This window comes from Vogesella sp. (assembly GCF_046297735.1).
Classification (GTDB): domain Bacteria; phylum Pseudomonadota; class Gammaproteobacteria; order Burkholderiales; family Chromobacteriaceae; genus Vogesella; species Vogesella urethralis.
Genome location: NZ_JBKBHK010000001.1, coordinates 279,848 through 337,518, shown reverse-complemented (window position 1 = coordinate 337,518; position 57,671 = coordinate 279,848). Strand labels below are relative to the sequence as shown.

The following is a 57,671-nucleotide window of genomic DNA, read 5'->3' as shown; positions in this document are numbered from 1 at the left end:
GAAGTGGTATATGCCGAGCGCAAGCAGCAGCGCATGCTGGAGGCTGCCAGAGCACTTGCGGCACGGCCTGTTGCCCGACGGCCTGATTACGTGATTTTTTCCAACGACTTTGCGCTTGGCGCAGAGCTACTGCCGATACTGGATGGCGCCGGTATCAAGACTTTCATGGCTTTCAGTGGCCGTGGTGACGATCAGGATATCGGCCTGCCCCGGCAGCGTTATCGTCACTGGTTGGGTTCGCTGGACCCGGATGCCGAACAGGCGGGTTATATGACTGCCATGGCCCTGATCGAGCAAGCCAGACGAAACGCCCCGCAACGCAAGTTGCATCAGCTGCTGGCTATTGGCGGTGATCCGCTTACGCCATCATCGGTACGCCGTAGTGCCGGTATGCGGCGTGCGGTGAAGGAGTCGGCAGATGTGACCATGGTGGCTGAAGTCTACGCGGCTTGGGATCAGCAACGCGCTAGGCTGCAGGCAGAGTGGCTGTTTCAGCGCTTTCCGGAGCCGGAAATGGTGTGGGCTGGTAACGATCTGATGGCGTTTGGTGCCATGCAAACGTGGGCAGCCTGTTGCAGCCAACGTGGTACCACGCCTTTGTTCAGTGGCATCAATAGCTCGGATCAAGCATTGCAGGCCCTGTCGGACGGCAAGCTGGCAGCACTGGCCGGCGGCCATTTCATGACAGGGGCCATGGCGCTGGTCATGCTGTATGACCACGCCAAAGGCAAAGATTTTGCTGATCTGGGGCTGGAGCAGACGTTGCCGGTGTTCATTCTGTTTGATCCGGTAACGGCCAGGCGCTTTATGCAGCGTTTCAAGGGGGCAGACTTTTCCAGTATCGACTTTCGCCGTTACAGCCGGGTGCTGAACCCCGCACTGAAGCAGTATGCTTTCTCGTTCCGGCCTTTACTGCAGTAGTGTTATCACGCCAGTTGCGTCGCCAGCCCGTACTCGTCGATGAAATCCAGCAACGCCGTCAGTGCCGCCGGGCGGTGGCTGCGGCTGGGGTAGACTGCGTAATAATGATTGTCCGGCGGCGGGTGGTCCGGCAACAGGCGCTGCAGGCTGCCGTCGGCCAGCGCGTCACGCACCATGAAGCGTGGCAGCAGGGCAATGCCGGCACCGGCGACGGCCAGCTGGCGCAAGGTGTTCAGATTATTGGCGCGCAGCCTGGCGTGGCTGGCGTCTACCCGTATTACATCCCCCGCTTGTTGCAGCGGCCACTGTGGCAGTACCCCGTGCATCAGTAGCCGGTGGCTTGCCAGTTCGTCAGGGGTCTGCGGCCAACCTTCCTGTGCCAGATACGCTGGCGACGCCACCAGCACGCGGCCTACCGGCCCGATACGGCGTGACACGAAACTGGAATCGGCCAGCTGGCCGGTGCGTAACGCCAGGTCAATACGCTCGGCGATCAGGTCCAGTTGCGCATCGCTGATCACGCATTCCACCGTTACCGCCGGATGGCGCTGCTGAAACGCCGCCAGCAAACCCGGCAATAGCAGCGTGCCGGAGGCTTCCGGCGCAGTAATGCGCAAGGTGCCGGCTGGCGCGTCGCGCAGCCGGGATAATGCTGCGTCGGCCGCGCTGGCGGCATCCAGCATTACCTGACAATGCTGCAGATAGACCTGGCCAGCCTCGCTGAGGGTGAGGCGGCGGGTGCTGCGGTGCAGCAGCCGCACCCCCAACAGATTCTCCAGCTCGGCCACCCGCTGGCTCACCGTCGATTTGGGCAGCCCGCTAACGCGTGCCGCGGCGGTAAAGCTGCCTTCGCGGGCAACCAGCGCAAACAGCGCCATGGCGTCCAGTTTCATTCTTATTGTCCGTAATAGCGGATAGTCTTTCCGGATTATAGCGGCTAATCAATTCAATCCAATGGCGGCACACTGGCTGGCATAGACAAGTCACCAAGGAAACCGCATGTCCATTACCGTGATTGCCACCCTGGGTTGCCAACCCGGCCAACGCACCGCCTTGCTGCCGCTGCTGGATGCCTTGCGCCAGGCCACCTTGCAGGAGCCAGGCTGCCTGCAATACGTACCCAATCTCGACCCGACCGCACCCGACTGCGTGGTGATGGTCGAGGCCTGGCAAGACCAGGCTGCGCTGGACGCACACATCGCCAGTACCCATTTCCAGCAGTTTCGCGAGCAGGCCGCACCGTTGCTGGCCAGTCTCGATATCCGCTTGCTGCAACCGCTCTAATCCTTGAAAGGAATACCGATGAAAGCCATCGCTGCCTTTGCTGGCCTGTCCGCCGACCACCCACACTCGCTGCAGGACATTACCTTACCCACCCCGGTCGTCCATGGCCACGACCTGCTGGTGCGCGTTCACGCCATTTCGGTCAACCCAGTGGATACCAAGATTCGCCGCAGCTTGCCCGCCACCCCGCAGGAAACGCCCCGTGTGCTGGGCTGGGACGCTGCTGGCGTGGTAGAGGCGGTGGGCGAGCAGGTAACACTGTTCCAGCCTGGCGATCGCGTCTGGTACGCCGGGGCCATTCAACGTGATGGCAGCAATTGTGAATACCAGCTGGTGGACGAGCGTCTGGTTGGCCGCATGCCGGCAACGCTGGACTTTGCTGCGGCTGCCGCCTTGCCGCTGACGGCCATTACCGCGTGGGAGCTGCTGTTTGACCGGCTGGGCCTGCACCAGGGCGGCCATCACGGCGAGCGCTTGCTGATTGTGGGCGCCGCCGGCGGGGTGGGCTCCATCTTGATCCAGCTGGCACGTGCGCTAACCGGTCTGCAAGTGATTGCCACCGCGTCGCGCCCGGAAAGCCAGGCGTGGGTGCGCGAGTTGGGGGCGCAGCAGGTTATCAACCATCAGCAGCCACTGTCGGCAGGGCTGGGCGCGCTGGGCGTGCCGGAGGTGGATTACGTGATCAGCCTGAATCAGACCGACCGCCACTTCGAAGAGATCGTCAAGGTGCTGAAGCCGCAAGGCAAGCTGGCGCTGATCGACGACCCGGAGCCGATCGACGTGCGCCTGTTGAAGCGCAAAAGCCTGTCGCTGCACTGGGAACTGATGTTTACCCGTTCGCTGTACGCCACCGGCGACATGGTGGCACAGCACCAGCTGCTGCAGAAGGTGGCCGACATGGTTGACGCCGGGCGCATTCGCAGCACGCTGGCGGCACAGCTAGGCAGCATTAATGCGGCCAACCTGCGTCGTGCTCACGCGCTGCTGGAAAGCAATGCCGTGACCGGCAAGCTAGTACTGGCCGGTTTTGACGACTAAGCCACACATCGGCGGTGCCAAACTTATCGCAAGCGGCAGTGTGCGGGTGGCTTTGCTAAGGTGACTGCAGTCCATAAGCCTTGGAGTCATCATGCCCGACATCAGCCGCCGCGATTTTCTGAATGGCCTGGCCTTTACCGGCGCTGCCGCCACGCTACCTGCCAGCGTGGTGCTGGCCGCATCACCGGGGCTGTATCCACCAGCGCTCACCGGCTTGCGCGGTAGCCACCCTGGCGCCTACGAGCAGGCGCACCAGTTGGCATGGGGTGGCCAGCGGCCAGCCGGCAAGCCGGTTGCCCCGGCAGAACAGTACGATCTGGTGGTGACTGGCGCTGGCATCAGCGGCTTGGCGGCAGCGTATTTTTACCGCCAGCAATACCCGGCTGCCAAGGTGTTGCTGCTGGACAATCACGACGACTTTGGCGGCCATGCGCGCCGCAACGAGTTCAGCGTTGGCGGCAAAACGCTGATCAGCTACGGCGGGACGCAGTCGTTCGATCACCCTGGGTCTTACAGCAAGGTGGCTAGCAAGCTATTGCGCGAGCTCGGTATCGACCTGCCCGCGCTGGCGCAAGCCTACGACCTGCAATACTTTCAACGTCACGGCATGAGCAGCGGCGTGTTCTACGATGCCGCGCATTTTGGTCGCAACGTACTGCTGCGCAGTGCGCAGCCCACCACCGATGCCCCTTCCGCGCAGGCAGCTGCCTGGCTACCTGGCATGCTGGATGCGCCGCGTTTTGCCGATACGCTGGCGCGGGCGCCACTCAATGCCGCGCAGCGCCGGCAACTGCAGGCCGTGCTGGCTGGCGGGGCGCAGCCGGCTTTGGCCGCCTGGCTGCGCGACGGCAAACGGGCACCGCGCTTCGAGCAGTTGCGCTACACCGATTTGCTGCGCGAGGTGTACGGTATCCGCGATACGGCCTTGCTGCTGCTGTTGAGCATGCCGCTGGCAGAGGATGCCGCCTTGGGCGGCAATGCCATCACGTTGCCGCTGGCTCTAGAGGGCGGCTTGCTGGGCTTGCCATCGGCAGCCCGCCTGGCGGACTGGCTGGATGACGACAGCTTGTTGCCAACGGAGGATGAGACAGAAGACGATGCAGAAGGTGACGCGCTTTACGTTCATCATTTTCCGGATGGCAACGCCACGCTGGCACGTCTGCTGGTACAGCGCCTGATCCCCACTGTGGCCAAGGTGACGAACCCGGTGCAGTCAGTGGCCGCCGCATTCGACTACCGCAAGCTGGACCAGGCTGACAGCCCGGTGCGGCTGCGGCTGCGCAGTCTGGTGGTGGAGGCGGTCAATCAAGGGCAGGGCGTGCGAGTGCGCTACCTGCGCGACGGCAAGTTGTACGAGGCCACTGCACGGCACAGCGTGATGGCGGGTTGGCACATGTTGGCCGCACACATCTTGCCCGAGCTGCCCGCCAGCCAGAAAGCGGCCATGCGCGCCAACTTGAAGTTGCCGCTGGTTTACGTGCAGGTGGCACTGCGCCGCTGGCCTGCCTTCCAGCGTGCCGGCGTCGCTGCAGCGTATTGCCCGGGCAGTTTCTTTCAGTTTGTGCAGCTGGATTTTCCGGTGCGCATGGCGGCGGTGGCGCCGCCAGCAAACACTGATCAGCCAGTGGTGCTGCTGATGATCCGCATGCCCTGCCCACCGTTGGGCGAGGGCGAGGTCCCCGACTTGCTGCGTCAAGGCCGGGCCGAGCTGCTGGGCGCTGATTTTGCCAGCTACGAAAACCAGGTGCGGCAGCAGTTGCAGGCCATGTACGGCGCCCATGGCTTTGACGCCAAGCGCGACATTGCGGCCATCACCGTCAACCGCTGGGCGCACGGCTACACCTGGGAAGATGCCCAGTACCAAGGCGAGCCGGCGCACACATTGGCGGCGCGGCCGCTGGGTCGCATCGTCATGGCCGGCACCGATAGTACTGGCAGGGCATACACGGACGCCGCCATCGATGCGGCCTGGCAAGCGCTACGGCAGTTGCCCCGCCCCTGATGCCAGGCTGCCGCGGCAGCGGGTGCGCTGGTATAATGTGCGGTTTGCCAATATGGAAGGTGCAATCCGTGCGCTATCGTCTTGCTGTGCTGCCGCAATACCTGCTACCCAAACAGGCACTGACCGAACTGGCTGGCCGCATTGCCAACAAGGCCGGCGGTGAAGCCACCACGCGCCTGATCGAGCGTTTCATCCGACGCTACAAGGTAAACATGGCGGAGGCGGCCAACCCGGACCCGGCCAGCTACCCCACCTTCAACAGTTTTTTTACCCGTGAGCTCAAGCCCGGTGTGCGCCCGCTGGCGAATGCCGACTATGTATGCCCGGTGGATGGCGCCATCAGCCAGTTTGGCGCCATCGAGCAAGACCAGATCTTCCAGGCCAAAGGCCATAGTTACAGCACCACCGCGCTGGTGGGGGGTGACCGCCAGTTGGCCGCACAGTTTGAAAACGGCCACTTTGCCACCATTTACCTCAGCCCGCGTGACTATCACCGCATCCACATGCCGGCCGACGGCCGCCTGCTGCGCATGATCCACGTGCCGGGTGAGTTGTTTTCGGTCAACCCCACCACTGCCCGCGGCGTGCCTGGTCTGTTTGCGCGCAACGAGCGCGTGGTGTGCGAATTTGCTACCGATAACGGCCCGTTCGTTCTGGTGCTGGTAGGCGCCACCATCGTGGGCAGCATGGCCACCGTGTGGCACGGCGTCGTTAATCCGCCGCGCAGTGGCGAGGTGCGCGAATGGCGTTACGACGATCAGCACATCGTGCTGAAAAAAGGCGACGAGATGGGGCGCTTCCTGCTGGGTTCTACCGTGGTCTTGCTCTACCCCAAAGACAGCGTGCGCTTCAATAGCGATTGGTTGCCGGCCAAACCGGTACGCCTGGGCGAAGCGATGGCGCAGCAGCTCCCGCGCTGATCGCTTGCCTGAAGCAAACAAGGCCGCCCCGCATGGGGCGGCCTTGTTGCGGCTTGCCTACTGCCTTACTTCACCGGGCAGCTGTTGGCCACGCGGTAGTCAGAGACCTTGATCTTGCCTGCAATGATGGCCTGCTTTGCCTGGTTGATCTGCTTTTCCATGGCGGGCGTGATCAGTGCGCGATTGTGCTGGTCCAGCGTCCAGTCCATGCCGCCTTCCTTCAGCCCCATCGACACCACGCCGGGCTGCCATTTGCCTTGCTTGGCATCCATCATTACCTGATACACCACATTATCGACGCGCTTCACCACCGAGGTCAGTACCCGGCCCGGGAACAGGTGGTTCTGGTTGCTATCGACCCCGATGGCAAGTTTGTTGCGATCTTTTGCAGCCTGCAGCACACCCAAGCCTGTGCCTGCTGCTGCATGGAAAATCACGTCTGCGCCACGGTCAAACTGGCTAAGTGCCAACTCGCCGCCGCGTGCCGGGTCGTTGAAGGCGGCGGAGGTGGTGCCGGTCATATTGCTGTATACCACGGTAGCCGCTTTAGCGGCCTTGGCCCCCTGGGCAAAGCCGCAACCAAAGTTGCGGATTAGCGGCGCATCCATGCCGCCGATGAAACCAACCTTGCCAGTCTTGGACGCCAGGGCTGCTGCCATGCCGCCCAGGTAGGCGCCTTCGTGCTCGCGGAAGGCGACGGACTGAATGTTGCCACCCTTGGCGACGTCATCGACGATCACGAACTTGACCTTGGGAAATTCCGGCGCCACGGCTTGTACCGGCTGGGTAAAGGCAAAGCCTACGGCTACCACCAGATCGACATTGCGGCGTGCCAGATTACGCAGCACTTGCTCGCGCTGGGCGTCGTTATTGACCTGACCTTCTCGGTAACTGATGCCGGTAGCTTTCTTGAAACGCTCGGCGCCCTGAAAGGCCGCCTCATTGAAGCTCTTGTCGAATTTGCCGGACGAGCCGTAAATGACCGCAGGGCTAAAAGCGTGTGCCGTCGTGGCGAGTGTCAGGGTGAAGGCGAGGGCGGTCAGTTGGCGTGGCATCATACGGGCTCCGAAAAAAATCTTCATGTTGCTTCCTTGGATGTTACTTCCAAGGAAGATAAATCGCCGGCATTCTACGCAACTTACCTGCTGGCTTCAAGGCCGGCCCATCAGCAGACAGCCAATCCTGGGCATGAAAAAAGCGCCCCGAAAGGCGCTTTTGGTTGATTCCTGGTTCAGCTTGGCTTACTGGGCGGCAGAGGCTTGCGCCGGTGCGGCCGCAGTCAGGCCCTTCCAGGCACCAGCCTGCAGCTGGTACAAGCTGACAGCACCGTTCTTGATGTCGCCGTTCGGTTCGAAAGCAATAGCGCCTGTCACGCCTTGCAACTGGGTTTTGCCGATTTCAGGCAGGAATCTCTTCGGATCGGCCGAATCTGCACGCTTCATGGCATCAATCAGCACCCGTGCTGCATCGTAGGTGTACGGTGCGTAGGCCTGGATGTCGGTCTTGAAGCGGGCCTTGAATTTGTCGTTGAAGCTGGCAAAACCCGGCATCGCTTCTTTGGGGGCACCAGCGCTGGATGCGTAGGCGCCTTCAGCATCCTTGCCACCCAGTTTGGCAAACTCCGGCGTATTGACGCCATCGGCGCCCATGAACGCGGCCTTGATGCCCAGTTTGCGCAGCTGTTTCACCATCGGACCCGCCTGCGCATCCATGCCGCCGTAGAAAATCAGGTCCGGATTCTGGCCTTTCAGCGAGGTCAGGATGGCCATGAAGTCGGTAGCGCTATTGGTGGTGTACTCGCGCTTGACTACCTTGCCGCCGGCCGCCTCGACCGACTTGGCAAAGTCATCGGCCAGGCCCTGGCCGTAGGTGGTGCGGTCGTCGATGACGGCAATGCGCTGTGCCTTCAGTTGCTCCACGGCAAACTTGGCCAGTGCCTGGCCCTGCTGCAGATCGTTGGCAATGATGCGGAAGGTATTGCTGTAGCCCTGCTGGGTAAATTTGGGGCTGGTAACCGAGCCGGCCACCATCGGCACGCCGGCGTCGCTGTAAATGCGGGAGGCCGGGATGGCTGCGCCGGAGGTCAGGTGGCCTACAACGGCAACGACACCGCTATCGATGAAGCGTTGCGCCACTTGGGTGGCGGTTTTCGGATCGGCCTGGTCGTCTTCCGATACGACTTCGAACTTCACTTTCTGGCCGCCCAGGGTTACGCCACTAGCGTTGGCTTCTTCCACGGCCAACTGCACGCCATTGTCGGCATCGCGGCCCCAGTGGGCAAACGGGCCGGTCAGCGGGTTGGCAGAGCCGATCTTGACGGTAAGTTCACCACTGGCGGCGGTGGCGGCAGCAGCACTGCTTTCTGCAGCAGGTTGGTCTTGGCCGCCGCAGGCAACCAGCGAGGCAGCAGCAGCTGCAATCAGCGAAGCATTGATGATTTTGTTCATGGTAAAGCTTGTCCCTGCCCCTGCGCGGGGGCATTTTTATGATGGATGCAGGTGGTTTTGTGGCGTGACTGCCTGCACCCTGGTGGGGCCGGCAAGACTGCAGGTGCTTGTAGTCGTACCAAGGGTGGCGGTGCGGCTACAAAGCAGGGAGGTGGCGAAAGGATACAATCGGCACTAGGTGCACCATCTTAGCTAGCGCACTCTTATTGTGCAAGTGCAATAAAAAACGGCACCCGAGGGTGCCGTTTTGATGCTACTTGAGTGAGCTGGTGCTTACTGGGCTGCGCTGGCAGCCGGAGCGGCGGCAGAAGCCGGGCCACCTACGGTAGACACCACTTCCCACTTGCCGTTCTTCACCTGGTACACAGTTACCGCGCCGTCTTTGATATCGCCTTTTTCGTCAAATGCGATCGGGCCGGTTACGCCGGTGTAGTTGGTTTTGGACACTTCAGGCAGGTACACTTTCGGGTCGGTAGAGCCGGCACGTTTCATGGCTTCTACCAGGACGCGTACTGCATCGTACTGGTACGGTGCGTAGATCTGTACTTCGGTGTTGAACTTGGTCTTGAACTTTTCGTTGAAAGCAGCAAAACCCGGCATCTTGTCGCGCGGCATACCGCAGCTGGAAGAGTACTGACCCTCGGCTGCATCGCCAGCCAGCTTGATGAATTCCGGTGTCTGCCAGCCATCACCACCCATCAGCTTGGCCTTGATGCCCAGGCGTTGCATTTGCTTGGCCAGCGGGCCGGCTTGTGCATCCATACCACCGTAGAACACCACGTCAGGTGCGGCACCCTTGATCGAGGTCAGGATGGCGTTGAAGTCGGTAGCGGTGTTGGTAGTGAACTCACGCTTCACCACAGTGGCGCCTTTGGCCTTGATGGCTTTTTCGAATTCGTCAGACAGGCCTTGGCCGTAAGCGGTACGGTCGTCAATGATGGCGACTTTTTTGGCTTTCAGGCCGTCAACTGCAAACTCACCCAGCGCCTTGCCTTGCTGAACGTCGTTAGCAATCACGCGGAAGGTAGTCTTGTAACCCTGTTTGGTGTAGTCCGGGTTGGTGGCAGACGGGGAGATCTGCGGAATACCGGCATCAGAGTAAATCTTGGAAGCCGGAATGGTGGTGCCGGAGTTCAGGTGGCCAACCACGCCGACCACGCCAGCATCGACCAGGCGCTGGGCAACCTGGGTACCGATTTTCGGATCGGCCTGGTCATCTTCGGAGACCAGTTCGAATTTCACTTTCTGGCCGCCGATCTCAACGCCTTCAGCGTTCAGATCTTCGATAGCCAGTTTGGAACCCAGCTCGTTGTCCTTGCCCAGGTGGGCAATCGGGCCGGTCAGCGGCGAGACCTGGCCGATTTTGACAACGACTTCACCGCCAGCGCTGTCAGCCGCTGCAGCGGATGCTTCGCCAGCCGGTTTTTCTTCCTTGTTGCCGCAAGCAGTCAGTGCAATGGCAGCAGCCGCGAAAAGGCTCAGACGAGCAAATTTATTCATCTTGTGTTTCCCCTGATCTTAAGTCTGTGACTTTGGTAAACCTGCCTTACATCTTTTGGATGAGCAGATGCGGAGGATTATGCGGAGCCGGTTCTTTCAGTGTCAACGCGGGTCGCCAACAATGTCCTGAATATTGTCTGACAATGATTTTGGGCGTGCCTCTTTATGGTGTGCTGCAACATGCTTTTATTGAAGGTTATTTTCACAAATGAACAAAGGCGCACCATCAAGGTGCGCCTTTGGAAAAAAAGCAGGGCTTTTTCTAGCTTTTTGCGCCACAGTTAAGGGCGCGCTGCTGTCGTATTTCTGCATCATCACTTGTTGCAATCCAGCCACCAAGATGGGTTTCGGCCAAGTCGCCCAGCGCCGAGATCCATGCTGGATGGTCGTTCAGGCAAGGGATGTAACGATATTCTTTGCCACCATGTGTCAGGAAGTCCTCTTTGCCTTCCATGGCAATCTCTTCCAGTGTTTCCAGGCAATCACTGACAAAGCCCGGGCACATGATATCGATTTTGGCCACGCCTTCTTTGGCCAATTTGGTCAGCACCTCGGTCGTATAAGGCTTGATCCACTCGGCTTTGCCGAAGCGGCTTTGGAAGCAGACGACGTATTCATCTTTGGCAAGGCCCAGTGCCTCACCCAGTAGACGCCCGGTTTTCAGACACTCGCAGTGGTAGGGGTCACCTTTGTCCAGGGTAAAGCGAGGTACACCATGAAAGCTCATTACCAGCTTGTCGGCGCGGCCATTAACGCGCCAGTGCTCGCGTACGCTATGCGCCAGTGCCTGGATATAGCCTGGGTTATCGTGAAAATGCCGCACTGTGCGCAGTTCGGGCATGTTGCGCATGCGCATGAGCGTACGGAAAACGTCGTCCAGTGCAGTCGCGCTGGACGAGCCAGCGTACTGGGGATACAGCGGCACCACCAGCAGCCGTTCTACGCCTGCTTGGCGCATGCGCTGAAGTGCGTCTTGTACTGAAGGTTGGCCGTAGCGCATCGCGTAATCCACCACCAGATGACGATGGCCACGCTCACCCAATAGCCCTTTCAGCAAACTGGCTTGCTTGCGGGTATTGACCAGTAGAGGAGAGCCTTCTGCTGTCCAGATGGATGCATACTTGGCAGCACTTTTGCGCGGGCGGACATTCAGGATGATGCCGTTGAGAATGAACCACCACACAGCCTTAGGTATCTCGATAACTCGGGTATCGGAAAGAAACTGCTTCAAATAAGGGCGTAACGCTTTGGCTGTAGGGGCTTGCGGAGTGCCCAGATTGATCAGCAGTACGCCGGTTTTGGGGGTGTAATCGTGGCGGAACGGGGGTTCTTGCAGTAGGGCGGGCATGATTTGTCCAGTACAAAACAGGTGGCCCAAGCTTAACGCGCTTGTGGCAAAAAGCAATGGCCGCCTTGGCGACCATTGCAATAGAAAGCGACCAGCCTCGGGCGGGCCAGGGCTGTCACCCGATTGGCGTTAATCAGTCCTCGCGAGCGGGTGCCAGCACGGTACGGTTGCCATTGGTTTCCATGGCGGATACCACACCGGCAGCTTCCATTTGCTCGATCAGGCGGGCTGCACGGTTATAGCCAATGCGCAAGTGGCGCTGTACCGACGAGATGGACGCCTTGCGTGTTTTCAGCACAATGGCGACCGCTTCATCGTACAGTGGGTCGGCCTCGGCATCGCTGCTGCCACTAGCGGTGAAGTCGCCGCTAGCGCTGTCTTCGCCTTCGGCCGCGCCGGTGAGGATGCCCTCGATATAGTCCGGCTCGCCGGTTGTCTTGAGGAACTCCACCACCTGATGCACTTCGTCATCCGCCACGAAAGCGCCGTGAACCCGCAGCGGGTAGTTGGTGCCCGGTGGCTGGTACAGCATGTCACCCTGGCCCAGCAGCGTTTCCGCGCCCATCTGGTCCAGAATGGTACGACTATCGATCTTACTGGACACTTGAAAGGCGATGCGCGTCGGGATGTTGGCCTTGATCAGGCCGGTAATCACGTCCACCGAGGGGCGCTGGGTAGCCAGGATCAAGTGAATGCCGGCGGCGCGGGCTTTTTGCGCCAGCCGCGCGATCAGTTCTTCAATTTTCTTGCCCGCCACCATCATCAGGTCGGCCAGTTCGTCGATGACCACCACGATCAGTGGCAGCGCCTCCAGCGGCTCTGGGGTTTCCGGTGTCAGACTGAACGGGTTGGGAATCTTCTCGCCGGCTTTTTCGGCCTCGCGTATCTTCTGATTGAAGCCTGCCAGGTTGCGCACGCCCAGCTTGGACATCAGCCGGTAACGGCGTTCCATTTCACCAACACACCAGTTCAGCGCGTTGGCCGCCTGCTTCATGTCGGTCACTACCGGCGCCAGTAGGTGCGGAATGCCTTCGTAGACCGATAGTTCCAGCATTTTCGGGTCTACCATGATCAGCCGGGCTTCCTGCGGTGTGGCTTTGTACAGCACCGACAGGATCATGGCGTTGATGGCAACCGATTTGCCGGAGCCAGTGGTGCCTGCCACCAGCACGTGCGGCATCTTGGCCAAGTCGGCCGAAACCGGCTGGCCGGCAATGTCTTTGCCCAGCGCCATGGTGAGGCGGGACGACATGTTCTGGTAGCCTTCGGAGCCGATGATCTCCGACAGCCGCACGATCTGGCGCTTCGGGTTGGGCAGCTCCAGACCCATATAGGTCTTGCCGGGAATGGTCTCTACCACGCGAATGGAGACCAGGCTCAAGGCGCGTGCCAGGTCCTTCATCAGGTTGACGATTTGTGCGCCCTTAACCCCGACCGCGGGTTCGATCTCGTAGCGGGTAATCACCGGGCCAGGGTAGGCGGCAATCACTTTCACATCCACGCCAAAGTCGGCCAGCTTGCGTTCGATCAGGCGCGAAGTGTACTCCACCGTCTCTGCCGAAACGGGCTCGCCTTGCTCTTTGGGTGGTGCCAGCAGCGGCAAGCCGGGCAGGGCATCGTCACCGGGTGCGGCAAATAGCGATTGCTGTACCGGTTTCACGGCTTTGGGCGAGAGCGGCACTTCCAGCACGGGTGCCTCTATGCGTAGCGGGGGTTTCTCGTCGATTTTTTTCTTTTCCTGCACCACTTTCTCGTCGCGCTGCTTGGCGACCTCCCGGCCGATTTCACGATCTTTGCTGGCCTGCCACGCTTGCCAGGCGCCAACCGTTGCGTCTTCGATCTTGCCGCCCAGGCTTTCCATCAGGTTAAGCCACGACAGGCCGGTGAATAGCGAGATGCCGATCGCAGACAATACCAGTAGCAGTAGCCCGGCACCTGTGGCGCCAAAAGCATGGGCGCAAACTGTGCCCAGTGACTTGCCTAGCATGCCGCCAGCGCCGGCAGGCAAAGTCAAAACTTTGCTGCCGAAAATCAGTGCTTCCAGGCTGGCGGTGCAGATCAGGGTAAGCAGAAAGCCGAGCAGTGCAGCCCATGTCATCGGGCCGGTCTGGAAGTGGGTTTGCTCGATTCTGCGGTAGCCCCAAACGATGGCAAACAGGCAAAAGCCGACCATCAACCAGGCAGAGTAACCAAACAGATATAAAAGAATATCGGACAGCCAGGCGCCAAAGGTGCCGCCATAGTTGTGAACCTGGGTATCGGCAGAGCTGTGCGACCAGCTGGGGTCGCCAGGATGGAAGCTGGCGAGGGTGATGACGAGGTAAACAGCGGTGACGGCCATTAGCAGCCACCACGCCTCCCGCAGCAGTGCGGCCAGCTTGGGAGGCAAGGGTTGGGTGTTTCGGACAGCAGCTTTACGCTTGAACAGGCGCATTGTTATTTGATGTGTGAGGTCAGCTAGACATTATATCGGCAAATCTGTCGTTATTTTATCGACATGACGCAAATTAGCATGGATACAGCGCGCCAAGCAGGCGCAGACCGCGGGCGCCGGTAACGTCGGGCAGGTTGGCCGCACGCCGTTGCGTAAAGCACCAGCCCAGCCAGGCAAAAGCGGCGGCTTCCACTTGCTGTGGTGGCAAGCCCAAGGCGGCGGTAGTGTCGAGGCGCACGCTCGGCAAGCGTGCGGCCAACTGCTGCATCAGGTGCCGGTTGCGCGTGCCACCACCGCACACGTAGACCTCGCGGCAATCACTGGCAAAGCGCTGGATGGCGTCCGCGATGCTTTGGCAGCTTAGCGCAAGCAGGGTAGCCTGTACGTCGACGTCGGTTACCGCACCGTGAGCCAGGCGATGGGCTGACAGATGCCGCTCCAGCCACGGTAGATCAAACAGATCGCGACCGGTGCTCTTGGGCAAGCCAGCGGCAAAGTAAGGCTCAGCCAGCAAGCGCGACAGCAGGGCAGGTTGGCACTGGCCGCTGGCGGCCCAAGCCCCATCGGCGTCGTAGTCGTGGCCGTGATGGCGGCGTATCCACGCATCCAGCAGCATATTGCCAGGGCCCGTATCAAAGCCAATCACCGGCCGGCCGGGGCTGAGGCGGGTGAGGTTGGCAATGCCACCAATGTTGAGTACCACGCGCGGCACGTCAGCACAGTAAAACAGTGCCTGGTGGAATGCCGGCACCAGTGGCGCGCCCTGGCCACCGGCAGCCACGTCGCGGCTGCGCAAGTCACCGATAACATCGATACTGCACAATTCCGCCAGCAAGGCAAGGTTGCCGATCTGCAGCGTGTAGCCATTATGCGGGGCATGCCGGATAGTTTGGCCGTGGCACACTACGGCACGCACTTCGGCCGCGCTCAGCTGGCAGGCCTGCAAGGCGGCGGCCACGGCGTCGGCGTAGCAATACGCCAGCCGATTGGCAAGCAGTGCACTGCGCGCCAGTTCGTCATGGCCCACGCCTTGCAGCGCAAGCACCTGCTCGCGGATCGTCACATCATAGGGAATAAATCCCTCGCCGATGATTCGCATCGGGTGGCTGGCAAAGTCCACTGCTACCGCATCCACACCATCTAAGCTGGTGCCGGACATCAAACCGATAAAAATTTCAGACATGAAAAAAGCCCTGGCTGGTGCTGCCAGGGCTTTTGAGCGCAAGCGCAGCTCAGTCCAGCTGGGCTACGCTCACCGGAATTGCCCTGAGCAGCTTGAGGTTGGCCGCAAGCTTAACGCTAGCTTCGCGGAAGGCCAAGCGCTGGCTGGGCGACAAACCCGGTACCGGCAGTGCCGTGGTCGCAGGATCGACCGGTTGGCCGTCGATCAGCACTTCCATGTGCAGATGCGGGCCGGTGGAGCGCCCGGTGCTGCCGACGAAGCCGATGACGTCACCTGCCTTCACGCGGCTACCTTCTTGCAGTCCGGGCTGGAAGCGGCTCATGTGCGCGTATAGCGTAGACAGCTTGTTGCTGTGCCTCAGAACGACCACATTGCCATAGCCGTTTTGCTGCGAGACGCTGCTGACTGTTGCATCGGACGGCGCCACGATAGGCGTGCCTTCCGGGGCTGCGTAATCCACGCCTTCGTGCATGCGCAAGGAGCGCAGAATAGGGTGGAAGCGCATGCCGAAGCCCGAGCTGATGCGAGCGTTGACCGGCTGCATGCTGAAGCCTTTCTTCAGCGGCTTGCCGGCTGCATCGTAGTAAGCGCCAGACTCGGCATCGTGGGCAAAGTAGAAGGCTTGGTGAGTCTTGCCACCATGCTGGATTTCCGCTGCCAGAATATTGCCGGTCGCCAAGGGGGCGCCTTTATATAGCAGCGTTTCGTATACCAAGTGGATCTTGTCGCCCGGGCGTAATTTGTTCAGGGTCAATTGGTCGGCAAAAATCTCGTTCAGGCCGGCACGCACTTCCACGGGTACCTGCGCCTGCGCCAAGGCGCCGCTGGCACTGGTGCGGATCACCACCGAACGTACTGTTTGCACGGTATCAGTTTGCGGGGCATCGGCACTGGCTTGCCATTGTTCGCCCCGCTTTTCGATTACAACCAATACTTTCTCGCCATTCTCGTCATCGTTAAGAAAACGCAGACCGAACAGCTCACCCTGATCGTTCACCTCTACAGACAAGGTAGCGCCGGTCTTTAGCTTCAGCAGATCACGTGACAGCGGGCTGGCGTGCAAAAAACGGGTGGCTTCGCCATCGTCCACGCCCAAGCGGTTCAGCAGCCGTGCGATGGTATCGCCGCGTTGCACAGCCTCGTCACGCCAGTAGCGTACACTACTGGCTTGGCTTTTCAGTTGCGGTTGCAGTACCAGCGCCTCGGTCACCTGCTGCGACAATGGCGCTACCTCGGGCAGCCTTTCTTGCTGGCTGATGGCCATGGCAGTCAGCGCACCGGTGAACGGCAGGCTAGCGGCCAGCCCCAGCCAGGTCATCGGGTTGTTGATCAGACGTGCCACCCACTTTTGCGGGAAGGTCAGCAGTTTGCGATAATTCATCATTCCATTGACTCGTTCTGCATCAGTCGCCACTTGTGGCGAATCAGCTTTGATACTGCCGTACAAAAGCCGTACTTTATGTGGCAGAAAATATCGAAGCAGGCGATGCTAGCAAAAAAACACAGCGCCCGCCAACCTAAAATCCGTGCCAAATCAATTCATTACTATTGTGTGGCACGAAAGCCTGCACCAACAGACAGTCGGGGCGGCAGGATGGTTCTGTGTCGAGTAGAACTTTTGTCCGAAATCTCATCGGACCGGTAAACGCATGAATCTCACTTTGCACCTGCCGGGTCTGTGCTGGTACGACCCGTTTGATGGCCCAGATCTCTGCCGTGACTTGGTCGCGCCGTCATTGTCATTGATATTGGGCCGCGGCCAACTACGGTTTGAGCCGACACGTCACAGCCAGCATTTGCTGCACACATTCCAATTGCCCGCACTCAGCGTGGCGGCGACGCTAGCCAAACAGGCCGGGCTTGATACCGCCGGCCGCCACTGGCTGATTGCCGACCCTGTGAACCTGCGCGTCGATCGTGACCGCGCGCTGCTGGGCGACATCGGTATCATGAACCTGGCGCAAGCCGAAGCCGACCAGCTGGTGGCCAGCCTCAACCAGCTGTTTGTCGAAGACGGCTTTGTTTTTTATGCTCCTACCCCTGGACGCTGGTTCCTGTCACTGCCCGCAGCCAGCCAGGCACACTTCACGCCGCTGCCAGACGTGATCGGCGAAGACATCAACCACCATCTGCCAGTCGGCCCGCAAGGCATGCTATGGAGCCGCTACCTCAACGAGATGCAGATGCTGCTGTACACCCATGCGGCCAACGATGCACGCGAGCTGCGTGGTGATACCCCGGTGAACAGCCTGTGGCTATGGGGCGAGCAGGGCGCAGACAGCGCATTGCCAACATCGCCACGCCAGCCGCTGTATAGCGACAGCGTGCTGTACCAGGCCTTGGGCACAGTAGCCGGCTGCGAGGTGGAAGCCGTGCCGTATCGGTTTGGTGACCTGCCCGCGCAAGACAGCCTGGTGGTGCTGGATACGATGGAAGCTGCAGCGCAGTTTCGCGATGCATGGGGCTGGCGTGAGGCATTGCAACGGCTAGAGCAAGACTGGTTCACACCCATCTTGGCCGCAATGAAAGCCGGCAAGTTACAGTCGCTCACCCTCAGCTGCGATGGCGAGGCTGGCTTTACGCTGCACCTGCAACGCCGCCATCTATGGAAGTTCTGGCAAGCCGGCAAACCCTTATCTAGTCTGTACCCGCAATGACCCAGATACTGACACGAACCTGGCAGCCCGAGACGCTGCAAACACTATGTGCCCAGGGCCTGCATCCGTTGATGGCCCGGCTATACGCTGCTCGTGGCATCGATAGCGCCAGCGAAGTCGACTACGCCCTAAAAGGCCTGCTGCCTTACCAGCGCATGAAAAACCTCACCGCCATGGCGGCGCGCCTTGCCGATGCTATCGCCACCAGGCAGCGCATGCTGGTTGTGGCCGACTATGATGCCGATGGCGCCACAGCCTGTACCGTTGCAGTGCGCGGCTTGGCCGCCATGGGTGCCATCATCGACTTCATCGTGCCCAACCGCTTTGAATATGGTTACGGGCTGACGCCAGAAATAGTGGCCTTGGCCGCGCAAAACCGGCCGGACATCATTATTACGGTCGATAACGGCATTGCCAGTGTCGATGGGGTAGCAGCCGCCAAGGCGCGCGGGATCGAAGTGTTGATTACCGACCACCATCTGCCCGGCGACGTACTGCCCGATGCACTCATCGTCAACCCCAACCAGCCCGGCTGCGAATTCCCCTCTAAAAATCTGGCCGGAGTAGGGGTGATGTTCTATGTGCTGATGGCACTGCGCGCCGAAATGCGTCAGCGCGGCTGTTTTGCCACCCAGCCCGAACCCAACCTGGGCGAGCTGCTGGACATTGTGGCACTGGGTACCGTAGCTGATGTCGTCAAGCTGGACCGCAACAACCGCATTCTGGTAGACAACGGGCTGAAAAGAATGCGGGCAGGGCGCATGGCCCCCGGCGTTGCCGCGCTGTTTCGTGTTGCCGGCCGCGCCGCACACAAGGCCAACACCTTCGATCTGGGTTTCACCCTGGGGCCACGACTGAACGCCGCAGGGCGCCTGGATGACATGAGCTTGGGTATTGCCTGTCTGTTGGCCGGTAATGAAAGCGAAGCCATGCCCTTGGCGCAAGAACTGGATCGTCTAAACCGCGAACGCCGTCAGATTGAGCATGGCATTCAGGACGAGGCCATGGCTTTCCTGGCCAGCTTTGACCCGGCGCAACGCTATACGCTGGCGCTGTATCGTGACGACTGGCATCAAGGCGTGGTCGGCATCGTGGCATCGCGCCTGAAAGAACGTTTTCATCGACCCACTATCGTCTTTGCCCCCGGCGATGAAGGCGAAATCAAGGGGTCAGGGCGTTCGATACCGGGCTTCCACCTGCGTGACGCGCTGGACCTAGTGTACAAGCGCCACCCGGGCATGATCCTCAAATTCGGCGGCCACGCGATGGCAGCAGGGCTCACTATCGCCGAGCATAGCCTAGCGGCATTCCAGCAGGCATTCGAGCAGGTAGCAAAAGGCCTATTGGATCAACATGCGCTAACGCGCACGCTGGAAACCGATGGTAGCCTCAACGCGAGGGAACTGAATCTGCAAATGGCGGAAACCCTGGCTGCCGAGGTCTGGGGACAGGGTTTTGCACCGCCAACGTTTCGCGACCGCTTTCAGGTGCTAAGCCAGCGACTGGTTGGTGACAAGCACCTCAAGTTACGGCTTGCCAAGGATGGCGTGCAGTGTGACGGCATGATCTTCAATCGTGTGGACTGGCTTCCGGAAGAAGTCGATGCCGTTTACCAGTTGGCCGCCAACGAGTGGCAGGGCAAAAAGGAACTGCAGATTTATCTGCAGCACATCGCTAACGGCTGAAGAAAGCGGCTGCCATTGTTTAGTGGCAGCCGTTTGAACTCATTGCTGTCAACTGCAATAGCAGTTGAAGAGGGGTCAAAAATACAGATTTAACTGCTTAAATTTGACATAATAAACATTATACGACGTAAATACTAAACCCCAGAGGGGGCTTTTTCGGTGTTAACCGGGTTCATTAGCGTCGTCAGAACCACCAGACCGGCCACGGCCAATGCGCCGATCTTTCTTCGAAAATCCGCCCAAAAGTCCCGTCTGGCTTGGGTTTTTTGGTTGGCCACCATGATGCACACGAAGTCATCCATAACACGTTCGCCAGTCTTGTAACTGCTGAGTGTCTGCTTCCCGAATTCACTTTAATGTCTGTTTGCTGTGGGCTGACTTGCAATTGCAGGCAGGGATTTGTCGCGCTGAGCAACAACAAGTTTACTTAATGGGGTGCGGCGCGTGGCGACTGAGTTGCGGTAGTTAAAACTCTGTTGTGCGAAGCTGCTGATGCTATTGAATGCCTCTGGCAATAATCTGTATAAGCAGGCATGACAAAGCCGGCCATCGGGCCGGCTTTGTGTTGGGGTGAATAAAACTAAGGTTCGTCTGACGATACTGCTAACTACGTGCAAACTACTTTATTCCAAACACCACAAGGTATCAGTAAAGGTTGGAGCGTTGCCGGCGGTAGGCCGGGGTTTGCGGGCGCACGTGGATGCGTGCTCGCTTCAGGACAGACGCTTTACGGCTAAAGAGCGCAACACTGACTGCAATCATTAACAACAACACTAGCGATTCCATGGTTTGCTCCCTCCTTTCTGCTACCTGTTTTCTTTGTAGATGACACGTCACCGGATGGCAAGAATTATTGCGGGTTTTCCGGACTGATTTCTTCCTGTTCGTCCAGTAGGTGTGCTGGCAGCTGTTTGCTGGTTTTGGCGCCGAGCTTGCGCAGGCGCTCTGCCCGCCCCATCAGGTTGCCGCTGCCACTGCTGAGTTGGCGCAGTGTCTGCTGGTGGCTGTCTTGCAGTACGCTGATCTGGCGGCCCATTTTATCTAAGCTTTCTGCCAGGCTGGCCAGCTTGTCATACATGGCACCGCCCTGGCGGGCGATTTCCTGCGCATTGCGGTTTTGGTATTCGTAGCGCCAGATGCTGGCAACGGTGCGTAGCGTGGCTAGCAAGGTGCTAGGGCCAACGATCATGATGCGGCGCTCGAAGGCTTCACTGAACAGGCTCATGTCATGCTGTACAGCCAGCAGATAGGCCGGCTCTACCGGAATGAACATGAACACGAAGTCCAGCGTGTTCAGCTTGTACAGGTCCTGGTAGCGCTTATCGGCCAGCGTGCGGATGTGTTGCCGCAGCGAGGCGATGTGTGCTTTGAGTTCGCCATCTTGCTGGGTGGGGTCGCTGCTGGCGGTATAACGCACGTAGGCATTCAGGGATACCTTGGCATCGATTACCAGTTGCTTGTTTTCCGGCAGGTCGATCACCACGTCAGGCTGATATCTGCGCTGGCTGCCGTCGTGCTGTTCAACATGGTCGGAAACCTGTACGCGGTACTCGCGATCACGCATCAGGCCCGAGCTTTCCAGTACTTTCTCCAGCACCATCTCGCCCCAATTGCCTTGGGTTTTATTGCTGCTTCCGGTTAGGGCGTTGGTTAGTGCGACGGCGTCCTGGTTGAGTTGGGTGTTGAGTTGCTGCAAGCGGCGCAGCTCGTGCTCCAGGCTCAGCCGCTCTTTGCTGTCTTTATCGTAGGTGTCTTGCACCAGTTTGCCGAATGCTTGCAGGCGCTCGTGCATGGGGCCCAGCAGCTGCCCCAGGTGCTGGCGGTTCTGTTCGGTGAACCGTTGGCTTTTTTCTTCCAGGATGTCACTGGCCAGCAGCTTGAATTGCTGGCTCAGGCTTTCGCGCGCTTCGCCCAGCAAGGCCAGTTTATCGGCTGCCTGTTGTCGTTCCTGCTCCAGCAGCGTTTGTAGCTGTTGACGATCAATCTGTAGCTGGGTGTGTTCTTGCTGTAGCGAGGTTAGCTGGGCTTGAAGTTGGCCGCGTTCGTGCAGGATGCGCTCCAGCTGGCGACTCTGCTCTTCGCTGGCAGCCAGGCGTGCACCCTGCCCGGCCAGCTGTTGCTGCAATGCGGCCAACTGCTGATCTTTTTCGCGCAGGCGCTGCTCCAGGTCGGGAACGCGCTGTAGGTGGCTGGCCAGGCTGGCTAGCTTTTGCTGGCTTTGCGCCAGTTGCTGGCGCGTATCATCCAGTGCCAGGCGGGTATCGGCTTCCCGTTGCTCTAGCTGCTGCCACTGCTCGCGGGCATGCTGCCACTGGCCTTGCAGCTGCGCCAGCTCCAGCTCAACCTCTGCCCTGCCCTGCAGGTAAGCTGCGTCGCGCTGTGGCTTAAGCCACAGCCAAATGGCACCGCCACCGGCGCTGGCGGCAAGAATGGCACTGAGGGCGATATCAAGCATGAGCAAGCCATTGCTGTAAGTAAGTTATTTTGATTATGTACGTTTTCACAGGCGACGGCAATAAAAACGCCGGCACAGAGGCCGGCGTTGGATTGGGTGGTGCTTAGCGCTTAGTCGCGATCACCTGCAAAGGCCATCAGCAGGTGCAGCAGGCTGCTAAACAGGTTGTAGATGCTGATGTAAATACCCAGTGCGGCAGAGATGTAGCTGGTTTCGCCACCATCCACTACATTTTTCACTTCCCACAGGATCATCAGCGAGCTAAACACTACGAAAGCGGCCGAGATGGTCAGTGCCAGGGCTGGCAGTTGCAGGAAGATATTCGCCAGGATGGCAACGATCAGCACCACGGCGCCAACAGTCAGGAATTTGCCCAGGCCGGACAAGTCACGCTTGGTGGTGGTGGCAATGCCGGCCATCACGGCAAACACTGCTGCCGTACCGCCGCCAGCAACCATGATCAACTGAGCGCCGTTGGACAGTTTGAGGGCTACTTGCAGCAACGGCCCCAGCATCAGACCCATGGCGAAAGTGAATACCAGCATAAGCGGTACACCCAGCGCAGTGTTGCGGTTGGCTTGTACTGCAAACATCAGACCGTAGATCACGACCATCATGGCCAGTACGCTCATGATGGGGCTGGATGCCATAAAGGCAAAATTCATGTTGGCGCCAACGGCGGCACCGATGACGGTGGGCACCATGGACAGGGCCAGCAGGCCGTAGGTATTACGAAGAACCTTATGGCTTGCGCCGCTGTACGCGGTGGTTTTGTAAGCAGTGTGAAGGTTCGGTTGCATGGCGATGGTTCTCCTCGCGCGTGTTGTTTGGGGACTGCAAATGTCATTGACTACATATTGTTACATAAGTTCCGCCGTTGCGCTATTTGATATCAGTGCTTGCCAAATAAAAGCTTTTGGTCTAATATTCATCACCTCGACGTTTTCTGTGTCGAAGCGTGCGAAAGTGGCGGAATTGGTAGACGCACTGGATTTAGGTTCCAGCGCCTCGCGGCGTGAGAGTTCGAGTCTCTCCTTTCGCACCACCCTCTGACTAGCGTCTGACTCTGTAAAGAGCAGGCGCTTTTGTCATTACAGCTTTGAAAAACATCACGCAAAAAAGTTCCTCCCCGCTCCACTCGCTGCTGCCGGGCTGTCAGAATAAAAAAACGCCCCGCACTGCGGGGCGTTTTGCTATCAGCCTGCGGCCAACCTTAGCCCACCCAGCGGCGGGCGCTGGCGAACATGCGGAACCAGCCGCCGTTTTCGCCCCAGCTTTCCGGGTGCCAGCTGTTCTGCAGAGTGCGGAATACGCGCTCCGGGTGCGGCATCATGATGGTGAAGCGGCCGTCCGGCGTGGTAACGCCGGTAATGCCTGCCGGCGAACCGTTGGGGTTCAGCGGGTAGGTTTCGGTAGCCTGGCCATTGAAGTCCACGTAACGCAGCGCGGTCAGCACCTGCTCTTGCGCGCCCGGGGCAAATACCGCGCGGCCTTCGCCGTGCGACACCACCACCGGCAGCTTGGAGCCGATCATGTCCTGCAGGAAGATGGACGGCGACTCGGTCACTTCTACCATCGCAAAGCGGGCTTCGAACTGCTCGGAAGCGTTACGCTTCAGCTTCGGCCAGTGCTGGGCGCCCGGAATGATGTCCGACAGGTTGGACATCATCTGGCAGCCGTTGCACACGCCCAGCGCGAAGGTATCGCCGCGGCCAAAGAAGGCCTCGAACTGCTCGCGCGCCTGGCCATTGAACAGGATGCTCTTGGCCCAGCCTTCGCCTGCACCCAGCACGTCGCCGTAGCTGAAGCCACCGCACGCCGCCAGGCCTTTGAAGTCGGCCAGCTGCACGCGGCCGGCGATCACGTCGGACATGTGCACGTCTACCGCCTCGAAGCCGGCGCGGGTAAACGCGGCGCCCATTTCGATCTGGCCGTTGACGCCCTGCTCGCGCAGGATGGCGATGCGCGGGCGCGCACCTGTGGCAATGAACGGCGCCGCCGGGTTGTCTTCGGTGTCGAAGGTCAGCTCGGCAAACAGGCCGCGCGCATCGGCGTCGGTGATCTGGGCGTACTCGCTGTCAGCGCACGCCGGGTTGTCACGCAGGCGTTGCAGGCGGTAGCTGGTTTCCGACCAGGCTTGCTGCAGGGCCACGCGACTCTGGGCAAACAGCTCGTCGTCGCCGTGTACCAGGCGCAGCACGCCGTCGGTAGCCGGCATGCCGATGACCGATACGTTGGCCGCCAGACCCATGATCTCGAAGCGCTTCAGCACGTTGTCGATCTCGTCGGCAGCCACTTGCAGCACCGCGCCCAGCTCTTCGTTGAACAGCACGGCGTTGACGTTGGCCGCGTTGCCGCCGGTCAGCGCCGACAGTTCGACCTGCGCGCCCAGGTGGCCGGCAAAGCACATCTCGGCCAGCGTGGCGAACAGGCCGCCGTCGGAGCGGTCGTGGTAAGCCAGCAGCTTGCCGTCGTCCACCAGCGACTGGATTACGGTGAAGGCAGACGACAGTTTGTCGGCGCTATCCACGTCCGGCGCCTGGCCGTTCATGTCGTTCCATACCAGGCCAAAGATGGAGCCGCCCAGGCGGTTCTTGCCTTCGCCCAGGTCCAGCAACAGCAGTGCGCTGTCGGCAGCGCGCAGTTGCGGGGTGACGGTCTTGCGTACGTCGGCCACCGGGGCAAACGCGGAAATGATCAGCGACAGCGGCGCAGTGACCGCTTTTTTCTCGCCAGCCTCTTCCCACACTGTCTTCATCGACAGCGAGTCCTTGCCCACCGGAATGCTCACATCGATGGCTACGCACAGGTCGGAAATGGCTTTGACGGTAGCGTACAGCTTGGCGTCTTCGCCGGCATGGCCGGCGGCCGCCATCCAGTTGGCAGACAGCTTCACATTGCCCAGCTCGCCTACGTTGGCCGCAGCCAGGTTCAGCAGCGATTCGCCTACCGACACGCGGCCAGCTGCCGGCGCGTCAAACAGGGCTACCGGGGTGCGCTCGCCCATAGACATCGCTTCGCCCAGCGTGGTGTTGAAGCCCATCGCGGTCACAGCTACGTCGGCTACCGGCACCTGCCACGGGCCTACCATCTGGTCGCGCGCGGTCATGCCGCCCACGGTACGATCGCCAATGGTGATCAGGAAGCTCTTGTCGGCCACGGTCGGGTTACGCAGTACGCGGTACGCCGATTCTTTCAGGTCGTACTGCGCGGCGTTCAGCGCGTCGGTGGTCACCGGCACGGTTTTCACGTCGCGGGTCATGCGCGGCGGTTTGCCCAGCAGCACTTCCAGCGGCATGTCGACAGGATTGTTATCGAAGTAGTCATCGCGGACTTGCAGGTGGCCATCATCGGTGGCCACGCCCATCACCGCAAACGGGCAACGCTCGCGCTCGCAGATCTCGGTAAAGGTAGCCAGGTCTTCCGGCATCACGGCCATTACGTAACGCTCTTGCGATTCGTTGGACCAGATCTGCATCGGGGTCATGCCTTTTTCTTCCAGATGCACTTTGCGCAGGTGGAAGATGGCACCACGGCCGGCGTCGTTTACCAGCTCGGGGAAGGCGTTGGACAGGCCGCCAGCGCCCACGTCGTGAATGGACACGATGGGGTTGGCCGCACCGCGCTGCCAGCAGCGGTCGATCACTTCCTGGCAACGGCGTTCGATTTCCGGGTTGCCGCGCTGAACCGAGTCGAAGTCCAGGTTTTCGCTGTTGGCACCGGTATCCATCGAGGAGGCAGCACCGCCGCCTAAGCCGATCAGCAAGCTGGGGCCACCCAGCTGGATCAGCAGTGCGCCTTCCGGAATCTCGTTCTTGAAGATCTGCTGTTCCTGGATGTTGCCCAGGCCACCGGCGATCATGATCGGCTTGTGGTAGCCACGGCGTTCGCCCTGGAAGTCGTCTTCAAAGGTACGGAAGTAACCGGCCAGGTTCGGGCGGCCAAATTCGTTGTTGAACGCGGCGCCGCCGATCGGGCCTTCGATCATGATGTCCAGCGCGGACGCAATGCGGCCCGGCTTGCCGTACTGCTTGGCTTCCCACGGTTGCTGGAAACCCGGCACGTTCAGGTTGGACACGGTAAAGCCCGACAGGCCGGCCTTCGGACGCGAACCGCGACCGGTGGCGCCTTCGTCGCGGATTTCGCCGCCGTTACCGGTAGACGCACCGGGGAACGGGGAAATCGCGGTCGGGTGGTTGTGGGTTTCCACCTTCATCAGAATGTGGGTCGGCTCTTCGCTGAAGGCGTAGGTGTGGCTGCCCGGCTGCGGGTAGAAGCGCTCGATGGTGGCGCCATCGATGACCGAGGCGTTGTCCTTGTACGCCACGCGGGTGCCCTGCGGGTGGGCGTCGTGCGTGTCGCGGATCATGCGGAACAGCGACTTGCCCTGCTCCACGCCGTCGATGATGAACTGGGCGTTGAAAATCTTGTGACGACAGTGCTCGGAGTTCGCCTGCGCGAACATCATCAGCTCCACGTCGGTGGGGTTGCGTTGCAGCTTGATGAAGTTTTCTACCAGGTAGTCCACTTCATCCGGCGACAGCGCCAGGCCCATGTCGGCGTTGGCCGCGTCCAGCGCCGCCTTGCCACCACCCAGGATGTCCACGGTGGACAGCGGTTGCGGCTCGACGTGCACGAACAGGCGGTCCGCGTCGGCCAGGCTGGCCAGCACGGTTTCCGTCATGCGATCGTGCAAGAGGCCCGCCAAACGCTGGCGAGCCTCTTCGGTAAACGGGGTGGCAGACTGAACGTGATACGCAATGCCGCGCTCGATGCGCAGTACGTTGTCCAGGCCGCAGTGACGCGCGATGTCGGTTGCCTTGGACGCCCACGGGGACAACGTGCCCAGACGCGGCGTAACCAGGAAGAATTCACCGGACGGTTCCTGTGCCAGCGGCGGTTCGCCATAGGTCAGCAGTTTTTCCAGCACGGCAACTTGTGCCTCGGATAGCGGCGATTCGCTCTCGGCGAAATGCCAGTATTCGGCCGCGACAGTCAGGTCTGGTAGACCGGCTTCGCGCGCATTGGCCAGGAGTTTGTCAAGTCGGAACTGGGACAGGGCAACACCGCCCCGCAGCTTGAGAATGTGCGACATTGTATACCCGCAACAATGGAGACAAGGATCAGGAAAGCGCGTAATAATACACGCAATCCCCTGCATTTATAAGGCCGCAGGTGGAATATTGCCAGACAATCCCACCCCGCGCCGACCGGTTTGGCCTGCCCATACAAGGAGTTACGATCATGAAAAAAGTCGAAGCCATCATCAAGCCATTCAAGCTGGACGAGGTTCGCGAAGCATTATCTGACATTGGCATCAACGGCCTGACCGTTACCGAGGTCAAAGGCTTCGGTCGCCAAAAGGGCCATACCGAGCTGTACCGCGGTGCCGAATACGTGGTGGACTTCCTGCCGAAGGTGAAAATCGAGGTGGTGATTGCCGACGATCTGGTAGACCGTGCCATCGAATCCATCGTTGCTGCCGCTCGCACCGGCAAGATCGGCGACGGCAAGATTTTTGTTTACCCGGTGGAGCAAGTGGTGCGCATCCGTACCGGCGAAACCGGCGAAGACGCGGTCTGACCCACTCTGCCTGTCAGCACCTTGCCCTGCTTTTCAAGGCCACCTTAGCGGTGGCCTTTTTCATGCCTATCACCCCGCCGCAGGCAAGAAAAAACCGCCCGGTAAGGGCGGTTTGCTTGGTGTGCGGGTTTAGCCCCAGAACTGCCACCACGGCAGCTGGCGCGGCTCCCACGGCGCGCTGAGGTATACGCTTTGCGGGAAGTTCAGCGCCAGGATGCGGCGGGTGTCTTCCTGCAGTTGCTTCAAGCCCAACTTGCCGTAGGCCTGCTCCATGATGGCCAGCGCCTCTTCGTTATGGCCGGTGTTGGCATATTCCTGCACCACGGTTTGTGCACGATTGGCTGCTGCCAGCCATGCGCCCCGTTTCATGTAGTAGCGGGCGGCATGCATTTCGTGACCGCCCAGTGCACGTGCCAGTTTGCCCATCTTGTCGGCGGCATCTTCGGCATAGCGGCTGTCCGGGTAGCGGGTGATCAGCTCTTTGAAGCTGTTAAACGAGTCGCGGGCGGCCTTGGGGTCGCGTTCGCTGTTGTCCTGCCCGGTGGCGCGGGCAAGAAAGCTGCTGTCGTCGTTGTAATGCACCAAACCCTTCAGGTAGTACAGGTAATCCGCATTCGGGTGGGTGGGGTACAGACGCAAGAAGCGGTTGGCAGCTGCCAGCGCCAGCTCCGGCTCGCTATCCTTGTAGTGGGTGTAGGCCTGCTCCATCAGCGCCTGCTGCGCTTGGCGACCGTAGGGAAAACGGGCCTGCAGGGTTTCGTACAGCTTGATGGCGCGCGTGTAGTTGCCACCGTTCATTTCTTCGTGAGCGCTGGCGTAGATCTGGTCTACCGTCCAGCCGCGGGTTTCATCCTGCGGCTCCACCGAGGCGCAGCCGGCCATCAACAGCACGGCCAGCAAGGCTACAAAGCTTTTTTTCATGGGGTGTCCTTGTTTCACTGCGCACGATTATAACCAAAACTGTTGTGTGCGCACGTCTGGCAGCACTTTCTCACTTGCCAAGCTGCCATTGCTTACTTTGCCTGGAACAGAAAGGCGCCCACCAGCAGATAAAAAACCCTGCATGCGCCGGCATGCAGGGTTGGTCTTGTCAGCGGTGGCCAGGGCCGGCCACCGTGGCTGATATCAGGTGCCGATGCGGCCGCCATCGTTCTTGATGATCATCACCGTGGCCGAGCGCGGACGTTGGCCCGCACCGTAGCCGGCATTGGACGGCCACTGGCTCACATACTTGCTCGGGTCGCCCAGCTCGCTGACGGCAATGCCGTCGCCGGGGTGCTGCACGTTGACGAACATCACCTTGCCGTCCGGGGTTTCGGCCACGCCGGTAATCTCGCAACCTTTCGGGCCTACCAGGAAGCGCTTGAGCGTGTCGTTGGTAGGTTTTTTGCCGACATAGGTGTCAACCACCACGCTGCCGTTGGCAACCGACACCTTGCCGCCGTCGCCTACGCGGCCCGGCAGCGCGGCCAGCATCTGGTCATTGGTGACGTCGCTGTAGGCGCCGTCGTCGGTCTGGATCCAGCAAATGCCGGTGCTGTCGGCAAACTGCAAGCCGTCCGGGCTGGAGAAATCGTTGCTGTCGCCCAGGCCGGACAGGTTGATGCTGGCCGGAGCGCTGGATTCGGCGCCAAACAGGTAAATGTCCCACTTGAAGCTGGTGCTGTCGGCATCGCCCTGCTCGGCAATGCGGATGATATGGCCGTTCACGTTGCCGCGCTGGGTGCTGGTGCCGTTCTTGATGTCGGCATAGCTGCGCGGGTTGGCCGCATTCACCACTTTGCTGGCATCACTGCCGCTGGTAACGCGGCTGCTGTTATTGGTCAGCGTGAAATAGATGTCACCGGTGGTCGGGTGGGTAGAGCTCCACTCCGGGCGGTCCATCTTGGTGGCGCCAGCCGCGTCTGCCGCCAGGCGGGCATTCACCACAACATCGGCCTGGTCGGCAAAGGCATAGGTGGCGTAGCCTGCCACCAGCGGGTTGGCCAGCGACAGCTCCAGCCAGGTGCCGGTACCGTCGGCGTTGAATTGGGCCGCATACAGCTTGCCGTTATCCAGGTATTTGTCGCCGGTGGCCATCGGGTCTGCCGGGTTGGCGTCGGCCGGGTCCCAGTTGGCGTTCGATACATACTTATAAATGTATTCGAACTGCGAGTCGTCACCCATATAAATGGCCAGCGGTTTGCCAGGCTTCAGCAGCGAGAACGCCGCCCCCTCGTGGGCAAAGCGGCCGGTAGCGGTACGCTTCTTCACTACGCTGGTCGGGTTGTACGGGTTGATCTCGGTCAGGTAGCCCTGGCCGTTGATCTCGTTACGGAAGTCGTCGGCAGCGGTAGCGCCGGTGGCGGTAATGTCCCAGCGTGCGTAGCGCTCGTCCGTGCCTGCGGTCTCCCAGCCATAGCGGCTGGCCTTGTTGACGCCACGGCCGTAGCGGGTCAGCGCCACGGCTTCTTTGGCGCTGCGTGCGGCGGCGTCACTGCCGCGCTTGAAGTATCCGGCCCAGTTTTCTTCGCCGGTCAGCAGCGTGCCCCACGGTGTTTTGCCGGTACCGCAGTTGTTGACGGTGCCGCGGGTGCGGGTGCCGTCGGTGGAGAACTTGGTCACCAGCAGGCTGCTGCCACGCGCCGGGCCGCTCAGCTCGATGGTGGTATGCGCGGTAACGCGGCGGTTAAAGCTGCTGGTGGGCACGGTGGCAAAGCGGCCATTGTTGCCTTTGGTCACTTCCACGATCGCCACACCGTGGCAATCGATTTCGATATCCACTTCGCTGGCCAGGCGGTTGCTACCGGCGGTCTGGCCATTGGCGTGCAGCGTCACTTCGTCGATGTATTCGTGGTTGATGCCCAGCAGGCCACGGCTGGCGCCTTTCTGGTCGGCCTTGCCGGCGGCGTTCAGGCCAAAATACTGCATGCCGTCGTGGTGGTCGCCGCTACGCTTGTCGTAGCCAGTGTCAGTGCCGTCGTTCTTGAAGGCTGCCACGCCGGCGAACATCGGGTCGCCCTTGGCAAAAATCACGCTGGCGGTATAACCCTCCGGTACGATGAAGGCGTCTGCCACGCTTTTGGCCACCGGTTTGAAGCCCAGCAGCGTTTCGCTGGCTGCCGCCGGCGCGCTGCTGCCGGAAGACCCACCCAGACCCAGACAGCCGGTCAGGCCCATGCTGCCGAATACGGCGGCGCCGGCACTGCTGCGCAGCAGGCCGCGGCGGCTCATGCTGACGGCCAGGATATCCTGCATGCTTGGGTTGGCAGAGGTGTTATTACCCACGTCATCCGGGTCGCGGCCATCGGGTAGCGGGGTGAAGTTATTTTTGCTCATGATGTGCTTGTGTAAGTTGATTTATCGGGCAAAACAGCCGTTTGATAGTAAGTGTTTGGCATTACCTGCCGGTTAATGCGCTGTTTCAGGGTTGTTACCTGTCAACTTGTGCCAAATATTCGCAGGCCATTGCTGCGATATGCCGCTTGCCGTACGCGCATTGCCGGCCCGTGCCCGCTGCTCCTGGCGCGTACGCGGCAGGACAAGCTGGCCGCAGTGCTTTAAAATCGCTCGATTTACCTCACGCCATACCGCCATGAACGAACAAGACATCCTCGCCGACGACCTGCTGGACGACGACCTCACCGACAGCGCCAGCGAAGGCCAGGCCGGCGCTGAGGCGCAACAGCTCACCGTACCCTACGATTTTTCCGGCGAACGCCTGGACGCGGCCCTGTCGCGCCTGCTGCCGGACTACTCGCGCAGCCGCATCACGCAATGGATCAAAGACGGCAAGGTCCTGCTGGACGGCAAACAACAGCCGGGCAAGACCAAGCTGCTGGGCGGCGAAGTCATTACCGTGGAAGTGATTCCGCAGCCGGAGGCGCTGGCCTACACCGCCGAGCCGGTAGACTTCCCCGTCATCTACGAAGACGAACACATCCTGGTAGTGAACAAACCCGCCGGCCTGGTGGTGCACCCTGCCGCCGGCAACTGGAGCGGCACCCTGCTGAACGGCCTGCTGCACCGCAACCCGGAGCTGGCACACATTCCGCGCGCCGGCATCGTGCACCGCCTGGACAAAGACACCTCCGGCCTGATGGTGGTGGCCAAAACGCTGCTGGCGCAGACCGACCTGGTGCAGCAGCTGCAAGCCCGCACCGTCAAACGCATCTACCGTTGCGTCGCCACCGGCGTGGTGCCCTACGACGGCAAGATCGAAACGCTGATCGGCCGCGACCCGCACAACCGCCTGCGCATGGCTGTGGTGCGCTTCGGCGGCAAGCCGGCCATTACCCACCTGCGCGTGCTGGAGCGTTACGAAGACTTCAGCTACGTCGAGTGCAAGCTGGAAACCGGCCGCACCCACCAGATTCGCGTCCACATGCGCGAAGCCAAGCACCCGCTGGCCGGCGACCCGGCCTACGGCAACCCGCGCCACCACGGCAGCGAAGCCGCCGATGCCGCCATCAAGGCGATGAACCGCCAGGCGCTGCACGCCTTCTCGCTGGCGCTGGTGCACCCGGCCACGCGCAAGGAAATGGGCTGGAAAGCGCCGCTGCCGGACGACATGAAGCAGCTGCTGGCGCTGCTGCGTGCCGAGCGCGACGAGAAGTTTGCCGCCGCCAACGCCAAAGCCGCTGCCAAGGCCAGTGAGTTTGACGACGATGACGACGACTGGGACGACGAAGACTACGACGTGGAAGTGCACTATGTACGCTAAGCCGATGCACACGCCGGCAGCCGACCTGGGCAGCTTTGCTGCCGACTGGCCGGCGGCGGCCAACGTGGGCAGCCTGGTCACCACCCGCCAGGGCGGTGTCAGCCCGGCGCCGTACGCCAGCCTGAACCTGGGCGACCACGTTGGCGACGACGCGGCCAACGTGGCGGCCAACCGAGCGCTGCTGCGCCAGCAGCTGCCGGCCGAGCCGGCCTGGCTGCAGCAGGTGCACGGCATTGCCGTGGTGGACGCTGCCACGGTAACGCCCGGCAGCGTGCCGGTCGCCGACGCCAGTTTCAGCCGCACCCCCGGCGTGGTGTGCGCGGTGATGACCGCCGACTGCCTGCCGGTGCTGCTGGCCGACCGTGACGGTACCGTAGTGGGCGCCGCCCACGCCGGCTGGCGCGGCCTGTGTGGCGGCGTTATCGAAGCCACGCTGGACGCCATGCAGGTGAATGCGGCCAACGTCATCGCCTACCTTGGGCCGGCCATCGGCCCGGATGCGTTCGAAGTGGGCGCCGAGGTGCGCGCCGCCTTCGTGGCGCACGATGCACGCGCCGATAGCGCCTTCGAACCGATCGGCAACGACAAATACCTGGCCGACATCTACCAGCTGGCCCGGCAACGCTTGGCCGCCGCCGGCGTGAATGCCGTCTACGGCGGTGACGCCTGCACCGTGATCGAGCGCGAGCGCTTCTTTTCCTACCGCCGCGACCAGGTCACTGGCCGGATGGCCAGCCTGATCTGGCTCAAATAACCACAACATCTTGTGGGTCAAGGGCGGCTGCGGCCGCCCTTGTTGCTTTTTGGGCGTCGCAAGCACGCAACAGACGTCATAAACGCCGCGCTGTGGCAAAAGCGCCGCAGCGGCAAACCCTTGTTGCAGCTACACCCCCTGCCCGCCCCTGGCCTGGCGACAAAAATAACTTTGCCCCGCAAAGCCAATACTGGCGCGGCTTTCAGCTTTTTGCCAAGGCTGTCAAGACTTGCCCGCACATCACTTCAACACTAGAATTTGCGTCGCTTTCCGGTCAAAACAGCATATATTGTGTTTGTGCACAGCTGGCACACAGCTTATCTACAGAGTTGTCCACAGCTGCCGCGCAGCCCTGCTGCCCGACCGCGTCGCGCCCGGCACCGTTGCCCTGGCAACCGCCGCCCGCGCCGCTCACCGAACAACCAAGCTAAATCACGAGGCCACTGCCAATGTCACTGACCACCACCGACGCCAACACCGCCGCCGAGCTGGGCCGCGCCGCCGCCCCGCAGGACGACTACAGCCAGTACAAGACCATTCGCCGCAATGGCGCCGTGGTGGCGTTCGAGCCGGTTAAGATCTCCATCGCCGTTACCAAGGCCTTTCTGGCGGTGATGGGTTCGCAGAGCGTCAACTCTGCCAGCATCCGCGACAAGGTGGCCCAGCTGACCGAGGCCGTAGTCAGCGCGCTGATGCGTCGCAAGCCCGAAGGCGGCGCCATTCACATCGAAGACATCCAGGACCAGGTAGAACTGTCGCTGATGCGCGCCGGTGAACACGACGTGGCCCGTGCCTACGTACTGTACCGCGAACAACGTGCCCAAGACCGCGCCGCCCGCGGCGAAGCGCTGCACCAGATCCAGATCAACGTCACCCGCAAGGATGGCCGCAAGCTGCCGCTGGACGTTGCCCGCCTGCGCGCCAGCATCGAATCTGCTTGCCAAGGCCTGGCCGCCACCGACGTGGACGCCATCCTGTCCGAAACGCTGAAGAACATCTACGACGGCGTCAGCGAAGAAGAAGTCAACAAGTCCGCCATCCTGGCCGCCCGCGCCCTGATCGAACAGGACCCGGCCTACGATTACGTGACCGCCCGCCTGCTGCTGGGCAACATCCGTCTGGAAATCCTGGGCGAAGCCATTGCCCAGGAAGAAATGGGCGAGCACTACCCGCTGTACTTCCCCGACTTCATCAAGAAAGGCATTGCCGCCGAACTGCTGGATGAAAAACTGGCCGAGTACGACCTGAAAAAACTGGGCGCCGCGCTGAAACCGGAACGCGACCTGCAGTTTGGCTACCTGGGCCTGCAAACCCTGTACGACCGCTACTTCCTGCACGTGGACGACGTACGCATCGAAATGCCGCAAGCGTTCTACATGCGCGTCGCCATGGGCCTGGCACTGAACGAAGTGAACCGCGAAGACAGCGCCATTGCGTTCTACAACGTGCTGTCCAGCTTCGACTTCATGTCGTCCACCCCCACGCTGTTCAACGCCGGCACCCGTCGCAGCCAGCTGTCCAGCTGCTACCTGACCACCATCGCCGATGACCTCGACGGCATCTACGAAGGCATCAAGGAAAACGCGCTGCTGTCCAAGTTTGCCGGCGGCCTGGGCAACGACTGGACCCCGGTGCGCGCCATGGGCAGCCACATCAAGGGCACCAACGGCAAATCGCAAGGCGTGGTGCCGTTCCTGAAAGTGGTGAACGACACCGCCGTCGCCGTAAACCAGGGTGGCAAGCGCAAAGGCGCCGTGTGTGCCTACCTGGAAACCTGGCACGCCGACATCGAAGAATTCCTGGAGCTGCGCAAGAACACCGGTGACGACCGCCGCCGCACCCACGACATGAACACCGCCAACTGGATTCCGGACCTGTTCATGAAGCGCGTGATGGAAGGTGGCGAGTGGAGCCTGTTCTCGCCTAGCGAAACCCCGGACCTGCACGACATCTATGGCCAAGCCTTCGAAAAAGCCTACACCGCCTACGAAGAAAAAGGCCGTCGCGGCGAGCTGCGCGTGTTCAAACAGATTCCGGCACTGAGCCTGTGGCGCAAGATGCTGACCATGCTGTTTGAAACCGGCCACCCGTGGATCACCTTCAAGGACCCGTGCAACATCCGCAGCCCGCAGCAGCACATGGGCGTGGTACACAGCAGCAACCTGTGCACAGAGATCACCCTGAACACCAACGACGACGAAATCGCCGTCTGCAACCTGGGTTCCGTCAACCTGGCCCGCCACCTGAAGCAAGGCGCCAACGGTCTGGAGCTGGACACCGAGAAGCTGCAACGCACCGTTCGCGTGGCCCTGCGCATGCTGGACAACGTGATCGACATCAACTTCTACCCGGTGAAGAAAGCACGCAACTCCAACCTGAAGCACCGCCCGGTAGGCATGGGCATCATGGGCTTCCAGGACTGCCTGCACCAGATGCGCGTACCGTACGCCAGCGACGCTGCCGTGGAATTTGCTGACGTATCGATGGAAGCCGTGGCCTACTACGCCTACCTGGCCTCCACCGAGCTGGCCGAAGAGCGTGGCCGCTACCCGTCGTACAAAGGCAGCCTGTGGGACCGTGGCATCCTGCCGCACGACAGCATCAACCTGCTGGCGTCCGAGCGCGGCGGCTACCTGGAAATGGACCGCAGCGAACGCATGGACTGGGCCAGCCTGCGCAAGCGCATTGCCGACCACGGCATGCGTAACTCCAACGTACTGGCGATTGCGCCGACGGCCACCATCGCCAACATCATTGGCGTGTCTGCGTCCATCGAGCCGACCTACCAGAACCTGTTCGTGAAATCCAACCTGTCCGGCGAATTCACCGTCACCAACGAATACCTGGTGCGCGACCTGAAAAAACTGGGCCTGTGGGACGAAGTGATGGTGGCCGACCTGAAATACTTCGACGGCAGCCTGGGCCGCATCGACCGCGTACCGGCCGAGCTGAAAGCCATCTACGCCACCGCGTTCGAAGTGGACCCGAGCTGGCTGGTAGAAGCCGCCAGCCGTCGCCAGAAATGGATCGACCAGGCACAGTCGCTGAACCTGTACATGGCCGGCGCCTCGGGCAAAAAACTGGACGAGCTGTACAAGCTGGCCTGGGTAAAAGGCCTGAAAACCACCTACTACCTGCGCACCCTGGGCGCCAGCTCGGCCGAGAAATCCACCGGCCGTGGCGGCGAACTGAACGCCGTACCGGTAGCAGGCGGTGCCGCTGCTGCTGCAGCCGCCGCACCGGCCGCCGTGGTGGACACCACCCCGGCCACCGATGCCAAGTTCTGCAGCATCGACAACCCGGACTGCGAAAGCTGCCAGTAAACACGGCCCGCGCCCGACCCTTCCCCGCCGGTAAAGGGTCAACGCAACACCGTAGCCCGGATAAGGCGCTAGCCGCATCCGGGGAAGCAGCCCAGCCGACACCTTAGCCTCCCTCTCCCTCAGGGAGGGGAACGGGGTGAGGGAAACGTAGCCCGGATAAGGCGTAGCCGCATCCGGGAAACCGGCAAAAAACAAGCAGCACCCAAGGTTGGCCGCACGCGGCCAACCCATCCTCAAACCGGTTGCCCCGCAGCCGGTTTCGGGATGACGCGGCGCCCTCCCACCAGACGGCGCGCCAGATGCACGTTCAACCCCATACCGTAATCGGAGCAAGAATAATGAGCCTGTCCTTCGACGATACCCCCGCCGTTGCCACCCCCGCTGCCAACACCGAAGGCCGCGTCAACGCCGTGGACAAACGCGTGATCAACGGCAAGACCGACGTCAACCAGCTGGTGCCGTTCAAGCACAAATGGGCCTGGGAAAAATACCTGGCCCAGTGCGCCAACCACTGGATGCCGCAAGAAGTGAACATGCAGCGCGACATCGAGCAATGGAAAACCGGCCAGCTCACCGAAGACGAAATGCGCATCGTCAAGCGTAACCTGGGCTTCTTCGTCACCGCCGACAGCCTGGCCGCCAACAACATCGTACTGGGCACCTACCGCCAGATCACCAGCCCGGAATGCCGCCAGTACCTGCTGCGCCAGGCCTTCGACGAAGCCATCCACACCCACGCCTACCAGTACATCGTGGAAAGCCTGGGCCTGGACGAAGGCGAAGTGTTCAACGCCTACAACGAAATCAAATCCATCCGTGACAAGGACGAGTTCCTGCTGCCGTTCATCGACGTGCTGTGCAACCCGGAATTCAAGACCGGCACCCTGGAAACCGACCAGACCCTGCTGAAATCGCTGATCGTGTTTGCCTGCATCATGGAAGGCCTGTTCTTCTACGTCGGCTTCGTGCAAATCCTGGCGCTGGGCCGCCAGAACAAGATGACCGGCGCCGCCGAACAGTACCAGTACATCCTGCGCGACGAGTCCAGCCACTGCAACTTCGGTATCGACCTGATCAACACCATCAAGCTGGAACAGCCGGAAATCTGGACCGACAGCTTCAAGGCCGAGATCGTGGAACTGTTCAAGAAAGCGGTAGACCTGGAATACGCCTACGCCGAAGACACCATGCCGCGCGGCGTACTGGGCCTGAACGCCAGCATGTTCAAGGAATACCTGCGCTTCATCGCCAACCGCCGCATGCAACAGATCGGCCTGGAGCAGCTGTTCCCCGGCGTAAACAACCCGTTCCCGTGGATGAGCGAGATGATCGACCTGAAGAAAGAGAAAAACTTCTTCGAGACGCGCGTGACCGAGTACCAGACTGGCGGCGCGCTGAGCTGGGATTGATATCTGTCAGAAATCGGAAAGCTTGAAATTTTGTAGTCAAAATTTGCAATTTCCGATAGCCAAAGCATGAAATCTAATTTGGCACCATGAGAAAGGACTGTAATGCAGAGTCTTTCTCATGGTGCGGGGAGCCAGTAAGGATTGGGCTGTTAGTAACAAGTGGGTGCCGATCTCTTACTACTCGTTAGGGTTCGTAGTCTGTCCGGCATAAAACTTGTATGCTAATTTACGATGAAAGGCTATTGATTTTGCATCAATAGCCCCAAGATAAATTAAACATGGCGAAGGCGAGGGATTGTTATGTCGGCGCAGCGCAGCGGTATAAAGATACTATGCCTCAACGGTGGAGGAGCCAGGGGGCTATTCACTATAAACGTACTTGCTGAGATTGAGCGTATCATCGAAGCTAAAACCGGGCAGGAACAGGTTAAAGCTGGAGATTACTTCGATCTCATTACCGGCACCTCCATAGGTGGCATATTGGCACTAGGCTTAGCGGCGGGGAAAAGTGCTAGGGAGCTGGAGGCTGTTTTTCGCACACAAGCCCCCATAATCTTCCCATCAAGACCCTCATGGCTGCAAAAATTGCGTGCAGCATTTTCCCCACGCTATTGCAGTCAGCCCCTCTTGGATGCTGTGGTCAGCATGGTCGGCAAAGAGACCACATTCAACGATCTAGATCGCCGGGTCATGATCCCTGCAGTTAATCTATCTACCGGTAAGCCACAGTTCTTTAAGACGCCACACAATCCACAGTTTAATCGAGATGGTCGCCTTAAGCTGGTGGATGCGGCCATGGCAACTTCGGCGGCTCCGACTTATTTCAAACCACATTACTGTGCAGATCTAGATTCGTACTTTGCTGATGGGGGGCTTGTTGCTAACAACCCCAGCTTCATAGGCCTGCATGAAGTTTTCCGAGACATGACGAGCGATTTCCCTGACGCAACCGTCAGCGATGTCACAATACTAAATATCGGTACTCTGGGCGAAGAATATACTGTGAGCCCTTCTGCTCTTGGCGCACGCTTCAACAATGGTTACTTTGGGCTATGGGGGATGGGTGAGCGGTTGGTATTGACAACTATGACGGCCAACCAGTTGCTCCACAAAGCGATGTTGCTTCGCGAACTCAGAACAGACAATGCTGAGGACAATTATGTCTACCTTGATGACACCATTCCCAATGAAGCAGCGTCCGATATTACGCTAGACAATGCAAGTGAGAGCAGTCTTCGCAATCTCGCAAGCCGTGGTAAGCAACTGGCCACGGATGAGTTCACCAAAAATGCTAGATTGCAGGCTTTTTTCGAGCGCCAGGCAGCTCCGTTCAACTGTCAAAAGTCTGTCCAACTGGAGAATACATAATGGCTTGGAATTTTCACCGTTATTTCAATGATCGCTCCGATGGGCTTATTAGCAAGTTAAAACTGGATGACGATCGGGTCAAAATTCTTAAGGCCCTACGTCAGTCGGTCCGCACCCGTACCAAAGAGGTTTTTGAGGAAGCCAAAAAACTCGTTGAGGTGTCGAACGTAACACTGTCGCTAGAAAATTTTACCGAACAGGTTGCGAACACCAAGCTCAAACACCTGAGTCGGCAGGCTCAGGCTGAAGTTGCACTGCTTATCAAAAATATGGATGAGAGTGCGCGTCAGGCATTTCTAAATCTAACGCCACGATTCTGGACTCAAGGTAGTTTTCAGTATGACACCCTTAACAATCCATACGCCACTCCACCACAGGAAATGGATATTGATGATGGCACGTACCTACCTATGGCAATCTTTGAAGATCGCCCAGTAATTGGTCATCGTCTTCTTTTGCTTCTTGTCGACTCGTCGCTGAAGTCTTTGGTTCATGAAAATAATGGTTGGGAGTTTGAAGCGAAGCGTACCTGTGCTCGCATCAAAATACCCGAAATGAATACTCACATTGATGTACCAATGTATGCCATTCCCAAAGAGAAGTTTCTACTGAAGGAAGCTGTTCTTGCAAAATCTATTGGCAATGAAGCACTGGATTCTGCAGGAAATATGAGTACCCCGTATTCTTATAGCCGGGCCGACTACGAACTCGATGAGGACTGTGTAAATCTTGCCATTCGTGAGGGCGAGCAAAAATGGATCAAAAGTGATCCCAAAATTGTTGAAGATTGGTTCAATGATAGTTGCGAGCGCATTGGTCCCCACCTGCGAGAAGTCTGTCGCTTCATGAAGTCATGGCGCGATGTCCAATGGAAAGACGGAGGTGGTCCCTCATCCATTTCTCTCATGGCAGCAACCGTCAGCATTCTTGATCGCATTCCGCACAACAAGCACGACCTTGGAGCAACAATGAAGATTGTTGCCACTCACCTTCCTGACGAGTTTTCTGCCGGGGTAGGAAGTCCCGACCATACCGATGAGAAACCGCTTTTCCCCTCACTTGATCAACATGGGAGTCGTGAACGAGAAATCATGGAGAGGCTCTCAGATCTAAAAGACATCATAGACCAGGCGGAAAAATCCTTGACCAAGGAACTTGCTTTAGACTGTATCAATAGAGCATTTGGCCTTCGTGTAATTAAAAGCGAACTGATTGTCAGTGCCCAGTCCGCCCCTGCGTTCACCCGTGAGCCAGCTACTGAAAGCAAGGCTGTGCGCATCAGTCCCACCATGGCGAGTGGTTAAGCTACGTGTCCAGTAGTGATCTACATCAAGCACTGCTGAGCTGTGGTTATGTTTACACCAAAGCTCAGCACATTCAAAGTGACACGCCGCTGCTCGTTCACGACAAAGCTAAAGGCTTTTACGTAAAAAGTTACAAAACCGCCGGTGGCGTGTTTAATGTTGCGTTACGCTTTACCGGCGATCCGTATATTACGCTACCCACAGCTTACGTCCTTAAAATACCAGATCAATACATCGGACGCTTGCTACCCCACATCAACATGGGGTGGTACCTATGCTATGTAAAAGAAATGGAGGCCGACTGGGATCCTAATGATTTAAGAGGAATCTATCATCAGGTTGACGCCCAAATTCAGTTAACATTGGATACAGCCGTAGCGTCAATTATTGAGGGGGCTCCTGACGATCAAGAAATGGAAGGTGAATTTTCCTCATACTGGTTGCCGGATGAAGAGTTGTACGTACTTTCCGAGACTGAGGAGAAGAAGGACCTGCGCTGCAGGGTGGCAATCCACCAAGACACTGGAAAAACACCAAGGGCGATCGACGAGGAATGGATTGCCTATGCAGAAGACGATTTAGAAGAGCTTGCTGAATGGTTAAAACAAAGAAAACTAACGTGGCATAACGAAAATACCTTTGTCACCAGCTACTTCAAAATAAAACCTTCGCGCTTAGCCGGAGTGTCTTGGCCCCCCAAGGACTTGCGTGAGGTATTGCAATGGCTCACAGCAGTCGATCTCAGTGCCCGTGCTCGTATTGTGAAGCATTTTGTTACCAACCCTGTCAAACGCCACGTATTGCTGCTTGACGTGCTCCATCAGGACATGGTCGGTCTCTATGTGGAGCTAGATATTGATGCAACCGGGTTGAAAACCTATCCCAAAAAGAAGAGCGGTAAAAGTGGTGTAGGACGAACGGTTAAACATAGCACGGTAATTACGTGCCTCTCCGCCAAGCGTGCTACCATAAAATTTATCCGACTCGGGATCACGAGGGCTGATAGAAAAACCATTCTGAGCCGTAATCGTCGTCGCTCGACCTCTGGTGATTTAAGTACCAAAAGAATCGCTCTCATTGGATGTGGCACCATTGGAGGGTATCTTTCTGGTTTATTGCTTCGTTCCGGCGCTGGATGTGGTCACGCTAAATTTGATCTTTATGACCATGATTCATTTGGCCCTCATAATTTCGGGCGCCATCCGTTATCAACGGCTCATTTTGGCCAAAATAAGGCAGTCGCAATTGCGGCAACTCTCAAGTCATCAACCCACCTGAATTGCAATGTGGAAGGTAAACCAATAAATTTCCTTATTTATCCAGAATCATTGGCTAAATATGACATTATAATTGACGCTACTGGCCGCCCGCCCGTCTCAAAGCGCCTTGCACATGTTGTTCGTAAATTACCTCATGACAAAAGGCCATTAATCATTCATGGTTTCAATGATGGAAATGGCCGATCTTCCAAAGTAGTTGTTGACGATGGTAGTTGTTGCTTTGGGTGCTTGATCGCCGATCCTGCATTTTACAAAAATGGCTTCGATATTCGGTTTAAAGATATCATCAACAATGATGAGAGACATGTTAGTTGTGGCAATACATACACCCCCTATGATGCAGCTGTCAGCGTAATTACCGCAAGCATGATTCAAGAAGCCGTGCTCTCTAGCTTGGAACCAAGTTTGAGCTGGACATATAGCGAACACATGCTGGACGGAAGTCGATCCAGACAGCCGCGCCATCTACCACGTCACTCCAATTGCAATATTTGCCATGATTAACACTGAGTTGACGTTTAAAGATGATTCTGGCGGTTTGCTCGTGATCATGCCCTCTGCTGTAAACCGATTGCTAGATTATCGGCAGATTGACTCGTCCAGCACTGAGGCCGCGGGGGTTCTTATTGGCGAGCGCCGAGGGGTGCATCTGGTCATCCATGAAATTTCGGAACCCGGAAAAGGTGATATTCGAAGCCGCTGCTTTGTTGATCGTCGTGGCGAGCACCACCAGGCGGCTATCGATGAAGCTTTTGTTCGTTCTTCAGGAAAGCTTCAGTACTTAGGAGAGTGGCACACTCACCCAGAGGATCGACCATCTCCCTCGCCGAAGGATTTAGGGACTTGGCGTCGCCATCTTGTTGCACAAGAACAAATGGCTCTGGTGATTATTGGTTGTTGTCAAATATGGGCGGGGAAAAAAATTGGGAACGATATTTTTCCACTTCTCAAAATTTAGCAACTAACATAAATATGTGTCAGTTATACCGAAATCTGGACTTCATCTCTGCACAAGACACATGCTTTTGCATAAGGTGGACTCATCGTGAGAAGAGGTCACGCACTTGTTCGAATGGATACCCTGTCTCCGCTGCGCGCCGTACCTTACGCTCCAGTACATGATTAAGTGGCAACTCGCGATCAAGCGCCTCGTACAAATCAAGACCATCCATGCAGATAACACGCTTACCCTTGCCAAAGGCGACTAGTCCATCCGACGTGAAGCCACTGTTACTGACAAACAGACCACGACACCACGCAGCCTTCTGCTCAATCTTTCCATGAAAAGCATGAAGATCCGCCGCTCCGGTCGGTGCCGACTGCCACTTCGCTTCTACCAGGTAGGTCTCACCCTGTAAAACAAAGCTCCCATCGATCTGCTCGCCACGAAGGCGAAAGGGCTCACTGTAATGACCCAGCCCTTTCTGCACAGGTCAGGCTGCTAATTGATACGCCATCGCCGGCGTCTTCATCCCCAAAGCCTGGTGTGGGTATCGGTGGTTGTAAAACCCGATCCAGTCGGCAATCACCCAGCTAGCCTGCGTCAGGCTTTCAAAGCGATGCCGATGCGCGCATTGCTCTTTCAACGTGCGGATCACCCGTACCACCATGACGTTCTGCTCCGGCGTGTACGGCGTGATGAACTCCTACTGCAAACCGTAGCTTTTCACCAGCGCGGTGTAGCTGCGGCTGGTAAACACTAAGCCGTTGTCGCTGCGCAGCAGGAAGCGTTGTGGCACCCGGCCCAGGCAGCCAAAGCGGTTGGTCAGCGCGTGTTCCAGCGCCGATTCGGCGGTTTTGGACATGCCACTGCGTGACAGATGCCAGCCCAGCAATTCGCGGGTGCAGCAGTCAATCACCAACGCCAAGTAGCACCAGCCATCCTTGCCAGCCCAAATGCGGCACAGGTTGGTGGACCAGCGTTGATTGGGCTCGGCCGCCACTGATGGCAGGGCTTGCACACGCGGGCGGAAGCCGACCGGCCGCTTCTTCACCTGCCAGCCTTTGAGCTGGAAGATGCGCTGCACGGTGTTTTTGTTCATGCCGAGCAGGCCTGCTACGGTGCGGTAGCCGAATGAAGGGTTCTACAACCACCGGCGCCCACATCAAGCTTTGGGGATGAAGACGCCGGCGATGGCGTATTAATTAGTAGCCTGACCTGTGCAGAAAGGGCTGGGTCATTACACGACGTGGCACGCCGAACCAGCGGGACAGCTTGCTGATGGACACTTGGATGCCGTCGTCTGCCAGTCCCTGCCGGACGAGGTGGACTACTTGTCGTCCTCGCCCAGCAGAAACTGCAGCTTTTTTCGGGCACGTAGCTCCAGCATGGCTTCGCCGTAGGCTTCCTGCAGTTCTTTGAGCTGTTTTTCGTACTGCTCGCGGATGTCCATCGGCTTGGCACGCAGGGCGTTTTCCATGCCGCGCTTGGCCTCATCGACCCAGGTTTCGATCTCGGAGGGTGCCAGGTCGAAGGCGCGGGATCAACTCAGTCTTAATCTGTATTAAAGACGGCGTCTAGACCTGGAAACGTGCTACGAGCTTCTGCATACGCAACGCCACCTGTTCCATGGTGTCGGCTGTATCGGTCGTTTGCAGCGCAGTGTTAGCTACTTCCTGCGCATGCCCTACTACGCTCTCGATTCGTTGTGCCACTTCGGTCGAAGCCTGTGATTGCTGTTGCAGGGCACTGCTCAGTTCTTCGACAATACCCGCAATCTGTTGCGACATACCGCGTAGACTAGCCACGCTTTCCCCTGCGGCACGTGCGTCTTCCACGCTGCTGTTCACCATACTGACACCACTGCCAACTTCGGCTACTACCTGCTGGGTGGACTGCTGGATGTTATTGACCATCCCCACGATTTCGTTCGTAGATTGAGCGGTACGCTCCGCCAGCTTACGCACCTCATCGGCTACCACAGCAAAACCACGCCCCATTTCACCAGCACGAGCGGCTTCGATGGCCGCGTTCAGCGCGAGCAAGTTGGTCTGATCGGCAATATCCTTGATCACGGCTACGATGGTCGAAATGCGGGCGGAATCATCTTGCAACTGATTGATACGCTTCGCAGCAGCTGTGACCACCGTGGCTACTTGATTAGTGCGCAAGATTAGGTCTTGCAACATGGTGTAACCCTGGCCAGCCTGTTCGTCAGAAGTACGGGTCAGCACCGCTGCAGACTGAGTACTACTGGCTACATGGCTAATAGAAACAGTCAGCTGCTCTGTATTAGCCGCAATGCCGGATGCGGCTTCGCTTTGCAGACTAACAGCGGTTTCCATGTCTTTGACCGAGTGATGCAGTTGCTGTGATGACTGCAACAGCGTATGGGCGCTGTCGCGGGTTTCCAGCATAGCTTCGCGCAGTTGGTGCTGCATACGTGACATTGCCTGAATCATCTGGCCGATTTCGTCACGAGTCACCGCCGGCATTGTGCTACACAAATTTCCTTCCGCGATATGGTTAGCCGCGTCGATCGTTTCGCTTAGACGGCGGCTGATTCGTTGTGCCATCAAGAACGACACTAGGATCGCTAGAAACAGGGCCAGTACCAGAGCGCTGTTACCAACCATTTGCGTTCCGGAAACTGACTCTCGGGCATCGGCGACTGCCTGCGATGCATAGTCATGCTTGAGTTTGCCCAGTTTGTCTGTCTGGTCGCGCAAATGGTTAGCAAGCGTCACCCATTCTTTTTTGGAAAGCGCCAAGGCCTCGGCCTCCTTTCCTTGAGCACGTAATGCCAGCGCTTGCTCAACAGCAGTTCGGTACGCGGTGGCTGCAGCGACAGTTGCTTGATGGGTCTGACGCTCTTCTTCGTTTGTGATCAGCGGTTCGTAAGCTTTCAGTGCCTCGCCTAGCTTCCCATCCAGCTCTTGTAGGGATTTAGCAAGCTTGGCTTGTTCTTCCGGTGTTGTCGCCAGCAGCATCTCAAGGCTGCGTACGCGGTAGCGGAGGCGCAGCTGGCTGATATCGCCAGTTGTATCAATCGATGGTAGGGCATTATCAGAAACAACCTGTACTGACTGCCTGATACTACCCACTTGCCATAGCAGGAATAGCATAGCCAATACCAGGATGCCCCCACTGAGGGCAAAATTCATCATGAACTTCCCACGCATGGATAGATTATCAATCAGCTTCATTGCGCATCTCCACCAGATTACTGGCTTGGCTTATTTGAAAAATTACCCTCGGACAGGCATTAACCTATTCCAGAGGTACAGTTAAAAAATCGACATCATAAGAATGATGAAAGTGAAGATTCACGCGCAGATTCTCATGACATGCAAAAGTTTAAAACAATAAAACCCTAAAAAACCATCACCTCATTAACAGCACAGCACGCCAATCCAAGTCTCCTTGCATGCATCAAGGATGCCTCTAAAGCCTCAGCCAAAATATTGATTGACTACTTATACAGATATGTCCTCATCAAATCAGCATAATGCTTGCTCTTCTTAAAATCCACCAGCCTTTTTCTCAACATAGCAACATCTTCTGGCTTTACCTGAAATGATGCTACCAAGTGACTCTCAACAGCAACGCTTGGTAAACCACTTTCTCTTATATTCGTCAGACCGAGCCTCGCCCCGTAGATTTTTGCTCGAAAATCAGATTCCAATATTGGGACAAACCGTATCCTTTTTGCCTCCAACATTCGCAAGCATGTCGAATAACTACCTACCCTATGAATATTATTGAATCCAATACCTTCGACTATTTCTTCGGCAGCACTATCTGCAACCACGCAAATGCTAGCTTCTAGATGATCAGACACTCTTTTAGACAGCACCGTATGAGAATCTATTTCATAAAACTTATAACGATCTACATATAACGCTCCAATCCAATTGAATTTTTTTGAGCGTTTGGGTGTAGATATGATACCAGCAACAACCACTGCCTTATCAGAGTTCAGCAATTTTAGCGCACGCGAAAGAGGCACATGCCTTATCTGATCTTGCTTCTTATCATCAATAATATGCTGAACAATAGCCAATGCAAAAGCTCTTGACCCGGAATTTGGAATGGGCATTAGTACACCATTATTATCCACAACACCGCCCTCCAAACTATGAGCATAATACTCTATAGCCTCCCCTCGCTGACTTATACAAAAAGCCAGTACAAATATCGTAATTATTCTGGCCATCTGCCTCACTGCATCACTCCCGCCGGTAAAAATCTCACCACACGCCAATCGCATTCAAATAAAAATCAATATTGCGTCTTATATAGCAAATCTTACTACGTTCATCATTCTCAATTGCGCACTGCATTTCCAATACATCTCTAGACAGAGCATCCAAGAAAATTTTTATCACTTCTCTTTCTTCGTCAACCACCTGACTCTCCAAAAAAACAGCATTCCAACCACTCAAAACGTGCAATGCCATTCTTATTACCTGTGAATCAGTCCTTAATGAAGAAAGAGTTGTCATGCAAATATCGCCATCAGATAAAAGTAATAGAAGACAGAACCCAATCCCTGATTTCACCACCAATCTCACAGTGAAACGGCCCTGTCAATTAAAAGAAAATTTTGAACTAAAGAAGCAAATCCAAACCAAGCAACAAAAATGCACTTGAAAATTGCAATCTTTAGTCATTCCTTAATCTTTAATTTTCCATTTAAAATAGCACTTCTCTTTGAAATTATCAAGATAGAAATGGCGCCAGAATGGCTCAATCATGCTGAGTCAAGAGTTAAAATGCCAAAGGACTTTCCAATATCATTAAAAACTGGCATTCACACAGAAAACTGTATAGATGCCTCGTAGCAAAACAGCCTACCTTCAGTATCAACCTCTGACATTCCATTAATGCGCAAACCAAGTTTGTATTATACAAATACGGTTCCAGGGCATTGATCATCACATTCTGCCGGATTGACAAAAACAAATATCACATATTAACTTCACAGCTGAGTGATATAGGTGTCACTATTTTTAATCATAAATCAATAATAGGGATTACCCCACTCAACACAAAGACAATGGCATTTACTTGACCTTTGCGCATTGAAAAACAATACCCATACAACTCACCTGCACTTACGCTAGGAGCCCACTATGCAAAAACTCCTCGGCACCCTACTGCCTCCTATGTCGAACGCCGTCAGCATGCGCGTTTTGAAAACACAACTTAATCAACTGTGCAGCTACTTGCTAGCAGCGCTGCTCATACAACCCGTTGGGGCTTTATTGCTAGCAGTCATTGCAGGATTGCCAGTAGTCTTCTCGCTTACTATTAATGGTTGGCTAGGCCTACACCTGCTATTGCCTTTTTTTCACTATTGGCTCTGCCGAAATTGGCACCAGAGCGAACAGACCAACAGCGCCTTGCAGTACGCTGTGCATGTTGGCATGGCGGCCTGTCATGGACTGTTATGGGGTAGTAGTATTTGGCTACTGCCAGATTCGAATCAGCATAACAGCATGATGCTTATCCTGATGTGCCTAGTGACCGTTTCATCCGCTAATATGTTTGTATACTCAGCATTCAGGATGACAGCATTAAGCTCTGCTCTTTCTCTATGGCTACCCGTTATCGTGTGGCTGGCGGTATATGATTATTTTTACTGGATAGCCGGCATCGCCGGCTTTGTATTTCTTCAAGCAATATTCAATCTGCAAGCCTACCGAATTATGGTGGCAGAGCTGATTGCCAGCGATCAGAAGGACGAACTGATGTTGCAGTTGGATTTAACTAACCAGGCACTGAACCGCAGCAACGCATCTCTAGCAGAAAAAAACCGCGATCTGCGGGACGCACTGGCCAAGATTGAAAGCCTGGCCAATTTTGACAGCCTGACAGGGGCGCCAAATCGCAAGAGCTTTGTCAAACACATGTCACAGCATCTAGAAAATGGCGAAACAGGATATATCGCCTTAATGGATATAAAGGCGCTACAAACGATTAACGAGAATCATGGCCAGCATACTGGTGATGAAGTACTACAAAATTTGGGATCAGCTATTGCCAAAGGCAGCTGTGATAGTGATCTGTATGCCAGGCTGAACGGTGGCACTTTCATCCTCTTCCTCAATAGCGATCGTTTGCTATCAATGCAAACCAGATTTGATGAGCTTACCTCGGCCATGAAAAACTTATCGACACAATTAGGACTCCCTGAGGTCTATGTCGCGGCTGGCATGACTGTCGTGAGCCAATACGAACCTCTGGATATGATTCTGGCTAGGGCAGAAGAAGCGCTCCGTAAAGCAAAACGCCACGCTGAAAATCGCATTGCGTTGGCATGACTCTTTGATGACATCACCAAACCAACCCAAAGCGTAGTCTGCTTCAACAAGCCGGGTAATGCTTCTGTAAATCCTGCATAGGTCAGGTTGAAACGGACAGATCCTTGCCGACTTGCTCATACCAAACATCATGAGCAGGGGCTCTGCTAAGCAGATATCCGCCGAGCAACTTTGTGATCTGGTAAATGAAGCCAGATCGGCTCATATACGGCACTTCGTTACCGGTGAGCCATTAAGCATTGGAAGTTGGCTCCTTGCGATAATCGCTCGGAGAAATACCTTCCCAACGCTTGAAGGCACGCCGGAACGGACGGACGTCGGCGTAGCCTAGTTGCTCGGCAATTAGCGCCAGACTCAGCGTGGTCTTCTCCAACAGTTCGCATGCGACTTGATGGCGGGCACTGTCGCGCAAATGGCGATAGCTGGTGCCCTGCTGCTCCAGCTTGCGCCGTAGCGAACGCGCGCTAACGTTGACCATACTGGCTACCGCCTGCTGGTCTGCGCCATGCACGCTGGCGTAACGGATATGGTTACTGACGGTTTCAACCAACTGGTGGTGGCCCGGCACCGGCAGCAGCAGGCCGTCAAGTTGGCGCCGCAGCACCTGGCTGGCAATACGGTCGTAGCCCGGTAGCCGCGCGCCCATCCAGTGCGCCTCGAATACCATCAGGTTGGTGCCGGCACCAAAACGCACCGGGCAGCCGAAGTAGCGGCGGTACTGGACATGATGGGCCGGCTGCGCCTGCGCCAGGTCGATGCGCAGGGGTTTGAAGGCGGGCCCTAACAGGTAGCGCATGACCGCCACGGCTCCTGCCAACGACTCGTCGATCAGGTAGTTTTCGATCTCCCAGTCGTAGCGGTGGCTCACCAGATGCAAGCGCACCTCATTGCCATGCAGCGTCACGCGATGCTGCACCATGGTGCCCGCCTCGTACTGACGTGTCAGCGCGTAGTTCATGGCTTCGCCTAGCGTTTCGCATGTCAGCATGGCCAGACCGGGCACGCCCCAGCTCACAGGCGTCTGGCGCATACCGGCCAGCAAACCGAGTGCCGGCTCATCCAGCAATTGCAGCGCACGCAGGATCAAGGCCCGAACCTGGCGGTGCGACAACAACAGTTGGTGCGACAGCAAGTCTTCGTAGCGTATGCCCAGCCCCTGACACAGTCGGGCCGGACTATGGCCTCTGTCCTCTACCAGCCCCAGTAGCGAGCGGGCGATCGTGGGGATGATAGTGGCCGCATTCGCTCCATCGGCAGCAGACGTAACGTTTTGATCATGGGCGGACATCAGCGGGTTCCATTCCAGCTCTGCAAGCATTTATCGTGACCCAGTCGGCCTTATTTGTCACTCAAAACCCTATCACCACGCTTGCTCTCCTAAACAAAACAATTAACTTAATACATTGATATATATGAAATAAGATCTGTTTTCTCTGCAGCATCCCCACTCCACGCCGTCCGGAACTGACCCAAGCATGGCCGCTATTGTCCTTTTCTGCACCCAAACGGACAGCTGACAACCTCCTTGGCCGACACGGCACCGCCATTGGCCTGTTTTGTCCTCCCAGCCCGTGAACAACACCGCTTAGAGTCGCCGCTGCCCGCCTGCCGCAGCAGCGTACTGCGCAGGCATTTCGCTTTTCTGTCCGTTACGGAGACCCACCGTGCCCCATACCTTTCCTTTGCGCCCGCCGCTGTGGCTGGCGCTATCACTGCTGGGCCTGACTGCCTGCAACCATGCCCCCAGCCAGCAAACCCCGCCAGCCCCGCGCCCGGCGCTGGTCATTACTGCCGGCAGCATGACCCAGCAAGGCCAGGCCTACATTGCCGAAGTGCGCGCGGTTTCGCGAGCCGAACTGGCCTTTGCCGTGTCCGGCCGCGTCACCCGCCTGCACGCCGACGTCGGCGATAGCGTACGCGCTGGCCAACTGCTGGCCGAGCTGGACACCACGCCGCTGCGTGCGCAGCTGCTGGCCGCCGGCAGTGACGAAGCCGCCGCCCGCGTACGCTGGCAAGAGGTGCGTCAGCGCCACGCCCGCATCCAGGCCGCGCAACAAGGCCAGGCCATCAGCGCGGGCGAGATGGAAGCCGTCAAGGCCGAACTCGACGCCGCCGCCGCGACGCTGGCCGCCGCCAGCGCCCAACGCAGCCAGGCCGAATGGGCACTGGCGCAGGCCAGCCTGCGGGCACCGGTAGACGGCGTGATCGGCAGCCGCCAGCTGGCCGTAGGCCAAAGCGCCGGCCCCGGTGCCAGTGTCTTCTCGATCGAGGGGAGTGGTCGCGAGCTGGCGCTGTGGCTGCCGGCCAACGTGAAGTTGGCCACCGGCCAGAGCGTGGCTTTGCAGCACGAACAGGCGCTACACAACGGCAAGGTGCTGCGCGTGGCCGCCACGCTGGGTGCCGGCGGCCAACGCCAGGTATTCATCAGCGCACCCGCGCAAGCGCAACCGGGGGATACCTGGCAAGTGCTGCTGGGCCGCGATAGCACTGCCGGTATCAGCATTCCGCTGCGCGCCCTGCTGCCGGGCCAAAGTGCACACCAGGGCCACGTACTGCGCCTGGCTGCCGACGGCCATACGGTGGAGAAAGTGGCCGTGGTTACCGAAGGCGTGCAGGACGACCGCATCCGCATTGCCAGCGGGCTGAAAGCCGGTGACTCGGTGGTCGTGGCTGGCGCCGCCGCCATTGCCCCGGGCACCCGCGTCACCCCGGTACTGCTGCGTGACGGGGGCCAACCATGAGCAACCTGGCTGCCGCCGCGCTGGCGCGCCCCCGCTTTACCTTCCTGGCAGTGCTGGCCATCGTGCTGGCCGGCCTGTGGCTGGTGCTGGACTTCCCGTCCACCGAGGAGCCGCCCGTCACCATCCGCACCGCGACCGTGCTCAGCTACGTGCCCGGCGCCAACACCGACCGCATGGAACAACTGGTGGCCCGCCCCACCGAAGAAAGCATTCTGGGGCTGCCGGAAGTCAAACGCGTCAAAACCACGCTGCGCCCGGGCCTGGCCTTCACCTACGTGGAACTGCACCCCACGGTCAGCGCCGACAAGCTGCCCGATGTCTGGCAGCGGTTGCGCAACCGCATGAACGACCTGCGCCCGCAACTGCCGGAAGGCAGCATCGGCCCGCTGGTAGATGACGAATTCGGCCGGGTTGCCGTGCTGACCCTGGGCCTGAGCGGCCAGGACTATACCGCGGGCGAGCTGCGCGAGCAGGCACGCCAGCTGCGCGACCAGCTGCTGCGCGTCCCCGGCGTGGAGCGCGTTACCCTGCACGGCATCCGCGACGAAGAGGTGCAGATCCTGCTGGACATTCCGGCGCTGGCAGCCCGCGGCTTGTCGCCAACCGTCATCACCGACGCCGTGGCACGCCGCAATATCGTGGCACCGGCCGGCTTTGTGGAAATTGGCGGTAGCGAGCTCGCTTTGAATGTCAGCGGCGACGCGGCCAACCCTGCCGAGCTGGGCAATACCGTCATTCCGCTGCCCGGCGGTGGCAGCGTGCTGCTGAAGCAGGTGGCTCGCGTAGTTCGCCATACGCAAGACCCGCCGCTAACCGGTGCCTTTGTCGATGGCACCCCGGCAGCCGTGGTGGCGGTATCGATGGAAAGCGGCCTCAACGTAGTGAGCTTTGCCGCTGGCCTGCGCCAGGAAGTCGCCCGGCTGGAAGCCGGCCTGCCGGCCGGCATGAAGCTGTCGCCGATTACCGACCAGGCGCAGATCGTGACCAAACAGCTGAAACAGGTGGGCCAGGTGTTCATGGAAACCACGCTGATCGTGATGGGCGTGGTGGTACTGTTCCTGGGCTGGCGTACCGGCCTGATCGTGGGCGCCATCGTCCCCACCACGGTGCTGGGCACGCTGGCCATCATGAAGCTGCTGGGTATCGACCTGCACATCATCTCGATTGGCGCCATCATCATTGCGCTGGGCCTGTTCGTGGATAACGCCATCGTGGTGGCCGAAGACATGGAACGCCGCCTGGCGCTGGGCCAGCCGCGCACCGAAGCCGCCGCCGAAGCCGGCCGCAGCATGTTCGTGCCGCTGCTGGTCTCGTCGCTGGCCATCATCCTCACCTTCATGCCGCTGGTACTGTCCAGCACCGAAACCGGCGAATACCTGCGCAGCATGGGCATCGTGATGGCCATCGCGCTGCTGCTGTCGCTGCTGCTGGCCGTCACCTTCACCCCGCTGCTGTGCCAGCGCTTTGCCCACCACCACGCCGAGCTCAGCCGCACTGCGCAGGCGGTGGAAGCCATTACCGGCTGGTACCGCGGCAAGGTGCGCTGGATTCTGGGCCACAAAACCGTCTACATCGGCAGCATGCTGGTGCTGCTGGCCGGCGCCGGCTGGCTGTTTGCCCACGTGCCATCCGAGCTGATGCCGGCGTCCGAACGCCGCCAGCTGCAAATGGCGATCGAGCTGTCGCCGGACAGCAGTACCCGCCACACGCTGGCGCGCAGCAGCCAGATCAGCCAGGCGCTGGCCGATCGCAAGGCCTTCCCCGAACTGGCCAGCCACGCGCTGTACATGGGCGACGGTGGCCCGCGCTTCATCCTGGCATTGAACCCGCCCACCCCGGCCGGCCACCGCGCCTACGCCGTGCTGACGCTGGCAGACGGCGTCAGCCACGCCGACGCGATTGCCGCGCTGGGCAGCAAGCTGGCCGCACGTTTCCCGGACGTGCGCTTTGAACCCAAACGCTTCTCGATGGGTTCGTCCGACGCCGGGGTAGCGCAATTCCGCCTCAGCAGCAACGACGGCCGCAGCCACCTGGCCGCAGCCGAGCGGCTGTACGCCGCACTGCAGGCCATCCCCGGCATGCAGCAGCTCAGCAGCGACGCCGAGCGGCCCATCCTGCAACTGGACGTGCGGGTAGACCAGGCACGGGCGCACGCCGCCGGCCTGAGCAGCCGCGACATCGCGCAGAGCCTGGATACGCTGCTGGCCGGCAGCGTGGCCAGCCACTACCGCGAAGGCGATACCCTGCTGCCGGTGGTGGTGCGCGGCGACGCCAGCCTGCGCGACAGCATTGCCCGCCTGCAGGCGCTGCCGGTACAGGGCAGCGGCCAGCAACGCTCGGTCACGCTGGGCCAGGTTGCCAGCATCAGTCTGGCCAGCCAGCCGGCGGTGATCCAGCGCGTCGACCAGCAACGTACGGTTACCCTGCTGGCGCGCCACCCGCAGCTTACCGCCCAGGGCGTGGCCGACAAGGTAGCCGACGTTACCGCACAGCTCACCGCCAACGGCAAGGTCAGCGTGACGCTGGGTGGCGAGATCGAGGAAAACGCCAGCGCCAACAACGCCATCGCCCAACTGCTGCCGGCGTGCGTGATGGTGATGTTCCTGCTGTTCGTGTGGCAGTTCGATAGCGTGCGCAAGAGCCTGATCGTGCTGGCCAGCATCCCCTTCGTTTCTATCGGGGCGGCGCTGGCGCTGACGATCAGCGGCACCACGCTGACCTTTGTCGGCACCTTGGGCCTGCTGGCGCTGGCCGGCATCATCGTCAACAACGCGGTGCTGCTGCTGGACGCCATCGAAGAGGCGCGCCGTGACGGCCTGCCCGCACTGCAGGCCATCGAGGATGCCGCCGCCAAACGTCTGCGCCCCATCGTGATGACCAAGATGGTGTGCATTCTGGGGCTGCTGCCGCTATGGCTGTTCGGCGGTGCGGTATGGACCAGCCTGGCTGTGGTGATGATGGGCGGCCTGGCGCTGGGCACGCTGATCACCCTGGGCCTGATTCCGGCCCTGTACGCCAGTTTCTATCGTGTCGGCCAGCCGGCCAGCTAAGGATTGCCATGTTTACCTCTTTACCTACTCCTACCCGCCACGCGGTGCTGCTGGCACTGGCCCTGCTTGGCGGTTGTGCGGCAGTGACGCCGCCCAGCCATATTCCGGCCAGCCAGCAACAGCTGGCGGCCAACCCCAGCCCGGCAGCCCAGGCCGCCGGCATTGAACGCGGCCAACTGGCCACCGACTGGTGGCAAGCGCTGGCCGACCCGCAGCTGACAGCCCTGCTGCAGCAAGCCATGCAGCACAACCACCAGCGCCAGGCGGTGCTGGCTACCGTCCGCGCCGCCCGTCATGCTGCCGACGCCACGCGCCGGGAAGCCCTGCCTCAAGGCAGCCTGGGCGCCCAGGCCCAGCGCCAGCAACTGGCCAATATCGAAGTGGACCCGTATCGCCAGGGCCAGCCCCGGCCACCGATGCAGCAACTGGGCATTGTGCAGCAAAGCCTGAGCTGGGAGCTGGACCTGTTCGGCCGCGCCGGCACCGCCGCCGCCATGGCCGAGCGCCAGGCCGACCTGCAAGCCGCCGACCTGCGTGCCGCCACCCTGCTACTGCAGGCCGATGTAGTCCGCCAGTACACCCGCTGGCAGCAGGCGCGACTGAACCGCGCCCTGCTGCTGGACGAGCTGGACACCCTGCAACAGCGGCACGCCCAGTTGCAGCACCGCCAGCAAGCCGGCCTGGCCGACCTGCGCGACGTGCTGGCCGCCGCCAGCGCCAGCCAGCAAACCCAGGCCGAACTGGCGGCCAACGACACGGCCGCCGCAGCGGCCGCAGCGGCCCTGGCCGTGCTGTGCGGCGACAACCCGCTGACCACGCCGCAAGGGGCGCGCGCACTGCGCCTGCCCGCCGTGCCGGCCGATACCGCCATCGTCTACCCGGACGACCTGCTGGCCCGGCGCCCGGACGTGGCCCGCGCCGACGCCCAGCTGCGCGTCAGCCTGGGCGAAGCGGTGCTGGCCGACCGCGCCCACCTGCCACGGCTCAGCCTCAACCTCAGCGCCGGCGTCATGGCGCCATTCGGCCAACTGGGCAATGCCGACGCGCTGCGTTACGCGCTGGGCCCCGCGTTCAGCTGGGACTGGCTGGACGCCGGCCGTCGCGCCGCCCGCCGTGCCGGCGCCGACCAGCAGCGACAGGCCGCCTGGCACCAGTACGAGCAAGCCGTACTGACCGCGCTGCAGGAAGGCGAAAGCAGCCTGCGCCAATGGCAAGCCAGCCGTACCCGGCTGACCAGCGCCGAAGCGGCCGCCGCGCTGGCCACGCGCGCCGCCCGCTACAGCCTCACCCGCAGCCGCAGCGGGCTGGAGCCGCAAAACCTGGCCCTGGCGCAGCACGCCGCCGCACTGCAGGCACAACGCAGCGAGCTGGCGGCACGCGCTGCCGCCATCGAGGCGTATGTCGAGGTGCAGCTGGCACTGGGCGCCTGGCAGGCAGCGCCGGGCAGCGAAGGCTAAGCACAAGCCACGGTGGCAGAGTAATGCGTTCTGCCACCGTTTTGCTGGTGATTATTTGCCATACTGCGGTGAATTTTCTTGGCACCACAAGTTTGGAAAGATGTCTAGCGAAGGAAATAGAACAACGAAAAGCCAAAAAGTGCTTTGTAGCGGAAGCATGAAGCTACCCGGAATCACGCATAGCGAAGTGATATAAATAATCTTGCTATTTAAGATGGGGTGAACGTCGTGGATGTGCAGAAAAAACTGGGATTCTTAGAAGTCATGCTGATCGTCTCCAATGCTAAACGATGCCCGCGTAGACATTGAAGATTAATCATCTTACTACTCAGCAACGGTACGTTATTACTTTAGGAACAACATCATTAGTGCCGCACCTAGCAGAACTATACAGAACACCAACTGCAAGCGCTCGACTGGTTGGCTGTGAGCCAGACTAGCTCCCCAGGACACACTCAGTATTCCGCCTAGCGCGAGAGCAATTCCGGTACTCCATTCAACGCTCCCTGCTTGTGCATAAGAAAATAGCGCAGCAACTGCACCTGGCACTACCAATGCTAGTGCGATGCCTTGAGCTTGGACCTGACTGAATCCGAACAGTGATACCAACACAGGAACAATGATCAGACCTCCTCCTACCGTGAATATGCCAGACATGGCCCCACTAACGGCGCCAACAAGAGGAAGATACTTGCGAGGCAATAACAAGTATGCCGAAGCTGGCCTGCCGGCCCACAACTGGAAGGCATAGAATAGAGCAAGGACCAATAGAAAAGAAGCGAACAAAAATTCAAGGTCTCGGGTAGGTATTGATTTTGATATTAACCCGGCTAAATATGAAAAAGCCATTGCAATGACACATACACCCAATACGGCATGGCCATTGATATTATTCTGCCTATGATAATGAAGCAAACTAATTAGCACATTAGGGACAACCATGATTAATGCTGTCCCCTGCGCTGTGTGCTGATCCATTCCATAGATAAGTCCCAATGCCGGAATGGCAATTAGTCCACCACCAATTCCAAGCATACCACCACACAGACCTAACCCGAAGCCTAACATGAGTGTTAGCACAATATTTTCGCAACAATATTGATACATGAGTATACTTAATACTAAAGATCTATACTAGGCCGCATTGAATAGATTCCACCCCCACAAACACACTACTTAATAGGTTCAGATATTTCAATCAAGTTGAGATCAGGATCTCTCAAATAAATAGACCTAATCTTTTGAGTAGCCCCGGTCCTCTCAACAGGACCCTCAATAATTGGCCAACCGCAAGACTCTAGGTGTTTGATAACCTCATCTAGCGATAAATTAGCGATAAAACACAGATCCAATGAGCCTGGAACCGGAAGATGTGCCTTGGGCTCAAACTCATGCCCACGGTGGTGAAGATTAATTTTTTGGTTGCCGAATCGGAATGCAGTTCGACCATTGCCGAAAGTTTCGAGCTGCATCTGCAGAACACTTCCATAGAAGTGCTTTGTGGCAGCGATATCAACGCAAGTCAAGACGATATGATCAATATGGTGAATTAGCATTTTC

The 57,671-nt window shown here is 58.7% G+C and carries 44 protein-coding genes and 1 tRNA gene (1 of these 45 cut by a window edge); 21 read left to right on the top strand and 24 right to left on the bottom strand.

The annotated features are described in order from the left end of the window. Positions 1-921 carry the 3' portion of an ABC transporter substrate-binding protein gene (locus tag ACK4FZ_RS01525; protein ID WP_409817975.1) on the top strand. It extends 153 nt beyond the left edge of the window, so only the last 921 of its 1,074 coding nucleotides appear in the window; its start codon lies beyond the left edge, outside the window; it ends in the stop codon at positions 919-921. A gap of 5 nt (positions 922-926) precedes the next feature. Here the strand turns inward: ACK4FZ_RS01525 and ACK4FZ_RS01520 are convergent, their stop codons facing one another. Continuing rightward, positions 927-1,814, bottom strand: coding sequence for a LysR family transcriptional regulator (locus ACK4FZ_RS01520; protein WP_409817974.1), 888 nt, complete (start codon positions 1,812-1,814; stop codon positions 927-929). Positions 1,815-1,920: 106 nt separating this feature from the next. On the opposite strand from ACK4FZ_RS01520, the gene ACK4FZ_RS01515 reads away from it, so the two are divergent. The 4 genes from ACK4FZ_RS01515 (at position 1,921) to asd (ending at position 6,165) form a co-directional block, all read left to right on the top strand. Continuing rightward, a complete protein-coding gene (locus tag ACK4FZ_RS01515) occupies positions 1,921-2,205 on the top strand; it encodes a putative quinol monooxygenase (protein ID WP_409817973.1) in 285 nt (94 codons plus the stop codon). An 18-nt stretch (positions 2,206-2,223) separates the two neighbouring features. After that, positions 2,224-3,243, top strand: a complete 1,020-nt coding sequence (locus tag ACK4FZ_RS01510) for a zinc-binding alcohol dehydrogenase family protein (RefSeq protein ID WP_409817972.1) — start codon at positions 2,224-2,226, stop codon at positions 3,241-3,243. Between the two features lie 91 nt (positions 3,244-3,334). Then, positions 3,335-5,245, top strand: a complete 1,911-nt coding sequence (locus ACK4FZ_RS01505) for an NAD(P)-binding protein (RefSeq protein WP_409817971.1) — start codon at positions 3,335-3,337, stop codon at positions 5,243-5,245. A gap of 68 nt (positions 5,246-5,313) precedes the next feature. Beyond that, positions 5,314-6,165: an archaetidylserine decarboxylase gene (gene asd / locus ACK4FZ_RS01500; protein ID WP_409817970.1), complete on the top strand. Its 852-nt coding sequence runs from the start codon at positions 5,314-5,316 to the stop codon at positions 6,163-6,165. A 65-nt stretch (positions 6,166-6,230) separates the two neighbouring features. Here asd and ACK4FZ_RS01495 read toward each other — a convergent pair whose 3' ends face one another. From ACK4FZ_RS01495 to ACK4FZ_RS01465, 7 genes are all read right to left on the bottom strand, one after another. After that, positions 6,231-7,223, bottom strand: a complete 993-nt coding sequence (locus ACK4FZ_RS01495; protein WP_409817969.1) for a BMP family protein — start codon at positions 7,221-7,223, stop codon at positions 6,231-6,233. A gap of 183 nt (positions 7,224-7,406) precedes the next feature. After that, on the bottom strand, positions 7,407-8,612 hold the full coding sequence (locus ACK4FZ_RS01490) for a branched-chain amino acid ABC transporter substrate-binding protein (protein ID WP_409817968.1): 1,206 nt from the start codon (positions 8,610-8,612) through the stop codon (positions 7,407-7,409). Between the two features lie 273 nt (positions 8,613-8,885). Continuing rightward, the gene (locus tag ACK4FZ_RS01485; protein WP_409817967.1) at positions 8,886-10,112 is read right to left on the bottom strand and encodes a branched-chain amino acid ABC transporter substrate-binding protein; all 1,227 of its coding nucleotides are present in this window, start codon (positions 10,110-10,112) and stop codon (positions 8,886-8,888) included. A gap of 262 nt (positions 10,113-10,374) precedes the next feature. Further along, on the bottom strand, positions 10,375-11,460 hold the full coding sequence (gene hemH / locus ACK4FZ_RS01480) for a ferrochelatase (RefSeq protein ID WP_409817966.1): 1,086 nt from the start codon (positions 11,458-11,460) through the stop codon (positions 10,375-10,377). A gap of 133 nt (positions 11,461-11,593) precedes the next feature. After that, positions 11,594-13,894 (bottom strand): DNA translocase FtsK, encoded by a 2,301-nt coding sequence (locus tag ACK4FZ_RS01475; RefSeq protein WP_409817965.1) that lies wholly within the window; start codon positions 13,892-13,894, stop codon positions 11,594-11,596. A 73-nt stretch (positions 13,895-13,967) separates the two neighbouring features. Next, on the bottom strand, positions 13,968-15,077 hold the full coding sequence (locus tag ACK4FZ_RS01470) for an anhydro-N-acetylmuramic acid kinase (protein WP_409817964.1): 1,110 nt from the start codon (positions 15,075-15,077) through the stop codon (positions 13,968-13,970). A 49-nt stretch (positions 15,078-15,126) separates the two neighbouring features. Beyond that, positions 15,127-16,461 carry a peptidoglycan DD-metalloendopeptidase family protein gene (locus ACK4FZ_RS01465; RefSeq protein WP_409817963.1) on the bottom strand — a complete coding sequence of 445 codons (1,335 nt, stop codon included), beginning with the start codon at positions 16,459-16,461 and terminating at the stop codon, positions 15,127-15,129. Between the two features lie 430 nt (positions 16,462-16,891). Between ACK4FZ_RS01465 and ACK4FZ_RS01460 the strand changes: the two genes are divergently transcribed. Then, positions 16,892-17,734, top strand: a complete 843-nt coding sequence (locus ACK4FZ_RS01460; protein ID WP_409817962.1) for a hypothetical protein — start codon at positions 16,892-16,894, stop codon at positions 17,732-17,734. Beyond that, positions 17,731-19,419, top strand: a complete 1,689-nt coding sequence (recJ, locus tag ACK4FZ_RS01455) for a single-stranded-DNA-specific exonuclease RecJ (protein ID WP_409817961.1) — start codon at positions 17,731-17,733, stop codon at positions 19,417-19,419. Before ACK4FZ_RS01460 ends, recJ begins: the two co-directional genes overlap by 4 nt. Positions 19,420-19,553: 134 nt before the next feature. Here recJ and ACK4FZ_RS01450 read toward each other — a convergent pair whose 3' ends face one another. The 3 genes from ACK4FZ_RS01450 to ACK4FZ_RS01440 all read right to left on the bottom strand — a co-directional run bounded on the left by ACK4FZ_RS01450 (position 19,554) and on the right by ACK4FZ_RS01440 (position 22,674). Then, complete coding sequence (locus ACK4FZ_RS01450; RefSeq protein WP_409817960.1) at positions 19,554-19,721, bottom strand: hypothetical protein; 168 nt, start codon at positions 19,719-19,721, stop codon at positions 19,554-19,556. A gap of 548 nt (positions 19,722-20,269) precedes the next feature. Beyond that, on the bottom strand, positions 20,270-21,874 hold the full coding sequence (rmuC, locus tag ACK4FZ_RS01445; RefSeq protein WP_409817959.1) for a DNA recombination protein RmuC: 1,605 nt from the start codon (positions 21,872-21,874) through the stop codon (positions 20,270-20,272). A 110-nt stretch (positions 21,875-21,984) separates the two neighbouring features. Beyond that, the gene (locus ACK4FZ_RS01440) at positions 21,985-22,674 is read right to left on the bottom strand and encodes a Bax inhibitor-1/YccA family protein (RefSeq protein ID WP_409817958.1); all 690 of its coding nucleotides are present in this window, start codon (positions 22,672-22,674) and stop codon (positions 21,985-21,987) included. Between the two features lie 160 nt (positions 22,675-22,834). Between ACK4FZ_RS01440 and ACK4FZ_RS01435 the strand changes: the two genes are divergently transcribed. Next, positions 22,835-22,919: transfer RNA gene (locus tag ACK4FZ_RS01435), tRNA-Leu, on the top strand. 168 nt (positions 22,920-23,087) lie between these two features. On the opposite strand, the gene purL is transcribed toward ACK4FZ_RS01435, so the two are convergent. Then, entirely contained in the window at positions 23,088-26,969 is a 3,882-nt protein-coding gene (purL, locus tag ACK4FZ_RS01430) for a phosphoribosylformylglycinamidine synthase (RefSeq protein WP_409817957.1), read from the bottom strand. A gap of 149 nt (positions 26,970-27,118) precedes the next feature. Here purL and ACK4FZ_RS01425 point away from each other — a divergent pair, with 149 nt between their 5' ends. Further along, positions 27,119-27,457: a P-II family nitrogen regulator gene (locus ACK4FZ_RS01425; protein ID WP_144373909.1), complete on the top strand. Its 339-nt coding sequence runs from the start codon at positions 27,119-27,121 to the stop codon at positions 27,455-27,457. A gap of 129 nt (positions 27,458-27,586) precedes the next feature. Here the strand turns inward: ACK4FZ_RS01425 and ACK4FZ_RS01420 are convergent, their stop codons facing one another. Together ACK4FZ_RS01420 and ACK4FZ_RS01415 are read right to left on the bottom strand one after the other, a co-directional pair. Next, the gene (locus tag ACK4FZ_RS01420) at positions 27,587-28,378 is read right to left on the bottom strand and encodes an outer membrane protein assembly factor BamD (protein ID WP_409817956.1); all 792 of its coding nucleotides are present in this window, start codon (positions 28,376-28,378) and stop codon (positions 27,587-27,589) included. Positions 28,379-28,582: 204 nt separating this feature from the next. Next, a complete protein-coding gene (locus ACK4FZ_RS01415) occupies positions 28,583-30,775 on the bottom strand; it encodes a PhoX family protein (RefSeq protein ID WP_409817955.1) in 2,193 nt (730 codons plus the stop codon). Positions 30,776-31,031: 256 nt separating this feature from the next. Between ACK4FZ_RS01415 and rluD the strand changes: the two genes are divergently transcribed. From rluD to ACK4FZ_RS01375, 8 genes are all read left to right on the top strand, one after another. Continuing rightward, positions 31,032-32,159, top strand: coding sequence for a 23S rRNA pseudouridine(1911/1915/1917) synthase RluD (gene rluD, locus ACK4FZ_RS01410; RefSeq protein WP_144373906.1), 1,128 nt, complete (start codon positions 31,032-31,034; stop codon positions 32,157-32,159). After that, on the top strand, positions 32,149-32,913 hold the full coding sequence (gene pgeF, locus ACK4FZ_RS01405; RefSeq protein WP_409817954.1) for a peptidoglycan editing factor PgeF: 765 nt from the start codon (positions 32,149-32,151) through the stop codon (positions 32,911-32,913). The genes rluD and pgeF overlap by 11 nt, the downstream gene beginning before the upstream one ends. 449 nt (positions 32,914-33,362) lie before the next feature. Next, a complete protein-coding gene (locus tag ACK4FZ_RS01400) occupies positions 33,363-36,236 on the top strand; it encodes a ribonucleoside-diphosphate reductase subunit alpha (protein ID WP_409817953.1) in 2,874 nt (957 codons plus the stop codon). Between the two features lie 338 nt (positions 36,237-36,574). After that, positions 36,575-37,645 carry a ribonucleotide-diphosphate reductase subunit beta gene (locus ACK4FZ_RS01395; protein WP_144373903.1) on the top strand — a complete coding sequence of 357 codons (1,071 nt, stop codon included), beginning with the start codon at positions 36,575-36,577 and terminating at the stop codon, positions 37,643-37,645. A 300-nt stretch (positions 37,646-37,945) separates the two neighbouring features. Then, positions 37,946-39,013, top strand: a complete 1,068-nt coding sequence (locus ACK4FZ_RS01390) for a CBASS cGAMP-activated phospholipase (protein ID WP_409817952.1) — start codon at positions 37,946-37,948, stop codon at positions 39,011-39,013. Next, positions 39,013-40,317, top strand: a complete 1,305-nt coding sequence (locus tag ACK4FZ_RS01385; protein WP_409817951.1) for a CBASS cGAMP synthase — start codon at positions 39,013-39,015, stop codon at positions 40,315-40,317. The genes ACK4FZ_RS01390 and ACK4FZ_RS01385 overlap by 1 nt, the downstream gene beginning before the upstream one ends. Positions 40,318-40,322: 5 nt before the next feature. Further along, the gene (locus tag ACK4FZ_RS01380) at positions 40,323-42,101 is read left to right on the top strand and encodes an E2/UBC family protein (RefSeq protein WP_409817950.1); all 1,779 of its coding nucleotides are present in this window, start codon (positions 40,323-40,325) and stop codon (positions 42,099-42,101) included. Beyond that, the gene (locus ACK4FZ_RS01375; RefSeq protein WP_409817949.1) at positions 42,094-42,555 is read left to right on the top strand and encodes a Mov34/MPN/PAD-1 family protein; all 462 of its coding nucleotides are present in this window, start codon (positions 42,094-42,096) and stop codon (positions 42,553-42,555) included. The genes ACK4FZ_RS01380 and ACK4FZ_RS01375 overlap by 8 nt, the downstream gene beginning before the upstream one ends. A gap of 82 nt (positions 42,556-42,637) precedes the next feature. On the opposite strand, the gene ACK4FZ_RS01370 is transcribed toward ACK4FZ_RS01375, so the two are convergent. The 7 genes from ACK4FZ_RS01370 to ACK4FZ_RS01340 all read right to left on the bottom strand — a co-directional run bounded on the left by ACK4FZ_RS01370 (position 42,638) and on the right by ACK4FZ_RS01340 (position 47,042). Then, a complete protein-coding gene (locus ACK4FZ_RS01370) occupies positions 42,638-43,027 on the bottom strand; it encodes a restriction endonuclease (protein WP_409817948.1) in 390 nt (129 codons plus the stop codon). A gap of 3 nt (positions 43,028-43,030) precedes the next feature. Beyond that, positions 43,031-43,237: an integrase core domain-containing protein gene (locus tag ACK4FZ_RS01365; protein WP_409818170.1), complete on the bottom strand. Its 207-nt coding sequence runs from the start codon at positions 43,235-43,237 to the stop codon at positions 43,031-43,033. 6 nt (positions 43,238-43,243) lie between these two features. Then, on the bottom strand, positions 43,244-43,639 hold the full coding sequence (locus ACK4FZ_RS01360; protein ID WP_409817947.1) for a DDE-type integrase/transposase/recombinase: 396 nt from the start codon (positions 43,637-43,639) through the stop codon (positions 43,244-43,246). 228 nt (positions 43,640-43,867) lie between these two features. Then, positions 43,868-44,017: a hypothetical protein gene (locus tag ACK4FZ_RS01355; protein WP_409817946.1), complete on the bottom strand. Its 150-nt coding sequence runs from the start codon at positions 44,015-44,017 to the stop codon at positions 43,868-43,870. Between the two features lie 97 nt (positions 44,018-44,114). Then, the gene (locus ACK4FZ_RS01350; protein WP_409817945.1) at positions 44,115-45,743 is read right to left on the bottom strand and encodes a methyl-accepting chemotaxis protein; all 1,629 of its coding nucleotides are present in this window, start codon (positions 45,741-45,743) and stop codon (positions 44,115-44,117) included. Between the two features lie 266 nt (positions 45,744-46,009). Beyond that, positions 46,010-46,753 carry a hypothetical protein gene (locus tag ACK4FZ_RS01345; RefSeq protein ID WP_409817944.1) on the bottom strand — a complete coding sequence of 248 codons (744 nt, stop codon included), beginning with the start codon at positions 46,751-46,753 and terminating at the stop codon, positions 46,010-46,012. 34 nt (positions 46,754-46,787) lie between these two features. After that, a complete protein-coding gene (locus tag ACK4FZ_RS01340) occupies positions 46,788-47,042 on the bottom strand; it encodes a hypothetical protein (protein ID WP_409817943.1) in 255 nt (84 codons plus the stop codon). Between the two features lie 630 nt (positions 47,043-47,672). Here ACK4FZ_RS01340 and ACK4FZ_RS01335 point away from each other — a divergent pair. Beyond that, positions 47,673-48,863 carry a GGDEF domain-containing protein gene (locus ACK4FZ_RS01335; protein ID WP_409817942.1) on the top strand — a complete coding sequence of 397 codons (1,191 nt, stop codon included), beginning with the start codon at positions 47,673-47,675 and terminating at the stop codon, positions 48,861-48,863. A gap of 232 nt (positions 48,864-49,095) precedes the next feature. Here the strand turns inward: ACK4FZ_RS01335 and ACK4FZ_RS01330 are convergent, their stop codons facing one another. After that, positions 49,096-50,151 (bottom strand): AraC family transcriptional regulator, encoded by a 1,056-nt coding sequence (locus ACK4FZ_RS01330; protein ID WP_409817941.1) that lies wholly within the window; start codon positions 50,149-50,151, stop codon positions 49,096-49,098. Positions 50,152-50,527: 376 nt separating this feature from the next. Between ACK4FZ_RS01330 and ACK4FZ_RS01325 the strand changes: the two genes are divergently transcribed. From ACK4FZ_RS01325 to ACK4FZ_RS01315, 3 genes are read left to right on the top strand one after another with little or no spacing between them, the layout of a single operon-like run. Then, positions 50,528-51,604, top strand: a complete 1,077-nt coding sequence (locus ACK4FZ_RS01325; RefSeq protein WP_409817940.1) for an efflux RND transporter periplasmic adaptor subunit — start codon at positions 50,528-50,530, stop codon at positions 51,602-51,604. After that, positions 51,601-54,654, top strand: a complete 3,054-nt coding sequence (locus ACK4FZ_RS01320) for an efflux RND transporter permease subunit (protein WP_409817939.1) — start codon at positions 51,601-51,603, stop codon at positions 54,652-54,654. The genes ACK4FZ_RS01325 and ACK4FZ_RS01320 overlap by 4 nt, the downstream gene beginning before the upstream one ends. Positions 54,655-54,662: 8 nt before the next feature. Continuing rightward, positions 54,663-56,111, top strand: a complete 1,449-nt coding sequence (locus ACK4FZ_RS01315) for a TolC family protein (protein ID WP_409817938.1) — start codon at positions 54,663-54,665, stop codon at positions 56,109-56,111. A 345-nt stretch (positions 56,112-56,456) separates the two neighbouring features. On the opposite strand, the gene ACK4FZ_RS01310 is transcribed toward ACK4FZ_RS01315, so the two are convergent. Both ACK4FZ_RS01310 and ACK4FZ_RS01305 read right to left on the bottom strand, forming a co-directional pair. Next, positions 56,457-57,218: a sulfite exporter TauE/SafE family protein gene (locus tag ACK4FZ_RS01310; RefSeq protein ID WP_409817937.1), complete on the bottom strand. Its 762-nt coding sequence runs from the start codon at positions 57,216-57,218 to the stop codon at positions 56,457-56,459. A 65-nt stretch (positions 57,219-57,283) separates the two neighbouring features. Beyond that, positions 57,284-57,667 carry a VOC family protein gene (locus ACK4FZ_RS01305; protein ID WP_409818169.1) on the bottom strand — a complete coding sequence of 128 codons (384 nt, stop codon included), beginning with the start codon at positions 57,665-57,667 and terminating at the stop codon, positions 57,284-57,286. Positions 57,668-57,671 lie beyond the last annotated feature (4 nt).

Coding starts and splice junctions, on each gene's coding strand:
- ACK4FZ_RS01520 (WP_409817974.1), bottom strand. CDS start 1,814: ATGAAACTGGACGCCATGGCGCTGTTTGCGCTGGTTGCCCGCGAAGGC.
- ACK4FZ_RS01515 (WP_409817973.1), top strand. CDS start 1,921: ATGTCCATTACCGTGATTGCCACCCTGGGTTGCCAACCCGGCCAACGC.
- ACK4FZ_RS01510 (WP_409817972.1), top strand. CDS start 2,224: ATGAAAGCCATCGCTGCCTTTGCTGGCCTGTCCGCCGACCACCCACAC.
- ACK4FZ_RS01505 (WP_409817971.1), top strand. CDS start 3,335: ATGCCCGACATCAGCCGCCGCGATTTTCTGAATGGCCTGGCCTTTACC.
- ACK4FZ_RS01495 (WP_409817969.1), bottom strand. CDS start 7,223: ATGATGCCACGCCAACTGACCGCCCTCGCCTTCACCCTGACACTCGCC.
- ACK4FZ_RS01490 (WP_409817968.1), bottom strand. CDS start 8,612: ATGAACAAAATCATCAATGCTTCGCTGATTGCAGCTGCTGCTGCCTCG.
- ACK4FZ_RS01485 (WP_409817967.1), bottom strand. CDS start 10,112: ATGAATAAATTTGCTCGTCTGAGCCTTTTCGCGGCTGCTGCCATTGCA.
- hemH (WP_409817966.1), bottom strand. CDS start 11,460: ATGCCCGCCCTACTGCAAGAACCCCCGTTCCGCCACGATTACACCCCC.
- ACK4FZ_RS01475 (WP_409817965.1), bottom strand. CDS start 13,894: ATGCGCCTGTTCAAGCGTAAAGCTGCTGTCCGAAACACCCAACCCTTG.
- ACK4FZ_RS01470 (WP_409817964.1), bottom strand. CDS start 15,077: ATGTCTGAAATTTTTATCGGTTTGATGTCCGGCACCAGCTTAGATGGT.
- ACK4FZ_RS01465 (WP_409817963.1), bottom strand. CDS start 16,461: ATGATGAATTATCGCAAACTGCTGACCTTCCCGCAAAAGTGGGTGGCA.
- recJ (WP_409817961.1), top strand. CDS start 17,731: ATGACCCAGATACTGACACGAACCTGGCAGCCCGAGACGCTGCAAACA.
- ACK4FZ_RS01450 (WP_409817960.1), bottom strand. CDS start 19,721: ATGGATGACTTCGTGTGCATCATGGTGGCCAACCAAAAAACCCAAGCC.
- rmuC (WP_409817959.1), bottom strand. CDS start 21,874: ATGCTTGATATCGCCCTCAGTGCCATTCTTGCCGCCAGCGCCGGTGGC.
- ACK4FZ_RS01440 (WP_409817958.1), bottom strand. CDS start 22,674: ATGCAACCGAACCTTCACACTGCTTACAAAACCACCGCGTACAGCGGC.
- purL (WP_409817957.1), bottom strand. CDS start 26,969: ATGTCGCACATTCTCAAGCTGCGGGGCGGTGTTGCCCTGTCCCAGTTC.
- ACK4FZ_RS01425 (WP_144373909.1), top strand. CDS start 27,119: ATGAAAAAAGTCGAAGCCATCATCAAGCCATTCAAGCTGGACGAGGTT.
- ACK4FZ_RS01420 (WP_409817956.1), bottom strand. CDS start 28,378: ATGAAAAAAAGCTTTGTAGCCTTGCTGGCCGTGCTGTTGATGGCCGGC.
- ACK4FZ_RS01415 (WP_409817955.1), bottom strand. CDS start 30,775: ATGAGCAAAAATAACTTCACCCCGCTACCCGATGGCCGCGACCCGGAT.
- rluD (WP_144373906.1), top strand. CDS start 31,032: ATGAACGAACAAGACATCCTCGCCGACGACCTGCTGGACGACGACCTC.
- pgeF (WP_409817954.1), top strand. CDS start 32,149: ATGTACGCTAAGCCGATGCACACGCCGGCAGCCGACCTGGGCAGCTTT.
- ACK4FZ_RS01400 (WP_409817953.1), top strand. CDS start 33,363: ATGTCACTGACCACCACCGACGCCAACACCGCCGCCGAGCTGGGCCGC.
- ACK4FZ_RS01395 (WP_144373903.1), top strand. CDS start 36,575: ATGAGCCTGTCCTTCGACGATACCCCCGCCGTTGCCACCCCCGCTGCC.
- ACK4FZ_RS01390 (WP_409817952.1), top strand. CDS start 37,946: ATGTCGGCGCAGCGCAGCGGTATAAAGATACTATGCCTCAACGGTGGA.
- ACK4FZ_RS01385 (WP_409817951.1), top strand. CDS start 39,013: ATGGCTTGGAATTTTCACCGTTATTTCAATGATCGCTCCGATGGGCTT.
- ACK4FZ_RS01375 (WP_409817949.1), top strand. CDS start 42,094: ATGATTAACACTGAGTTGACGTTTAAAGATGATTCTGGCGGTTTGCTC.
- ACK4FZ_RS01360 (WP_409817947.1), bottom strand. CDS start 43,639: ATGAACAAAAACACCGTGCAGCGCATCTTCCAGCTCAAAGGCTGGCAG.
- ACK4FZ_RS01355 (WP_409817946.1), bottom strand. CDS start 44,017: ATGGAAAACGCCCTGCGTGCCAAGCCGATGGACATCCGCGAGCAGTAC.
- ACK4FZ_RS01350 (WP_409817945.1), bottom strand. CDS start 45,743: ATGAAGCTGATTGATAATCTATCCATGCGTGGGAAGTTCATGATGAAT.
- ACK4FZ_RS01345 (WP_409817944.1), bottom strand. CDS start 46,753: ATGGCCAGAATAATTACGATATTTGTACTGGCTTTTTGTATAAGTCAG.
- ACK4FZ_RS01340 (WP_409817943.1), bottom strand. CDS start 47,042: ATGACAACTCTTTCTTCATTAAGGACTGATTCACAGGTAATAAGAATG.
- ACK4FZ_RS01335 (WP_409817942.1), top strand. CDS start 47,673: ATGCAAAAACTCCTCGGCACCCTACTGCCTCCTATGTCGAACGCCGTC.
- ACK4FZ_RS01330 (WP_409817941.1), bottom strand. CDS start 50,151: ATGTCCGCCCATGATCAAAACGTTACGTCTGCTGCCGATGGAGCGAAT.
- ACK4FZ_RS01320 (WP_409817939.1), top strand. CDS start 51,601: ATGAGCAACCTGGCTGCCGCCGCGCTGGCGCGCCCCCGCTTTACCTTC.
- ACK4FZ_RS01315 (WP_409817938.1), top strand. CDS start 54,663: ATGTTTACCTCTTTACCTACTCCTACCCGCCACGCGGTGCTGCTGGCA.
- ACK4FZ_RS01310 (WP_409817937.1), bottom strand. CDS start 57,218: ATGTATCAATATTGTTGCGAAAATATTGTGCTAACACTCATGTTAGGC.
- ACK4FZ_RS01305 (WP_409818169.1), bottom strand. CDS start 57,667: ATGCTAATTCACCATATTGATCATATCGTCTTGACTTGCGTTGATATC.